This window comes from Ruegeria sp. N8 (assembly GCF_056531325.1).
Genome location: NZ_JBQFLQ010000001.1, coordinates 55,626 through 111,497 on the forward strand (window position 1 = coordinate 55,626; position 55,872 = coordinate 111,497).

Annotated in this window: 57 protein-coding genes and 1 other RNA gene (2 of these 58 running past the window's edge); 41 read left to right on the forward strand and 17 right to left on the reverse strand. The window is 57.5% G+C overall.

Going from position 1 to position 55,872, the window contains the following annotated elements:
• From purL to ACR0C5_RS00315, 3 genes are all read right to left on the reverse strand, one after another.
• A protein-coding gene (purL, locus tag ACR0C5_RS00305) for a phosphoribosylformylglycinamidine synthase subunit PurL (protein ID WP_480873702.1) crosses the window boundary here: on the reverse strand, window positions 1-196 show its beginning. The gene continues 1,964 nt to the left of window position 1, outside the view; only the first 196 of its 2,160 coding nucleotides appear in the window; the start codon lies at window positions 194-196; the stop codon falls past the left edge of the window.
• 154 nt (window positions 197-350) lie between these two features.
• Window positions 351-2,594 (reverse strand): mechanosensitive ion channel family protein, encoded by a 2,244-nt coding sequence (locus tag ACR0C5_RS00310; RefSeq protein ID WP_480873705.1) that lies wholly within the window; start codon window positions 2,592-2,594, stop codon window positions 351-353.
• A 268-nt stretch (window positions 2,595-2,862) separates the two neighbouring features.
• The gene (locus ACR0C5_RS00315; protein ID WP_170786651.1) at window positions 2,863-3,768 is read right to left on the reverse strand and encodes a LysR family transcriptional regulator; all 906 of its coding nucleotides are present in this window, start codon (window positions 3,766-3,768) and stop codon (window positions 2,863-2,865) included.
• A 170-nt stretch (window positions 3,769-3,938) separates the two neighbouring features.
• Here ACR0C5_RS00315 and ACR0C5_RS00320 point away from each other — a divergent pair, with 170 nt between their 5' ends.
• The 10 genes from ACR0C5_RS00320 to ACR0C5_RS00365 all read left to right on the forward strand — a co-directional run bounded on the left by ACR0C5_RS00320 (window position 3,939) and on the right by ACR0C5_RS00365 (window position 15,351).
• Entirely contained in the window at window positions 3,939-7,358 is a 3,420-nt protein-coding gene (locus ACR0C5_RS00320) for an indolepyruvate ferredoxin oxidoreductase family protein (protein WP_170769660.1), read from the forward strand.
• An 81-nt stretch (window positions 7,359-7,439) separates the two neighbouring features.
• Window positions 7,440-8,318 carry a lysophospholipid acyltransferase family protein gene (locus tag ACR0C5_RS00325; protein ID WP_170769661.1) on the forward strand — a complete coding sequence of 293 codons (879 nt, stop codon included), beginning with the start codon at window positions 7,440-7,442 and terminating at the stop codon, window positions 8,316-8,318.
• Window positions 8,319-8,326: 8 nt separating this feature from the next.
• Complete coding sequence (gene murI / locus ACR0C5_RS00330; RefSeq protein WP_170769662.1) at window positions 8,327-9,136, forward strand: glutamate racemase; 810 nt, start codon at window positions 8,327-8,329, stop codon at window positions 9,134-9,136.
• 93 nt (window positions 9,137-9,229) lie between these two features.
• The gene (gene argC / locus ACR0C5_RS00335; RefSeq protein ID WP_170769663.1) at window positions 9,230-10,258 is read left to right on the forward strand and encodes an N-acetyl-gamma-glutamyl-phosphate reductase; all 1,029 of its coding nucleotides are present in this window, start codon (window positions 9,230-9,232) and stop codon (window positions 10,256-10,258) included.
• A 7-nt stretch (window positions 10,259-10,265) separates the two neighbouring features.
• Complete coding sequence (gene ccmE / locus ACR0C5_RS00340; protein ID WP_170769664.1) at window positions 10,266-10,712, forward strand: cytochrome c maturation protein CcmE; 447 nt, start codon at window positions 10,266-10,268, stop codon at window positions 10,710-10,712.
• A 119-nt stretch (window positions 10,713-10,831) separates the two neighbouring features.
• Window positions 10,832-11,443 (forward strand): holin-associated N-acetylmuramidase, encoded by a 612-nt coding sequence (locus tag ACR0C5_RS00345; protein ID WP_480873709.1) that lies wholly within the window; start codon window positions 10,832-10,834, stop codon window positions 11,441-11,443.
• Entirely contained in the window at window positions 11,434-12,012 is a 579-nt protein-coding gene (locus ACR0C5_RS00350; RefSeq protein WP_480860296.1) for a holin family protein, read from the forward strand. The genes ACR0C5_RS00345 and ACR0C5_RS00350 overlap by 10 nt, the downstream gene beginning before the upstream one ends.
• A 75-nt stretch (window positions 12,013-12,087) precedes the next feature.
• Window positions 12,088-14,052: a heme lyase CcmF/NrfE family subunit gene (locus ACR0C5_RS00355; RefSeq protein WP_480873712.1), complete on the forward strand. Its 1,965-nt coding sequence runs from the start codon at window positions 12,088-12,090 to the stop codon at window positions 14,050-14,052.
• Window positions 14,049-14,501 carry a cytochrome c-type biogenesis protein gene (locus ACR0C5_RS00360; protein WP_170769668.1) on the forward strand — a complete coding sequence of 151 codons (453 nt, stop codon included), beginning with the start codon at window positions 14,049-14,051 and terminating at the stop codon, window positions 14,499-14,501. Before ACR0C5_RS00355 ends, ACR0C5_RS00360 begins: the two co-directional genes overlap by 4 nt.
• Before the next feature lie 73 nt (window positions 14,502-14,574).
• On the forward strand, window positions 14,575-15,351 hold the full coding sequence (locus ACR0C5_RS00365; protein WP_480873715.1) for an enoyl-CoA hydratase-related protein: 777 nt from the start codon (window positions 14,575-14,577) through the stop codon (window positions 15,349-15,351).
• A 3-nt stretch (window positions 15,352-15,354) separates the two neighbouring features.
• Here ACR0C5_RS00365 and bmt read toward each other — a convergent pair whose 3' ends face one another.
• Together bmt and ACR0C5_RS00375 are read right to left on the reverse strand one after the other, a co-directional pair.
• Window positions 15,355-16,368 carry a betaine--homocysteine S-methyltransferase gene (gene bmt / locus ACR0C5_RS00370; RefSeq protein WP_480873718.1) on the reverse strand — a complete coding sequence of 338 codons (1,014 nt, stop codon included), beginning with the start codon at window positions 16,366-16,368 and terminating at the stop codon, window positions 15,355-15,357.
• Window positions 16,369-16,485: 117 nt separating this feature from the next.
• Complete coding sequence (locus ACR0C5_RS00375) at window positions 16,486-16,803, reverse strand: DUF1476 domain-containing protein (RefSeq protein ID WP_170769671.1); 318 nt, start codon at window positions 16,801-16,803, stop codon at window positions 16,486-16,488.
• A 185-nt stretch (window positions 16,804-16,988) separates the two neighbouring features.
• Between ACR0C5_RS00375 and purC the strand changes: the two genes are divergently transcribed.
• The 7 genes from purC (at window position 16,989) to ACR0C5_RS00410 (ending at window position 26,368) form a co-directional block, all read left to right on the forward strand.
• Complete coding sequence (gene purC / locus ACR0C5_RS00380; protein WP_170769672.1) at window positions 16,989-17,744, forward strand: phosphoribosylaminoimidazolesuccinocarboxamide synthase; 756 nt, start codon at window positions 16,989-16,991, stop codon at window positions 17,742-17,744.
• 178 nt (window positions 17,745-17,922) lie between these two features.
• Window positions 17,923-18,153, forward strand: a complete 231-nt coding sequence (gene purS / locus ACR0C5_RS00385) for a phosphoribosylformylglycinamidine synthase subunit PurS (protein ID WP_170769673.1) — start codon at window positions 17,923-17,925, stop codon at window positions 18,151-18,153.
• Window positions 18,154-18,157: 4 nt separating this feature from the next.
• Window positions 18,158-19,201: a zinc-dependent alcohol dehydrogenase family protein gene (locus ACR0C5_RS00390; RefSeq protein ID WP_480873721.1), complete on the forward strand. Its 1,044-nt coding sequence runs from the start codon at window positions 18,158-18,160 to the stop codon at window positions 19,199-19,201.
• Between the two features lie 11 nt (window positions 19,202-19,212).
• Complete coding sequence (gene purQ / locus ACR0C5_RS00395) at window positions 19,213-19,881, forward strand: phosphoribosylformylglycinamidine synthase subunit PurQ (protein ID WP_170791025.1); 669 nt, start codon at window positions 19,213-19,215, stop codon at window positions 19,879-19,881.
• Window positions 19,882-19,918: 37 nt separating this feature from the next.
• Window positions 19,919-21,697 (forward strand): sensor histidine kinase, encoded by a 1,779-nt coding sequence (locus ACR0C5_RS00400; RefSeq protein ID WP_170791023.1) that lies wholly within the window; start codon window positions 19,919-19,921, stop codon window positions 21,695-21,697.
• A gap of 12 nt (window positions 21,698-21,709) precedes the next feature.
• A complete protein-coding gene (locus tag ACR0C5_RS00405; protein ID WP_170769677.1) occupies window positions 21,710-23,044 on the forward strand; it encodes a sigma-54-dependent transcriptional regulator in 1,335 nt (444 codons plus the stop codon).
• Window positions 23,045-23,560: 516 nt separating this feature from the next.
• Window positions 23,561-26,368 (forward strand): Rne/Rng family ribonuclease, encoded by a 2,808-nt coding sequence (locus ACR0C5_RS00410; protein WP_480873726.1) that lies wholly within the window; start codon window positions 23,561-23,563, stop codon window positions 26,366-26,368.
• A 50-nt stretch (window positions 26,369-26,418) separates the two neighbouring features.
• Here ACR0C5_RS00410 and ACR0C5_RS00415 read toward each other — a convergent pair whose 3' ends face one another.
• Window positions 26,419-26,652 (reverse strand): sulfurtransferase TusA family protein, encoded by a 234-nt coding sequence (locus ACR0C5_RS00415; protein ID WP_170769679.1) that lies wholly within the window; start codon window positions 26,650-26,652, stop codon window positions 26,419-26,421.
• 105 nt (window positions 26,653-26,757) lie between these two features.
• Here ACR0C5_RS00415 and ACR0C5_RS00420 point away from each other — a divergent pair, with 105 nt between their 5' ends.
• The 4 genes from ACR0C5_RS00420 to ACR0C5_RS00435 all read left to right on the forward strand — a co-directional run bounded on the left by ACR0C5_RS00420 (window position 26,758) and on the right by ACR0C5_RS00435 (window position 31,088).
• On the forward strand, window positions 26,758-27,510 hold the full coding sequence (locus ACR0C5_RS00420) for a cytochrome c biogenesis CcdA family protein (protein WP_170769680.1): 753 nt from the start codon (window positions 26,758-26,760) through the stop codon (window positions 27,508-27,510).
• Window positions 27,511-27,573: 63 nt separating this feature from the next.
• Complete coding sequence (locus tag ACR0C5_RS00425) at window positions 27,574-28,788, forward strand: hypothetical protein (protein WP_480873730.1); 1,215 nt, start codon at window positions 27,574-27,576, stop codon at window positions 28,786-28,788.
• Window positions 28,785-30,134 (forward strand): cytochrome P450, encoded by a 1,350-nt coding sequence (locus tag ACR0C5_RS00430; protein ID WP_480873733.1) that lies wholly within the window; start codon window positions 28,785-28,787, stop codon window positions 30,132-30,134. Before ACR0C5_RS00425 ends, ACR0C5_RS00430 begins: the two co-directional genes overlap by 4 nt.
• Before the next feature lie 72 nt (window positions 30,135-30,206).
• Complete coding sequence (locus ACR0C5_RS00435) at window positions 30,207-31,088, forward strand: fructose bisphosphate aldolase (RefSeq protein ID WP_480873736.1); 882 nt, start codon at window positions 30,207-30,209, stop codon at window positions 31,086-31,088.
• Between the two features lie 6 nt (window positions 31,089-31,094).
• Here ACR0C5_RS00435 and ACR0C5_RS00440 read toward each other — a convergent pair whose 3' ends face one another.
• The 4 genes from ACR0C5_RS00440 to fumC are packed head-to-tail and all read right to left on the reverse strand — an operon-like array spanning window position 31,095 to window position 33,543.
• Window positions 31,095-31,697, reverse strand: coding sequence for a DNA-3-methyladenine glycosylase I (locus ACR0C5_RS00440; RefSeq protein ID WP_170769684.1), 603 nt, complete (start codon window positions 31,695-31,697; stop codon window positions 31,095-31,097).
• A gap of 57 nt (window positions 31,698-31,754) precedes the next feature.
• Entirely contained in the window at window positions 31,755-31,976 is a 222-nt protein-coding gene (locus ACR0C5_RS00445; protein WP_170769685.1) for a ribbon-helix-helix domain-containing protein, read from the reverse strand.
• A complete protein-coding gene (locus ACR0C5_RS00450; RefSeq protein ID WP_170769686.1) occupies window positions 31,973-32,149 on the reverse strand; it encodes a DUF4169 family protein in 177 nt (58 codons plus the stop codon). The genes ACR0C5_RS00445 and ACR0C5_RS00450 overlap by 4 nt, the downstream gene beginning before the upstream one ends.
• Window positions 32,149-33,543 (reverse strand): class II fumarate hydratase, encoded by a 1,395-nt coding sequence (gene fumC / locus ACR0C5_RS00455; RefSeq protein ID WP_170791004.1) that lies wholly within the window; start codon window positions 33,541-33,543, stop codon window positions 32,149-32,151. The genes ACR0C5_RS00450 and fumC overlap by 1 nt, the downstream gene beginning before the upstream one ends.
• A gap of 205 nt (window positions 33,544-33,748) precedes the next feature.
• Between fumC and ACR0C5_RS00460 the strand changes: the two genes are divergently transcribed.
• On the forward strand, window positions 33,749-34,312 hold the full coding sequence (locus ACR0C5_RS00460; protein WP_237215913.1) for a hypothetical protein: 564 nt from the start codon (window positions 33,749-33,751) through the stop codon (window positions 34,310-34,312).
• 11 nt (window positions 34,313-34,323) lie between these two features.
• On the opposite strand, the gene ACR0C5_RS00465 is transcribed toward ACR0C5_RS00460, so the two are convergent.
• The 6 genes from ACR0C5_RS00465 to ACR0C5_RS00490 form a co-directional block, all read right to left on the reverse strand.
• On the reverse strand, window positions 34,324-34,785 hold the full coding sequence (locus ACR0C5_RS00465; RefSeq protein WP_170769688.1) for an SspB family protein: 462 nt from the start codon (window positions 34,783-34,785) through the stop codon (window positions 34,324-34,326).
• 76 nt (window positions 34,786-34,861) lie between these two features.
• On the reverse strand, window positions 34,862-36,115 hold the full coding sequence (gene chrA / locus ACR0C5_RS00470; RefSeq protein ID WP_480873741.1) for a chromate efflux transporter: 1,254 nt from the start codon (window positions 36,113-36,115) through the stop codon (window positions 34,862-34,864).
• 293 nt (window positions 36,116-36,408) lie between these two features.
• On the reverse strand, window positions 36,409-36,840 hold the full coding sequence (locus ACR0C5_RS00475) for an ester cyclase (protein WP_170769690.1): 432 nt from the start codon (window positions 36,838-36,840) through the stop codon (window positions 36,409-36,411).
• Between the two features lie 83 nt (window positions 36,841-36,923).
• Window positions 36,924-37,271, reverse strand: a transfer-messenger RNA (tmRNA) gene (gene ssrA / locus ACR0C5_RS00480).
• Between the two features lie 36 nt (window positions 37,272-37,307).
• Window positions 37,308-37,670 (reverse strand): DUF4345 family protein, encoded by a 363-nt coding sequence (locus ACR0C5_RS00485; RefSeq protein ID WP_170791000.1) that lies wholly within the window; start codon window positions 37,668-37,670, stop codon window positions 37,308-37,310.
• A gap of 10 nt (window positions 37,671-37,680) precedes the next feature.
• On the reverse strand, window positions 37,681-38,412 hold the full coding sequence (locus ACR0C5_RS00490; protein WP_170790999.1) for a FadR/GntR family transcriptional regulator: 732 nt from the start codon (window positions 38,410-38,412) through the stop codon (window positions 37,681-37,683).
• Between the two features lie 86 nt (window positions 38,413-38,498).
• Here ACR0C5_RS00490 and ACR0C5_RS00495 point away from each other — a divergent pair, with 86 nt between their 5' ends.
• The 19 genes from ACR0C5_RS00495 to ACR0C5_RS00585 all read left to right on the forward strand — a co-directional run bounded on the left by ACR0C5_RS00495 (window position 38,499) and on the right by ACR0C5_RS00585 (window position 55,285).
• Window positions 38,499-39,290 (forward strand): DUF2182 domain-containing protein, encoded by a 792-nt coding sequence (locus tag ACR0C5_RS00495; protein ID WP_480873746.1) that lies wholly within the window; start codon window positions 38,499-38,501, stop codon window positions 39,288-39,290.
• A 4-nt stretch (window positions 39,291-39,294) separates the two neighbouring features.
• Complete coding sequence (locus tag ACR0C5_RS00500; RefSeq protein WP_170769693.1) at window positions 39,295-39,999, forward strand: DUF1326 domain-containing protein; 705 nt, start codon at window positions 39,295-39,297, stop codon at window positions 39,997-39,999.
• Window positions 39,999-40,505 (forward strand): DinB family protein, encoded by a 507-nt coding sequence (locus ACR0C5_RS00505; protein WP_480873749.1) that lies wholly within the window; start codon window positions 39,999-40,001, stop codon window positions 40,503-40,505. Before ACR0C5_RS00500 ends, ACR0C5_RS00505 begins: the two co-directional genes overlap by 1 nt.
• Window positions 40,506-41,609 carry a dimethylsulfoniopropionate demethylase gene (locus ACR0C5_RS00510; protein ID WP_170769695.1) on the forward strand — a complete coding sequence of 368 codons (1,104 nt, stop codon included), beginning with the start codon at window positions 40,506-40,508 and terminating at the stop codon, window positions 41,607-41,609.
• 102 nt (window positions 41,610-41,711) lie between these two features.
• Window positions 41,712-42,707 carry an acryloyl-CoA reductase gene (gene acuI / locus ACR0C5_RS00515; RefSeq protein WP_480873751.1) on the forward strand — a complete coding sequence of 332 codons (996 nt, stop codon included), beginning with the start codon at window positions 41,712-41,714 and terminating at the stop codon, window positions 42,705-42,707.
• Window positions 42,708-42,892: 185 nt separating this feature from the next.
• Window positions 42,893-43,456, forward strand: a complete 564-nt coding sequence (gene frr, locus ACR0C5_RS00520) for a ribosome recycling factor (protein ID WP_170769697.1) — start codon at window positions 42,893-42,895, stop codon at window positions 43,454-43,456.
• A gap of 8 nt (window positions 43,457-43,464) precedes the next feature.
• Complete coding sequence (locus ACR0C5_RS00525) at window positions 43,465-44,196, forward strand: isoprenyl transferase (protein ID WP_170790992.1); 732 nt, start codon at window positions 43,465-43,467, stop codon at window positions 44,194-44,196.
• The gene (locus tag ACR0C5_RS00530; protein WP_480873755.1) at window positions 44,193-44,975 is read left to right on the forward strand and encodes a phosphatidate cytidylyltransferase; all 783 of its coding nucleotides are present in this window, start codon (window positions 44,193-44,195) and stop codon (window positions 44,973-44,975) included. The genes ACR0C5_RS00525 and ACR0C5_RS00530 overlap by 4 nt, the downstream gene beginning before the upstream one ends.
• Window positions 44,975-46,147 (forward strand): 1-deoxy-D-xylulose-5-phosphate reductoisomerase, encoded by a 1,173-nt coding sequence (gene dxr, locus ACR0C5_RS00535; RefSeq protein WP_480873758.1) that lies wholly within the window; start codon window positions 44,975-44,977, stop codon window positions 46,145-46,147. Before ACR0C5_RS00530 ends, dxr begins: the two co-directional genes overlap by 1 nt.
• 4 nt (window positions 46,148-46,151) lie before the next feature.
• Complete coding sequence (gene rseP / locus ACR0C5_RS00540) at window positions 46,152-47,504, forward strand: RIP metalloprotease RseP (RefSeq protein WP_480873760.1); 1,353 nt, start codon at window positions 46,152-46,154, stop codon at window positions 47,502-47,504.
• An 89-nt stretch (window positions 47,505-47,593) separates the two neighbouring features.
• Window positions 47,594-47,722, forward strand: a complete 129-nt coding sequence (locus ACR0C5_RS00545; protein WP_269149762.1) for a hypothetical protein — start codon at window positions 47,594-47,596, stop codon at window positions 47,720-47,722.
• Between the two features lie 127 nt (window positions 47,723-47,849).
• On the forward strand, window positions 47,850-50,210 hold the full coding sequence (bamA, locus tag ACR0C5_RS00550) for an outer membrane protein assembly factor BamA (protein ID WP_170769702.1): 2,361 nt from the start codon (window positions 47,850-47,852) through the stop codon (window positions 50,208-50,210).
• Window positions 50,211-50,220: 10 nt separating this feature from the next.
• On the forward strand, window positions 50,221-50,802 hold the full coding sequence (locus tag ACR0C5_RS00555; protein ID WP_237218056.1) for an OmpH family outer membrane protein: 582 nt from the start codon (window positions 50,221-50,223) through the stop codon (window positions 50,800-50,802).
• 72 nt (window positions 50,803-50,874) lie between these two features.
• Window positions 50,875-51,348, forward strand: a complete 474-nt coding sequence (gene fabZ, locus ACR0C5_RS00560) for a 3-hydroxyacyl-ACP dehydratase FabZ (RefSeq protein ID WP_170769704.1) — start codon at window positions 50,875-50,877, stop codon at window positions 51,346-51,348.
• The gene (gene lpxA, locus ACR0C5_RS00565) at window positions 51,345-52,130 is read left to right on the forward strand and encodes an acyl-ACP--UDP-N-acetylglucosamine O-acyltransferase (RefSeq protein ID WP_170786696.1); all 786 of its coding nucleotides are present in this window, start codon (window positions 51,345-51,347) and stop codon (window positions 52,128-52,130) included. The genes fabZ and lpxA overlap by 4 nt, the downstream gene beginning before the upstream one ends.
• A 4-nt stretch (window positions 52,131-52,134) precedes the next feature.
• Window positions 52,135-52,929, forward strand: a complete 795-nt coding sequence (locus ACR0C5_RS00570) for an LpxI family protein (protein WP_170786697.1) — start codon at window positions 52,135-52,137, stop codon at window positions 52,927-52,929.
• Entirely contained in the window at window positions 52,929-54,086 is a 1,158-nt protein-coding gene (gene lpxB, locus ACR0C5_RS00575) for a lipid-A-disaccharide synthase (protein WP_480504348.1), read from the forward strand. Before ACR0C5_RS00570 ends, lpxB begins: the two co-directional genes overlap by 1 nt.
• Window positions 54,086-54,661, forward strand: coding sequence for a hypothetical protein (locus ACR0C5_RS00580; RefSeq protein ID WP_480873765.1), 576 nt, complete (start codon window positions 54,086-54,088; stop codon window positions 54,659-54,661). Before lpxB ends, ACR0C5_RS00580 begins: the two co-directional genes overlap by 1 nt.
• A 78-nt stretch (window positions 54,662-54,739) precedes the next feature.
• On the forward strand, window positions 54,740-55,285 hold the full coding sequence (locus ACR0C5_RS00585; RefSeq protein WP_480873767.1) for a carboxymuconolactone decarboxylase family protein: 546 nt from the start codon (window positions 54,740-54,742) through the stop codon (window positions 55,283-55,285).
• Here ACR0C5_RS00585 and mnmA read toward each other — a convergent pair.
• Window positions 55,282-55,872: the 3' portion of a tRNA 2-thiouridine(34) synthase MnmA gene (gene mnmA / locus ACR0C5_RS00590; RefSeq protein WP_170769709.1), read on the reverse strand. 555 nt of this gene lie beyond the right edge of the window; the window shows 591 of its 1,146 coding nt (coding positions 556-1,146); its start codon lies beyond the right edge, outside the window; it ends in the stop codon at window positions 55,282-55,284. The two genes, ACR0C5_RS00585 and mnmA, sit on opposite strands and share 4 nt — an antisense overlap.

The window sequence follows — 55,872 nt, forward strand, 5'->3', positions numbered from 1 at the left end:
GTGGGCCAGAGGTGGGCAGGGTGCGCAGCCATTTCTTGGAGGACTTGTAGGAACAATGCTCGTTCCACATGGCCGAGAAAATACCCAGCTCGGTAAAGGTCGGCTCGCGCCCGATGATTTCGAGGATCATGTCATATTCGTCGGGCTTAAGCCCGTGTGCGGCAATCAGATCCGGGGTGATGGCGGGCTCTTGCATCTTATGTCCTGTGTCCAAAGGGGCCGAGATTGCGCGCCTTTTAGGGCAAGGGCGCGCCCGTGGGAAGGGTCAAGTCACCGCAGGGTGGTCTGGATGAAGAAAAACGGGCCCCGCAAAGGTGCAGGGCCCGCGTATTGGTTCAAAAAGCGTGGGCTCAGGCCGGGGCTTCGCCCTTGTTGACTGCATCGGCGGCAGCAGCACCGACGGCTGCTTTTTGCTCTTCGGAGAGGTTCTCGTTCTCTTCCAATCCCGGAATGGCAACCCGAACTTCCCGGCGCGCAAAATCGATGCCGTTGGCATTGAATTCCGCCTTCACGCGATTGAAAATCTCTTTGCGGAGCGTGAACTGTTTGCCCGGTTTGGCCATGAACTTGCCCCGGATAATCATGCCGACATCGTCGAAGTCGAATACACCTTGCGATTTGAACGGTTGCAGGAAGCCGTCCTTGTGGGTCTCGTCCTGCATCATCTCGGCCCCGATCTTCTTGAAGATTTTCTTGACCTTGTTGGGATCGGTATCAAACGGCACGGTAAATTTCAGCTTCATGATGACCCAGTCGCGGCTGAAATTGGTCAGTTTTTGTATCTCACCATAAGGGATCGTGTGAACGGGTCCGCGGTGGTGGCGCAACTGCATGGAGCGGATCGAGATTTTTTCGACAGTACCCATGGTGCCGCCCACATCGACATATTCACCAACGCGGAAGGCATCGTCGATCAGGAAGAAGATACCGCCGACGATATCAGCCACCAGTTTCTGTGCGCCAAAGCCGATGGCCAGACCCAGAACACCGGCACCAGCCAGCAAGGGCGTGATGTTGATGCCCAGCGCCCCAAGGGCAAGCAGGCCGAAGATTACCGCGATGGTGATCTGCGCTGTGATGCGCAGCAGCGGCAGGACAGTCGCAAGACGCGAACCACCCGCGCCGCCGCCTTCGCCACCGGCTTCTTCGTCCAGCGCCTCGGCTGCGGTCTGTTCCTTAGCCAAGCGACGGTTGATCCAAAGAGAAACGACCTCGTTCAAGATATAGCCAATGGCGATGATCAGCAGGAACTCGATCACGGCGCCGCCCACTTCGGCACTGACGCCGGCCGAGGCCACATCGCGCAGGTCCAGATGCCAGGCGTTCGCGATCATGAAGACAACGAAAAGGCCCGCAATAACGCGACCGATGCGAATATAGCTGCGCTTGGCCGAGCGATGCGCCCGTTCGGCTAGCGGCCCTTCACCCGACATCGGCGGTTGAAGATGCCGCACCAAGCCCCGAATCAATGTATCAAGTGCGGGCGCGATCAGCAGCCAGAACATGGTGGCGAAATGCGCCCCGTTGACCAGAACACGCATGACAGCGGGGTCACGCTGCGCCACAAGGAATTCGACCAGCAACCAGATCGCTACCGAGACCCCAATTGCGAAATAGGGGTAATAGTGCGAAACTTCTTCGTCGAATTTGGTGTGATCGGGGTCTGTACCCAACATCATCTGGGATAGGCCCTCGCGCGCAGTCCAGGCGATCAGGCCGATATAGATGTGGATCGCGGCGTTCAGCCAGAATCCGATGCGCGTATCGTCTGATGTTATGTCATTCAAGCCATTAAAGCGCAGGATGAACAGGGTAAAGCCGATCAAGATGAGCAGGCCAATCAGATTGCGATGCAGGTATTTTGCCCAGTGATCATCAATGTTGACGAGCCGGAACTGCGGTTTTTGCGGTGCCAGAACAAAGCGCGAGACAGCGGCCCCAAGACGCGGCACCCAGATCAGGTAGAACACAAAGGGTCCGGCATAGATGATCTGCTCGGGTGTCAACACGCCGCGACCGAATGCACGGACGACCACATAAAATACGATTAGCCCCGCGATTTCCCTGCAGAACCGTCGAAAAAGGTATCGGGCAGCGCCCCATAGATCGGCCTCGTCCGCGACCTCTGTGGCCTCGTGCCAATGACGGGTCAGGAAGATAAACAGTTTTTCAGCGACATAGCCAACCAGAAGGACGGACAAGACGAGCCCTAAAAGAGTGAAAACCCCGGTCGTGCCGAACGTATCAGCGAAATTGCCGAACGCTGTGATCTGCGCCGTTACAATCCTGGGAAGTGTTGTAAGAACATGAGTCCAGGACGAAACCATCTCGGCCCAGATTTCGTTGATTTCGGTCAGTGGGTCTTCGACATTGGCTTTTTCAGCGGCTTTTTGTTCGGCCACGGCATCCAGCCGCTCCAGAAGAATCGCGCGCACCTGATCGTCAGACATACGCGCAACAAGATCGTCGACCTGTTCAGGTGTCAGATCCTCGGGAATTGTGACCGATGACGCGCTGGTATCCTGCGCAAAAACGGGAACCGCCAGAGAAAGCGCGGCGACCATCGCCAGCGCCAGGCGAAGTGGGTGAAGCATGAATGAGCCCTCGAACACGAATTATTTAGCTTTTTCGGGATCATATGCGGTTGGAGGAATTTTTCCCAGTAGTTTTGCGGGGGCGACAAGGGTGGAAGCCAAAAAAAAGGCCGAGCACTAAGCTCGGCCATAGTCCAACAGGGAGGTATGAAGATGATGAGCGTTGCAGCATCATCGCCTTCATGTGCTCATTTAGGGATCACTTTATGAACGATCAAGATGTTTCAGACTGATCAAAGGTCATGTCCGCTATGACCTTGGTGCATAGCTAGAGTTTTCCCATCTGCTTCAACTGTTTGCGCTGCGCGATGATTTCGTCCTGCACGAAGTCGCGGAAAGCGGCGACACGCTTGGAATGGCGCAGTTCTTCGGGGTAGGCCAGATAAACGGGGACATCTGCAGTTTCGATATCGGTGAGCAGGGGTACCAGATGCGGAAAATCCTGGGTTACGTAGTCCGGCAAGACGCCGATGCCAAGGTTGTGAAGCACGCCTTGCAGCACGCCGAAATAGTTGTTCACTGACAACAGGGACCTGGGGTTATAGGTCATCAGGTGCCGTACCATGGCAGCACTTGCCCCAACTTGTGGCGCAGATGGCGTCTGGCTGATCAGCCGGTGGTTCGCGATTTCCTCCAACTCCTCAGGGGCGCCGTTTTCCTCTAGATATTCTTGCGTGGCGTAAAGTTGCATCTGAACGGTCATCAGGCGTTTGCGTACTAGATCAGCCTGGCTGGGCTCTTTCATGCGGATGGCGACGTCTGCTTCACGCATGGGCAAGTCCAGAACCCGCTCCTCTAGCATCAAGTCAATGTTAAGGTCCGGGTATTGTTCGTAAAGCTTCGGTAGGCGCGGTGCGAGCCAGAGCGTGCCAAAGCCGAACGTTGTGGTGACGCGCAGAACGCCGAACACTTCTTCTTCACTGTCACGGATACGCGCGGCGGCGGCATCCAGACGTTTAGACATGGCCGAGGTGGCGTCGAACAGCAACTCGCCCTGTTCGGTCAGGATCAGTCCGCGTGCGTGGCGGTGGAAAAGAGTCGAATCAAGCGATTCCTCCAGCGCCCGAATTTGGCGGCTGACGGCGGATTGCGACAAATTCAGCTTGTCGCCCGCATGAGTCAGGCTGCCTGCATCGGCCACCGCGTGAAATATCCTAAGCTTGTCCCAATCCATCGCCGCAACTTTCGTTATCTTTTGGAAGCCCTATATGAAATAGGTAACAAGTTCTACATTCAAACTGTGATTTTGGCAGGATTACAGAGGGTAAACCCTATACAGGTCAGAAATTGTGACCTAAAATGCGAGGGAAATACGCACACTGATCTGACGAGGGGAGACGTCTGATGAGCCAGCCACAGATATCGCTGAACGACCGGTTTGATATTGAGAAGAACCCCGTCCTTTTGAACGGCACACAGGCGCTTGTGCGGTTGATGCTGTTGCAGAAGGAACGTGACCGCCAGGCAGGTTTGAATACTGCAGGTCTGGTCACAGGGTATCGGGGCTCTCCGTTGGGTGCGGTCGATCAGCAGATGATGCGGGCGCAAAAGCATCTGGCTGAAAGCGATGTCACCTTCCAATTCGGCCTGAACGAAGATCTTGCTGCCACCGCGCTCTGGGGCAGTCAGCAGGCAGGTCTGCGGGGTGATGGCAAGTTCGATGGCGTGTTCGGCCTGTGGTACGGCAAAGGCCCCGGCGTTGATCGTTCGGGCGACGTGATGCGCCATGCCAACATGGCGGGAACGGCGGAACATGGCGGTGTCCTTGTTGCGATGGGCGACGATCACACCGGCGAAAGCTCGACCGTGCTGCACCAGTCCGAGTGGGCGTTGGTGGATATGTATATGCCTATTGTCAGCCCGGCGGGTGTTCAGGAAATCCTCGATTACGGCATCTACGGATATGCGCTCAGCCGGTTTGCGGGCGTGTGGGTCGGGTTGAAGACGATGAAGGACACGATCGAAGTGACCTCGGTCGTCGATGGCAGCCCGGATCGGATCAAAGTGGTCACGCCGCAATTCGACATGCCCCAAGGCGGCTTGAACATCCGTCTTGGCGACACGCCGCACCTGCAAGAGGCGCGGATCATCGACGCCAAAAGGTTCGCGGCTGAGACGTTCTCGCACGCCAACAAGATGGACAAGCGCGTCTGGGGCAAACCCGGTGCCAAGATCGGTTTCGTCGCGGCGGGCAAGAACTGGCTGGATCTGGTCCATGCTCTGTCGCTGCTCAATATCGACGAGGCTGAGGCCGAACGGCTGGGGATCACAACCTACAAAGTGGGCCAGACCTTCCCGCTGGATATGGCGGGTTTTCATGACTGGGCCGAAGGGCTGGACCTGATCGTCATCGTCGAAGAAAAACGCAAGCTGATAGAGGTTCAGGTCAAGGAAGCCATCTTCGACGACCGTCGCGGGCGGCGCGTGTATGGGTGGTACAAAGGTGGTGCAGGGACCCTACACCGGGAAGAGCTGTTCCCGACCCGCGGTGCCCTTGATCCGATTATGATCGCGGAAAAGCTGGGCGATATCCTGATCGAAGAGGGGCGCGAAACCGACGGTGTGCGTGCAGGGCTTGCCAAACTGGCCGAGTCGCGCCGGGCCGACAATGCCGAAGAGATCGCGACGCGTTTGCCCTATTTCTGCTCGGGATGTCCGCATAACAGCTCGACCAAGGTGCCCGACGGCAGCCGTGCTTATGCAGGCATAGGGTGTCACTACATGGTTCAATGGATGGACCGAAATACCTCGGGCTTTACCCAGATGGGGGGTGAAGGCGCGAACTGGATTGGCGAGGCTCCATTCTCGACCACACCGCACGTCTTTCAGAACCTCGGCGACGGGACCTATAACCACTCAGGCGTGCAGGCAATCCGGGCGGCGCTGTCGGCAGGGACGAACATTACCTTCAAGATCCTGTTCAATGATGCCGTTGCCATGACAGGTGGACAGGGCAACGAGGGCGATTTGACCGCAGAACGCATCGTGGCCGAGGTCAAGGCGATGGGCGTGCAGCATGTGGCGCTGGTCTATGACGAAAAGGAAGATGTGAACTTCAAGGCGCTGCCATCAGGGGTAGATACGTTCGAACGCGCCGAACTGATGCAAGTTCAGGAAAAATTCCGCGAGATCGAAGGGGTTTCGGTCATTGTTTACGTGCAGACCTGCGCTGCGGAAAAACGCCGCCGTCGCAAGCGCGGCACGTTCCCGGACCCGGATAAACGTGTCTTCATCAACACTGACATCTGTGAAGGCTGCGGCGATTGTGGGGTTCAATCCAACTGCGTCTCGATCGTTCCGAAAGAGACCGAGCTGGGTCGGAAGCGCGCGATTGATCAGTCCAGTTGCAACAAGGATTTTTCCTGTGTGAACGGGTTCTGCCCGTCTTTCATCACGTTGGAAGGTGCGAAGATCCGTAAGGAGGCCACCACCGAAATCGACTTGCCGGATTTGCCAATGCCCGATCTGCCAGAGATCAATGGCACGCACAACGTGGTGATTACCGGAATTGGCGGGACCGGCGTGGTGACGCTGGGCGCGGTATTGGCGCAGGCGGCGCAGATCGACGGCAAAGGTGCGGGCATGATGGAAATGGCTGGCCTGGCGCAAAAAGGCGGCGCGGTGCATATCCACTGTCGTCTGGCCAATCGCCCCGAAGATATCAGCGCCATCCGCGTGGCCACCGGCGAGGCACATGCGCTGATTGGTGGCGATCTTGTCGTGTCCGCAGGGGCAAAGACCCTGGGCCTGACCCGTGCAGGCCAGACCGGTGCCGTGGTCAACAACCATGAAACGGTGACAGGTGATTTTACGCGTGACACCGCCTTCCGTATCCCTGGCGAACGTTTGGAACTGGCACTGGAAGCGCGGCTGAAAGAGGATGTCTCCCTGTTCGACGCGACCGCATTGGCGCGCGCCGTGATGGGGGATTCGATCTATTCCAACATGATGGTCTTTGGGGCCGCGTGGCAGCGTGGATTACTCCCGGTCAGCCATTCGGCCATAGAACAGGCTATCGAATTGAATGGCACTGCAGTGGAACGCAATAAGCGCGCCTTTGATATCGGCCGCTGGGCGGTTCTGCACCCGCAGCAGGTCGCCGATATCCTGAAACCGAACGTCGCTGAACTGCCCAAAACGCTGGATCAGATCATTGATTTCCGTGCTAACCACCTGACCGATTACCAAAGCGCGCGTCTGGCCAAAAAGTATCGCAAAATGGTCGATGCCTTCGAGGATACCGATATCCGCGAGGCCGTGGCGCGGGGCTATCACAAACTTATGTCCTACAAGGATGAATACGAGGTCGCGCGTCTGCTGCTGACCAGTCGCGAAAAAGCCACAGCCGAGTTTGATGGCGATTTTCAAATGACCCTGCATCTGGCCCCGCCCATTCTTGGCAGCAAGGGGCCGAATGGTCGCCCGAAAAAACGAACCTATGGCGAATGGATGCTGGGTCCGCTCAAGCTCTTGTCCAAGTTGAAAGTCTTGCGAGCGACGCCTCTGGACATTTTTAGCTACAGCTCCGAACGTCGGATGGAGCGCGCCCTGATCAAACAATATGAGCGTGATCTCAAAGAGATCACTCCGCTGATCAACGCTCAGACACGGGACGCGGTGATCGCACTGGCGCGTCTGCCGCTGGACATTCGTGGCTTTGGTCCGGTCTTGAAGGAAAGCGAAGCCAAGGCCGCCAAGCGGCGCGAAGAACTGTTGTCTGTCATTCGCAGCGGTGGGCCCGATTTGCGCGCGGCGGCGGAATAGATCGTCACATCCCTGTCACGATCTCTAGGCAAACCTGTGGGCTGCACCTAAGTTGCAGGCCACAGAACCTCGGAGACCGCAATGCCTTCGCCCCGCCATGTCGCTCGTGACATTTCCTATGCTTATTCCGCCGAAACCAAAGGCGGTCGCATGGTCATCAAGTTGATGGAAAACACGACGGGTCGGATGCGCCTGATCAAACGCGCGGACGGCTATGAACAAGAGGTCGCGCAGGGCCGCGATTTTTGGACGGTCATGGTGGACCGTTATGGCCTTTCTCTGGATGTGGTGGGCGGATCGCTCGCGAATATCCCCAATACCGGCCCACTGATCCTGATTGCCAACCACCCCTATGGCATACTTGATGGGATGATGATGGGACATATTCTGTCGCAAACGCGCGGCGATTTTCGCATTCTGGCCAACAGCGTGTTCCGCAAGGCCGAAGACTTGAACCGGGTCGTGTTGCCTGTGTCATTTGACGAGACCAAAGAAGCGATGAAGCTGAACTTGCAAACTCGCAAAACGGCCCTGAACTATCTGGGTGACGGTGGCGCGATTGGGATTTTCCCCGGCGGTACGGTCAGCACCGGGGTTAAGCCGTTCTCATACCCGATGGATCCGGGCTGGCGCGGCTTTACTGCACGAATGGTCGCTAAATCGAACGCAACAGTGGTGCCGGTCTTCTTTGACGGTCACACCTCGCGTCTGTTTCAGATCGCCAGCCATCTGCACAGCACTTTGCGCATGGGTTTGCTGATCAAAGAGTTCAAAAAACGTGTCGACACTCCGGTCAAAGTGGCGATCGGGGAGCCGATCAGCCGCGACGTTCTGGACCCTCTGGCCGGGGACACACGCAAGATGATGGATTTCCTGCGCAAAGCCACGTATGAGCTGTCCCCGAAGCCGTTGAAGTCTTATGACTACGGCTATGAGTTTGAGGAACGGCATCGCGCCTGAAGGGGCAAATGGCAGTAGGTATTTTTGATTCTGGTTTGGGCGGGTTGACCGTTCTGGACGCCGCGCAGAAACGTCTGCCGGAAGTGGATTTCCTGTATTACGCAGACAGTGCGCACGCGCCTTATGGCGTGCGAGATGCGGAAAACATTTATGACCTGACCCGCGGGGCGGTGAACGCGTTGTGGGACCGCGGCTGTGATCTGGTGATCCTGGCCTGCAACACCGCCAGCGCCGCTGCGCTGCGCCGAATGCAAGAAGAAGGCGTGCCCGAGGGCAAGCGCGTGCTGGGTGTCTTTGTACCGCTGATCGAGGCTTTGACCGAGCGGCAATGGGGCGACAACAGCCCTCCGCGTGAGGTTGCCGTAAAACATGTGGCGCTGTTTGCGACGCCCGCGACTGTCTCTAGCCGTGCATTTCAGCGCGAACTGGCCTTTCGCGCCATTGGCGTGGATGTTGAGGCCCAGGCCTGTGGCGGCGTGGTCGATGCCATCGAGGACGGCGACATGATTCTGGCCGAAGCCCTGGTACGCAGCCATGTCGATGCTCTCAAACGCAAGATGCCTGATCCGCAGGCCGCGATTTTGGGCTGCACCCACTACCCGCTTATGGCCGAGACCTTCCAGGCGGCTCTTGGTCCGAATGTGCAGGTGTTTAGCCAAGGTGATCTGGTGGCCGAAAGCCTAGCGGATTACCTAGCCCGGCATCCAAACATGCTGGGCAAGGGCGAGGCTGGGTTTCTGACCACCGGCAAGCCCGCCTTCGTCAGTGACCGGGCAACGCAGTTCCTGCGACGACAAATCTCCTTCGAGGCTGTCTGACTTAGGTCAAGGACGCCAAGCGGACGAATCCGTAAACCAAGGCCGGCGCATCGGCGGTCGTGATATGTGACATATGAATAGAAGAGGTCTGACATGACCCATAAAATCGCAATTCTGGGCGCTTCCGGCTACACCGGTGCCGAACTCGTGCGCCTGATCGCCGAGCATCCGAATATGGAGATCACTGCGCTGGCCGCCGAGCGTAAGGCGGGCCAGTCCATGGCGCAGGTCTTTCCGCATCTGCGCCATATGGATCTGCCGGACCTGTGCAAGATAGCCGAGATTGACTTTTCGCAGATCGACCTGTGTTTCTGCGCCTTGCCGCACAAAACCAGCCAAGAGGTCATCCGCGATCTGCCCAAAGATCTCAAAATCATTGACCTTTCCGCCGATTTCCGCCTGCGCGACCCGGAAGAGTATGAGAAATGGTACGGCAACCCGCATGCCGCTTTGGCGCAGCAGGACGAAGCCGTCTATGGCCTGACCGAGTTTTATCGCGATGATATCCGCGATGCGCGTCTGGTGGCGGGTACCGGCTGCAACGCGGCTACAGGGCAATATGTGCTGCGCCCGCTGATCTCGGCCGGGGTGATTGATCTGGATGACATCATTCTGGACCTCAAATGCGCGGTGTCCGGCGCGGGGCGGTCGCTCAAGGAAAATCTGCTGCATGCCGAACTCAGCGAAGGGTACAACGCCTATGCCGTGGGTGGCACGCACCGGCATCTGGGTGAGTTCGATCAGGAATTCTCGGCCCTGGCAGGACGTCTGGTCCATGTGCAGTTCACACCGCATCTGGTCCCGGCCAACCGGGGCATTCTGGCGACCACTTACGTGAAAGGTGATCCGGCCAGCGTGTATGAAACGCTGGCCAAAACCTACGAACAGGAACCTTTCATCCAGATGCTGCCCTTTGGCGAGACCCCGTCGACCCATCATGTGCGGGGCTCGAACTTTTGCCATATCGGCGTGGTGGGCGACCGGATCGAACGTCGCGCCATTGTGATCGGCGCGCTGGATAACCTGACAAAAGGTAGCAGTGGCCAAGCCTTGCAGAATGCGAACCTGATGTTAGGTGAAACTGAAACCCTTGGCCTGATGATGGCCCCTCTATTCCCGTGAGGATATCATGAAGTCTCTCAAGAAACGTCGTCGCGTACAAATCATTCTGCTGGCTGTGGTGGCCTTGGTGTCATCGACGGCGTTGATTGGGTGGGCTTTGCAGGATGGAATCAACTTTTTCCGGTCCCCCAGCGAAGTAATCGCCGAGCCACCCAAACCGACGGAGGTTTTTCGCATCGGCGGGTTGGTCGAAGAAGGCTCAATCGTGCGGGGGCAGGGTGAGACTGTGACCTTTGTCGTCACAGATGGCGGTGAAAGTGTACCGGTGGCCTTTACCGGTGTCCTGCCTGATTTGTTTACCGAAAATCAGGGTATGGTTGGCACAGGCAGCTACGTGAATGGCGTGTTTGAAGCCACTGAAATCCTTGCGAAACACGATGAGACATACATGCCAAAAGAGGTGGTGGATGCGCTCAAGGAACAAGGCGTCTACAAAGAAGGCAGCGATAGCTGAACTCCGCTCAGATTTGAGTAAACGGGCGTTGCGAGGATGAACCTTGCAGCGCCCTTTGTCATTGTTCTGAATTAACCGTTCTCTGCCAGCGTCCTCGGCAATCAGATGCGGAGGATGCCATGCAAACGGTTCGGGATATCGCAAAGCAGATCGTGGCGCGCGAAGGTGGGTTCGTGGACGACCCGGACGACCCCGGCGGCGCGACCAAATACGGCGTCACAATCCATACGATGCGGCGTTTGGGGCTGGATTTGAACGCGGACGGTCAGATGACGACAGAGGATGTCAGGCTGCTCAGCCTATCGCGAGCCGTCGAGATTTTCGTCACGCATTATTTCGACCGTCCCCGTCTGGCCTTGCTGCCCGAGGGTCTTCAGGCGTCAGTTTTCGACATGTATGTGAATACCGGCGCGCAGGCCGTGAAACTCCTGCAACACTTGCTGCGCGATATGGGGTTTGCGGTGACGGTTGATGGGGTCATCGGGCCGCAAACCGCGCGGGCCAGCCTCAAGGCGGCCGAAAGGAGCCCAACGGCCTTGGCCGATGCATACGGGATTGCGCGCCGGAACTATTACTTTCGACTGGCCGACCGTCGCCCTGCGTCCCGAAAATATGCGCGAACGCGGGCCGGGGGGAAGGGCGGGTGGATACGCCGGGCGGAAGAGTTCATTTCGGCCCGCTATCACCTGAACGAACGCGAATTTCAGCAAAGGGTTGCGCAATGGGATTGATCTCGGATGTCTTGACGTTTCTGTTCGGAGGAGGGCGCAACGTGGTGCGTGAAACCGCTGAGGTATTCCGCGAGAATGCCGAAAACCGCGCTGTCCGGGATGCGACGGTTCAAAGCCAAACGCTTGCGCAGTTTGGGGCCGAGTTTCAGATGCCGCAGAAAGGTGCCTATGACCGGTTCATCGACGGGTTAAACCGCCTGCCGCGCCCCGCGCTGGCGCTGGGAACGATGGGGTTGTTTGTGGCTGCCATGATCGACCCGCTGTGGTTTGCCGCCCGAATGCAGGGAATCGCCTTGGTGCCCGAGCCGCTTTGGTGGCTTTTGGGGGTCATCGTGTCGTTTTATTTCGGTGCGCGACATCAGGCCAAGGCACAGGATTTGCAGCGGGAAATCTCAGCCACAGTCCTGCGCGCACCCCAGGTTGCCGGAAACATCGAGACCCTGAATGCGCTACGTCACACCAGCGTGGGTCGGTCGGATCCTGGCCCTGACGCAGAACTGTCCGAGATGATCTTGACCCCGGACCAGAACCCGGCACTTGAAGAGTGGCGTCGCGCGAAAACAGCCTGACCCGCGACACTATGTGCGTGCTGTTTAAGCGAAAGTTATTGGTGCTTGCGACGCAACAGGACTATATCCGGGGCCATGATTACAGAACTCGGTCACTACGCGCTCATCCTCGCCTTCCTCGTTGCGATTGTGCAAACAGTCGTTCCCTTGATCGGCGCGGCCAAAAGGTGGACCGGGTGGATGACATTCGGCGAGACGGCGGCCATCGCTCAGTTCGTTTTGGTCGGGTTCTCTTTCTGTGCATTAGTCTGGGCCTTCACGACTTCGGACTTCTCGCTGCGCATCGTGGTTGAGAACAGCCATTCCGCAAAGCCGATGCTTTATAAGATCAGCGGCACATGGGGAAATCACGAAGGGTCTATGTTGCTGTGGGTCTTCATCGTGGCGATTTTCGGCGGTATGGCAGCGATATTCGGCGCGGGGTTGCCGCCAACGCTGAAAGCACGCGTCTTGGCGGTGCAGGCGGCAATTGGTGTCGCGTTCTATGCCTTTATCCTGTTTACATCGAACCCGTTTGATCGCCTGATCGTCGCTCCGTTTGATGGGCGGGACTTGAATCCTCTGCTGCAAGACCCCGGATTGGCCTTCCATCCGCCCTTCCTGTATCTGGGCTATGTGGGTCTGAGCATGGCCTTCAGCTTTGCCGTCGCCGCCCTGATCGAGGGCCGCGTAGACGCGGCCTGGGGACGGTGGGTACGCCCCTGGACATTGGCCGCATGGGTGTTTCTGACCATCGGTATCGCGCTGGGATCGTGGTGGGCTTACTACGAGCTCGGCTGGGGTGGATTCTGGTTCTGGGATCCGGTTGAGAATGCCTCGTTCATGCCATGGCTTTTGGCGGCGGCGCTGCTGCACTCGGCCATTGTGGTCGAGAAACGCGAGGCGCTGAAAAGCTGGACCATCCTGCTAGCGATCATCGCATTTGGGTTCTCGCTGATCGGCACGTTCATCGTGCGCTCGGGGTTGCTGACCTCGGTCCATGCCTTCGCAAACGACCCGGAACGCGGCGTGTTCATCCTGTTCATTCTTGTGATCTTCATTGGCGGCGCGCTGACGTTGTTTGCCGCACGCGCGCAGGCGATGGAGGCCAAGGGTGTCTTTGGAATGGTCAGCCGAGAAAGCGCGCTGGTGCTAAACAATATCTTGCTGGCCGTTAGCTGTTTCGTGGTCTTTTTCGGAACCATGTGGCCCATGGTGGCCGAGATGGCGTTTGATCGGAAACTGTCCGTTGGGCCTCCGTTCTTCAATGCCGCCTTCACACCCTTCATGATTGCTTTAGGCCTTGTGCTGCCCATTGGGGCGATCCTGCCGTGGAAGCGGGGTAAGATCGGCAAAGCGGCATATTCGCTACGCTATGCGTTTGTGCTGGCTGTTGCATTGGCCATTCTGGTTTGGGCGATGCAGACCGGCCGCAGCGCCATGGGCCCGGTTGGGTTGTTTCTTGGCGCATGGATCACCTTCGGGGCCGCGGTGGACCTGTGGAGTCGCACGGGCCGTAAAGGCAGTATCCAACGTCTGTTCCGACTGCCTGGTGCGGATTGGGGCAAAGCAGTCGCTCATACTGGGCTTGGCGTCACTATCTTTGCCATTGCGGGTTTGACCGCTTGGGAAGTCGAGGATATCCGCGTCGCACAACCTGGCCAACCTTTCGAGGTTGGGCAATTTACGCTTACACTGGAAGAGGTCAGACGGGTTGAAGGGCCCAACTATTTCTCGACAACTGCTGATGTTCGGGTCGAAAAGAATGGTCGTCCGATGGGCAGCCTGCATCCCGAAAAGCGCGACTATCCAGTTGCGCGCATGCCCACAACAGAGGCCGCGATCGACTATCGCTTTTTAGGCGATCTTTATGTTGTGATCGGCGATCAGCAGGCCGATGGCGGCTGGGTCATGCGGACCTATATCAAACCGCTGGCCAACTGGATTTGGGGCGGGTGTATCCTGATGGCGCTGGGTGGTTTCCTCAGCCTGTCGGACCGGCGGTTCCGGGTCGCAGCGGGCGCGCGCAAGGCCCCAAGTGGCGGAGTACCTGCGGAATGAAGCGCCTTTTCCTGATCTTCGCCCTAATCGCCTCACCCCTGTTTGCGGTGCAGCCTGATGAAGTGTTGGACGATCCGGTTCTTGAACAACGCGCCCGCGATCTGAGCACCGGGCTGCGGTGCCTTGTTTGCCGCAACGAAAGTATCGACGAAAGCAACGCTGATCTGGCCCGTGACCTGCGCCTATTGTTGCGCGAGCGTCTGGTTGCCGGGGACACGGATGACGAGGCGATCCGGTTCATTGTAGATCGTTACGGCGAGTATGTCTTGCTGAAGCCAACAGTTACGGGGTCGAACCTGATGTTGTGGCTGGCCGGTCCGATCATGCTATTGATCGCCGCTGCGATGGGGTGGAATTTCCTGAGAAAACGTTCGGACGTTCAGGCCGCGGGCTCGGATACGCTCAGCGAGGCGGAAAAGAAGCGATTGGAACAAATTCTCAAGGACTAACCCTTGGTCGGTCTTTCCCTTGTGATGTAATTGCGTCAGGGTTTGCCCAAGACTGTTGTTTGGGGGGATCCTGATGAATTACGAAACCGTGTTGCTCGACATCTCGGACAATCTGGCGGTGCTGACATTGAACCGGCCCGACAAGATGAACGCGATGACAGCGCAGATGCGGGCCGAGGTCGCCTATGCGATGAAACAGGCGGCCGCGAATGCGCGTGCGGTGGTTCTGACCGGCGCTGGTGCAGCGTTTTGTTCCGGGCAGGATCTGGGGGATGCGTCCAGCACCGGCAAGATCGACCTTGAGCGGACCTTGCGCGATGAATACGAACCGATGCTGGAAACGATTTACAACTGCCCCGTGCCGACCATCGCCGCGGTGAACGGTCCAGCGGCGGGGGCAGGGTGCAATATGGCGCTATGTGCCGATGTAGTGATTGCCACGGAAAGCGCCTATTTCCTGCAAGCCTTCGCGCGGATTGGGCTGTTGCCGGATGCGGGCGGCACTTGGTTCACGCCGCGCCAGATGGGGTTTGCCAAGGCGATGGGCGCCGCACTTTTCGCTGACAAGATCAGCGCCCGGCAAGCAGATGAGTGGGGCATGATTTGGGAGGCCGTCCCAGACGCGGAATTCGACGCACATTGGCGCAAACGGGCGACTTATCTGGCAAATGGTCCGACCGCAGGGTTCAGCGCGATCAAGAAAGCGATCCGGGGTACTTACGAAAAAACGCTGGACGAACAACTGACAATCGAGGCCCATTTGCAGGGCGAATGCGGACGTTCGCGCGATTTTGCCGAAGGTGTCGTGGCCTTCATGGAAAAACGCCCCCCGAAATTCGAGGGGCGCTGATCGTCAGGCGCGGCGGCGGCGGCGTGTCCGTCGCTCGGGCACGGCGTCCTCACCCGTGCCGTCCGAGGCCGATGAGAACGGCCCCAGCGCATCCGTGATCTGATCCAGAGTAGGGCGCACACCACGCGGCGCACTGTCCAGCGCTTCACGCATCTTGCGCAGGTGATCGGGCATCGTGCCGCAGCAGCCACCGATGATTGTTGCGCCTGCATCGCGGGCCATGGCGGCATACTGGCCCATCAACTCGGGCGTGCCGTCATAGTGGATATGGCCGTTCACATATTTGGGGATACCCGCATTGCCTTTCGAGATCACAGGACGTTCAGTGCCCTGTGCCGCAAAGCCCAGAACTGTACGCAAAATGTCCGATGCTCCGGTGCCGCAATTAGCGCCAAAGGCCACGGGCGGGTTCGGTAGCGTTTCAACCAGTTGCGCCAGGTCGGCCGAAGTCACACCCATCATGGTGCGCCCTGCGGTGTCGAAGCTCATAGTCCCGCACCAGGGCATGTCGGCCAGCGCAAAGGCTTCGGCGGCAGCGCGGAATTCCTCAGGTGCGCTGATGGTTTCAAGCCACAGCACATCGGCACCGCCTGCTTTCAACGCTTCGGCCTGCTCGTGGAACATCTCGACGGCACCTTCATGAGAAAGGCTGCCCACGGGCTCCATAATCTCTCCGGTCGGCCCGACCGAGCCCGCGACGATCACGGTGCGGCCGGCCTTGTCGGCCACCTCACGGCCCAGCTCGGCCCCGATGCGGTTCAACTCAGCCACGCGGTTCTGCGCGTCGTGGAGTTTCAAACGGGCGGATGTACCGCCAAAGGTGTTGGTCAGGAACAGATCGCTGCCCGCATCGACCGAGCCTTGATACAAAGCCTTGATCTTGTCAGGCGCGTCTACATTCCACAGCTCAGGCGCGTCACCGGATTGCAAGCCCATGTTGAACAGGTTTGTTCCGGTGGCCCCATCGGCCAGAATCGCATCTTTGGTTTCCAGAAGTTTCGTCAGTGCGTTTGTCATTGGGCTTTCCCAAAAAGTCGGCGAAGCCGATAAAACTAAGAAGTCCCGTGTCTCATGACCGGGACTTCAAAGCAAATTCATAAATCTCATGAAGATCATGAGGCGGGGCGAATTCCCTCAGTCGGTTTCGCTGAGAACCTGCGCCTTGGCTTGGGGCAGCAGCTCGGCCATCTTGGCACGAATTTCGTCATCCGACGACAGCGAGCCCAGATCGCCAGAGACCTTGCGCACGACATCTTCGTGTCCGGCCTCCTCGAAATCGGCGATCACAACAGTTTTGGCGTATTCCTCAGCGTCGGCACCGGACTTGCCCAGCTTTTCCGCGGCCCACAGGCCCAGCAGCTTGTTGCAACGCGCCTGCGCCTTGAACTGCATTTCCTCATCATGGGCGAATTTGGCTTCAAATGCGTTTTCGCGTTCGTCAAACGTGGTCATGGGTTGGGGACCTCTTCGGTTATATCTTCTTGATTGATGATATGACGATAGCCGCGCCCGGACGCAAGGGATTTGCGCTGCGTCAAAGCCTCTCGGTTTACTGCGCTTGCGGGAAAAGGGGGGTTCGACTATGAGAGCGCCAAGAAGCGGGAATATTCCCGCTCGTCAGTCTGGAAGGGTCGCTTATGGCGCGTCGCAAGAAAATCTACGAAGGCAAGGCAAAAATTCTGTATGAAGGCCCCGAGCCGGGTACGATCGTTCAGTACTTCAAGGATGATGCCACTGCCTTCAACGCGGAAAAAAAAGACGTGATCGACGGCAAGGGCGTTCTGAACAACCGCCTGAGCGAGTTTTTCATGACCGGTCTGAATCAGATTGGCGTTCCGACGCACTTCATCCGCCGCCTGAACATGCGTGAACAACTGGTGCGTAGCTGCGAGATTGTGCCGTTGGAAGTGATCGTGCGCAACTATGCTGCCGGGTCGATGTCCAAACGTCTGGGCATTGCCGAAGGCACGCAATTGCCGCGTCCGATCGTCGAGTATTGCTACAAGGATGATGCTCTGGGTGATCCGCTGGTGACCGAGGAACATATCGCCGCCTTTGGCTGGGCCAGCCAGCAGGACATGGATGATATTCTCAGCCTTGCGCTGCGGGTGAATGATTTCCTCAGCGGCATGATGCTGGCGGTGGGCATTCGTCTGGTCGATTTCAAGATCGAGATCGGGCGCGTGTACGAAGGCGATTTCCAGCGCTTGATTATCGCCGATGAGATCAGCCCCGACAGTTGCCGTCTGTGGGACATCGAAAGCGGCCAGAAGCTGGACAAGGACGTGTTCCGTCGCGATCTGGGCAGTTTGACGGATGCCTATTCCGAGGTCGCAAGACGTCTGGGCGTTCTTCCCAAAAGCAATGTGACCAAGCCTACGCTGATCAACTAATCTGCCTCGCTTGCGTGGAATACCGGAAACGCCGTGCCCTTGCGCGGCGTTTTTGCATTTGCGCCTGTTGCCTGCGGCAAACTGCGTGCGGACAAGGGTTGTCGAATGACAAAAGGCGCGCTATCCCCCGCGCAACGGAACGGGCCGCGACTTTTGGCCCTTAGCTGGAGTTGCAGGAATGAAAGCACGTGTGCATGTGATGCTCAAGAATGGGGTTCTCGACCCGCAGGGCGAGGCCGTGCGCCACGCATTGGGTGCCATGGGCTTTGATCAGGTCGAAGGCGTGCGTCAGGGCAAGGTGATCGACCTTGAGCTGGCCGACGGCGCGACCGAAGCCGACGTGACCCAGATGTGCGAAAAACTGTTGGCAAACACGGTCATCGAACGCTACGAGATCGAACTGGTCTGAGCGGATGCGGGCGGCGCGTCTAATCACCTACCGCCAGCCGCTCGAGCTGGCCTCGGTTTCCGATCCGGAACCGGGAGAGGACGGTGTGGTTCTACGCGTGCTGGCCTGCGGCGTGTGCCGTTCCGACTGGCATGCATGGTCCGGTGCGGACCCCGATGTTGTCCTTCCCATGATTCCCGGACACGAATTCTGTGGCGAGGTGGTTGCGGTTGGCGCGCGTGTCAGCCGTTGGAAGGCAGGGGATCGGGTGATCGCGCCCTTCATTCTGGCTTGCGGCCATTGTCCGGATTGCGCGCAAGGCCATCAGACAATCTGCGCCGATCAGGTGGTGCCTGGCTTTACCTGCGATGGCGCATTTGCTGAATATGTCTCGGTGGCGCATGCAGATGCCAATCTTTCGGTGTTGCCTGACACAATGGCTCCTGAAATTGCTGCTGCCTTGGGCTGTCGTGTCACGACGGCCTGGCAGGCCCTGGTGGGGCGTGCGCAGTTGCAAGGCGGTGAGTGGCTAGCGGTTTTCGGCGGCGGTGGAGTAGGGATATCGACCCTGTTGCTGGGCAAGGCGCTGGGTGCGCGCGTGATCGTTGTGGATATCGCCGACGACAAGTTGAACTACGCCAAAACTCTGGGTGCAGATGCGGTGGTCAACGCGGCGACCAGCAATGCGCCAGAGGCTATTAAGGATATCACCTGCGGTGGTGCCCATGTCGCGATCGAGGCTCTTGGGATCGAAACTACTACAATCGCCGCCATGAAATCCCTGCGTAAGCTGGGTCGCATGGTGCAAATAGGAATGCCCGCCGGACCGCATAGCAACATGACCTTGCCGATGGATGCGCTTTATTCCGGTCAGCTTGCCGTATTCGGAACCCGCGGTATGCCCAGCTGGCGCTACCCCTCGCTTTTGTCGTTGATCGCAGGGGGCAGTGTTGACCTGAGCCCACTGGTGACGCGGCATATTTCTTTGTCCCAGGTAAGTGAAGAACTTGCCGCCTTTGACCACCCGACGCCGCCCGGCGTTGCCGTTGTCACCGATTTCACGCATTAGGAGGCCCCGCCATGCGCGCAGCAGTCATCGTATTTCCCGGCTCCAACTGTGACCGGGACCTGGCCGTGGCCTTTGAACAGGCCGGTTTTCAGGTCGACATGGTCTGGCACAAGGATGCCGCTCTGCCCGAGGGCGTGGATATCGTGGGCGTGCCCGGCGGGTTCTCGTACGGTGACTACCTGCGATGCGGTGCGATTGCCGCGCAGTCTCCTATCTGCAAAGCGGTTGTCGACCATACCGACCGTGGTGGCTATGCCGTAGGGATTTGCAACGGTTTTCAGATATTGACCGAGACCGGGATCTTGCCGGGGGCGCTGCTGCGCAATGCGGGCTTGAAGTACATCTGCAAGACCGTCGGCCTGAAAGTTCAAACCAGCGACAGCGCCTTTACGCAGGGCTACAACGCGGGTGACGAGATCGGCGTGCCGATTGCCCATCATGATGGAAACTATTTTGCTGACGACGCAACATTGTCCACGCTTCGTGATCAAGATCGCATCGCATTCACCTATACCGAGAATCCGAATGGCTCGGTCGGGGACATCGCAGGCATCCTCTCGGAAAACCGCAGGGTTCTCGGGATGATGCCGCACCCTGAACGGGCGGCGGATCAGGGCCATGGCGGCACGGACGGAACGGCATTGTTCCGCGCATTATCAGGCGTTCTTGCTCCGGCGTGACTTGAGGAACCGATTCAGCCCGCGTAGTTTCCGGGGCATGAGTTCCGACAATCGTTCAGGCTGGTCTTCTTTCAAGACCCCGTTTCAAGGCGCCCCTTTGGGGTGGCGATTGCGCGTTGCGGTCACGGTTCTTCTTCTGGCAACCGTGGCGACGATTTGGGTCACGAACCGGTTGCTGATCGACCGCTTTACCGAATCCACGCGCAACCGCGCTGAACTGCGGCTGGCTTTGTACTCCGGAAATTTGCTGAGCGAACTACGCCGCAATGCTATTGTTCCGCAGCTTTTGGCGCGCGATCCCAGCCTGATCTCGGCCTTGCAGTCCAGTGACTATACGCTTTCCAGCCAACGCTTGATTTCATTTGTCGAGGAAATAGGCGCGGCCTCTCTGATGCTGTTGGACGGCGATGGTCTGACACGGGCGGCGACGGACAGGAACCGTCTTGGCGAAGGGCACAGAAACTCGCCTTATTTCATTGATGCGGTTCGCTCCAACGCGACGATCTTTACCGTGATCCAGACGGAGTCTGGTGGATACAGCTTTGTTTATTCGCGTCGGATTGAGGCAAATGCCGAAGTCCTCGGTGTCATCGTGGTCGAGGTCGATCTGCAAAAGTTCGAACGCGCTTGGGCCGGAATCTCGGATGCCGTTATGGTGGCGGACAGCACCGGGACCGTGATCCTTTCCACAGAACCCAAATGGCGAGGGCTGGACGAAAACACTGCCATTCAACGCCAATCGCCGGATTCTGCCATCGAACGCGCCATACGCGCGACGGCCGATTGGACAGCCCTGCCTGCCGACGCCTATGTGCAGGGCGAGGCCGTGATGCGCATGGAAACCCGCATTCCGTTTCGTGGATGGAAGATGACATCATTCACGACCTATTCCTCTATCCGCGAAAAAGTGAACAGCGTCATCGCGTTGGAGATCATGGGCTTTGCGATTCTTCTGGCGCTGGCCTTCTATGCGCTCAGCCGCCGAGCCACGTTCCGCATGACGCTGTTTCAGCGCGAGTCGGCAGAGCTTCGCGCATTGAACGCCCGCTTGCAGCGGGAAATTGCTGAACGTGAACGGGTGGAAAAGACGCTGGAAGTGGCTGAGCAGACGCTGGCTCAAAGCTCGAAACTTGCGGCGTTAGGTGAGATGTCGGCAGCCGTCAGTCATGAGCTTAATCAACCTCTGGCTGCAATGAAAACCTATCTGGCCGGGGCACGCCTTTTGCTGCGCCGCAACCGTCCCGAAGAGGCATTGGCCAGCTTTGGTCGCATAGACGGGCTGATTGAGCGGATGGGGGCGATCACCCGCCAGCTCAAGTCTTACGCAAGAAAGGGGGCGGACGCGTTTTCCCCTGTAAATCTTGGCGAAGCGCTGGCCTCGGCCTTGTCAATGATGGAACCGCAGTTGCGGCAACGCCATGTTAAGATCACTCAGATTCTGCCCGAAGAACCGGTATTGGCCATGGGCGACCGGATGCGGATCGAGCAGGTTATGGTAAACCTCTTGCGCAACGCGCTGGACGCCACCAAGTCAGTATCTGAGCCCGACGTTGAAATCATTTTGGCAGCAGGCGATATGGCGGTGTTGACGGTGCGCGACAATGGGCATGGTATCGAAGATATCGAGAACCTGTTCGAGCCGTTCTATACCACCAAGCAGCCGGGCGACGGGGTTGGGCTGGGGCTTGCCATCTCCTCTGGGATCGTGAACGACCATGGGGGACGGCTGACCGCCCGCAACAGTCCCAACGGGGGCGCGGTGTTCGAGATGCAGTTGCCAATACTTGGAAGCGATGGCCTAGAGGCCGCGGAATAACGGGGTAAGAAAATGGCACAAGCCATGAAGATCGCCATTGTGGACGACGAACAGGATATGCGCCAGTCGATCAGTCAATGGCTGGCACTGTCGGGATATGACACCGAAACCTTTGCCAGCGCCGAGGATGCGCTCAAGGTATTAGGACCGGACTACCCCGGCATCGTGATCTCGGACATCAAGATGCCCGGTATGGACGGCATTCAGTTGCTGAAGAAACTCATGGGCGCGGACAGTACACTGCCGGTCATCATGATCACCGGGCATGGGGACGTGCCTATGGCGGTTGAGGCGATGCGCGTGGGCGCGTTCGACTTTCTGGAAAAGCCCTTCAACCCCGACCGGATGTCCGAACTGGCCAAACGCGCCAGCAACGCCCGTCGTCTGACGCTCGACAACCGGGCTTTGCGGCGTGAGTTGTCCGATGGCACCCAGATCATGAGCAAACTGATCGGGGCCAGTCCGGTCATGGAGCGCCTGCGTGAAGATATTCTGGATCTGGGACAGGCCGATGGGCATGTTCTGATCGACGGTGAAACCGGAACTGGCAAGACATTGGTGGCGCACGCTCTGCACGCCGTAGGCAGTCGGGCAGGTAAGAAATTCGTCCTGATCTCATGCGCAGCCTTGGAGGAAGAGGCGCTGTCCAAACGGTTGTTCGGGCCTATGATGCCCGAGGATGCGCAATTGCCTGCCATTGAAGAGGCGCGTGGCGGCACGCTGGTGCTGGAAGATGTCGAAGCGTTGAGCGACACGTTGCAGGCGCGATTGCTGAGCGTGATGAATGATCAGGGCACACCTGCCGAGACCCGCATTATCGCAATTTCGAATTTGCAGGAAGCGGGAAAGACCTCGGAAGATGTTCTGCGACCGGACTTGTTCTATCGGTTGGCTGCGCTGCGCATCACCATGCCGCCGCTGCGCCAGCGCGGCGAAGATATCCTGACGCTATTCACGCGCCTTAGCGAGCAATTTGCCGAGGAATATGGCTGTGATGCACCGCAGGTCAGTGCGCAGGAGGCCGCGCAGCTGTTGCAGGCACCGTGGCCGGGTAATGTGCGGCAGCTTATTAACATTGCGGAACGTGCGGTTCTGCAATCACGGCGCGGGTCAGGAACGATCGCATCGTTGTTGATGTCGGATCATGAAGAGATGCAACCGGTTATGACCACAGAGGGCAAGCCCCTGAAAGAATATGTTGAGGCGTTCGAGCGGATGCTAATCGACAATACCATGCGCCGGCACAAAGGCTCGATCGCTTCGGTGATGGATGAGCTGTGTCTGCCGCGTCGGACGTTGAACGAAAAGATGGCGAAATACGGGTTGCAACGCTCGGACTATTTGTGACGGTTGGGAGGGGGCCAGCCCCCTCTTGAGCCTGTGGCTCAATTCACCCCCGAGGTATTTTTTAAACAGAAGAAGGTTTGGGAGCGTGCTGGATTGAGGCGGCATGCAGTTTGCCCATTGTCTTTTCCACAGGACTGCTTTTATTGTACCCGAACGGGCCGGGCCATTTTTGTGCCCTGAAGTCCCGAATCTTTGAGTTTCGCTGCGAGGTCGCAGGTGGTGACATCTTCCCACACTGGCTGAGCAGGCCGATTGTGCCCCGATCAAGGGGCAGTTGAACGCCTGAACCCGTGGATGCGGGTGAAAGGAATATAATGGGCAGACAGCGTCAAGGCGCGTCTGTCGGAGAAGAACCGCGATGACGCGCGCGCAACGATTGAATATACGGGCAGGGGGCCACAGCGCCAGACCCTGCCGCGCGCCGTTCGAAATCGCCCGTACAAGACACCTCCCCAAAAGTGCCTGTCCGCCTGGACGGGTCAGGACAACGCGTTTGGCGCGGTGCACCAAGGACAAATGGCTAAGAAAATGCTTATCGATGCCACCCACGCCGAGGAAACTCGGGTTGTGGTGGTCGATGGAAACAAGGTCGAGGAATTCGATTTTGAATCTGAAAACAAACGCCAGCTCGCTGGTAACATCTATCTTGCAAAAGTAACACGGGTCGAGCCGTCGCTGCAGGCGGCTTTTGTGGACTATGGCGGGAACCGGCATGGGTTCCTTGCGTTTTCCGAGATTCATCCGGACTATTACCAGATCCCCGTCGCCGACCGCGAGGCGCTGATGGAGGAAGAGCGCGCCTATGCCGAGGCGATGAAAGCGCGCGACGAGGCTGAGGAAGCGAAGCCCAAGAAGCGCCGGTCGCGGTCGCGGAGCAAGGCAGCGGATGTGAAAACCGATGATGCAGTGGAAACGCTGGAGGTGTCGTCGGAACCGTCGGGCATGGAAACCATTGACCTGGATGACGGGGATGAGAACGCCGATATGGCCGTTCCCGAAGGTTCGTCTCCGGTCGATCGCGTTGCGGAAACGCCGGTTGAGGAACCCGAAGAGGATGCGGCTTCCGAGGATACTCCGGCTGAGACTGAAGAAGCGGATACTGAGGTTGCATCGGAAGATGACCAGCCGGATGTATCGGTGGAGCCAGAGCTCGCAGAGGAATCTGAGCCTGATGCTGCCATTACGGATGACGCGGTGGCAGAAGAAGCTGCGGAGACCGAAGAGGCAGAAGGAAAACCTGAGGACGAGGGCGAGGGCGAGGCGCGTGCAGATGCGACGGCCAAGGATGACACGATTGAATCAGTGGCGGATGAGGATGACAGCGAAGACATTCGTCCTCCGCGCAAACCGCGCCCGCGTCGGTACAAGATTCAAGAGGTCATCAAGGTCCGCCAGGTTCTGCTGGTGCAGGTCGTCAAGGAAGAGCGGGGCAATAAAGGTGCCGCACTGACCACCTATCTCTCGCTTGCAGGGCGTTATTGCGTGTTGATGCCGAATACCGCGCGTGGCGGTGGGATCAGTCGCAAGATCACCAACGCTCCGGATCGTAAGAAGCTGAAGGAAATCGCTGCCGAGATTGACGTTCCCACGGGCGCAGGTCTGATCATTCGGACCGCTGGCGCCAAGCGTACCAAGTCCGAGATCAAGCGCGACTACGAATACCTGCAGCGCATGTGGGAACAGATCCGCGAACTGACGCTGAAATCCATCGCGCCAGCTAAGATCTATGAGGAAGGCGACCTCATCAAACGGTCGATCCGCGACCTTTACAATCGCGAGATCGACGAGGTTCTGGTCGAAGGCGAGGGCGGCTATCGCATCGCCAAGGACTTCATGAAAATGATCATGCCGTCACACGCCAAGAACGTGAAGCGGTATGAGGATTCGTTGCCTCTATTTGCGCGTTATCAGGTGGAAAGCTATCTGGCTGGGATGTTCAACCCTACCGTACAGCTGAAATCCGGCGGCTATATCGTGATCGGCGTGACTGAGGCGCTTGTGGCGATCGACGTGAACTCGGGGCGGGCGACCAAGGAAGGCTCGATCGAGGAAACCGCGCTCAAGACCAACCTTGAGGCGGCCGAGGAAGTCGCGCGCCAGCTGCGCCTGCGCGATCTGGCCGGTCTGATCGTCATCGACTTTATCGATATGGACGAGCGTAAGAACAACTCGGCTGTCGAAAAGCGCCTGAAGGACAAGTTGAAAACCGACCGTGCCCGCATTCAGGTGGGTCGGATTTCCGGCTTTGGACTGCTTGAGATGAGCCGTCAGCGCCTGCGCCCCGGTATGCTTGAGGCGACGACACAGCCTTGTCCGTCGTGCCATGGCACAGGGCTGATCCGCTCGGATGATAATATGGCGCTGACCATTCTGCGCCAGATCGAAGAAGAGGGCACGCGTCGTCGTTCGCGCGAGGTATTGGTACGCTGCCCTGTCAGCATTGCGAACTTCCTGATGAACCAGAAGCGCGAGCATATCGCGCAGATCGAGGCACGCTATGGCCTGTCGGTTCGGATCGAAGGCGATATTCATCTGGTCAGCCCCGATTTCTCGATGGAGAAGTTCAAGACTGCCAGCCGAATTGTGCCCGAAGCCACCGCGCCTGTTGTGTCGGTGGACGCATCCTTGATGGATCTCGTGGATGCAGATGAAGAGGAAAAGGTCGAGGAAGAAACGCCTGTAACCGATGAAGAGGCGAAACCCAAACGCAAACGTCGTCGTCGGCGGCGCAAGAAAAGCAACGGGAATGGCGATCAGGCCGAGGGCACTGCGGACGAGGCTGAAAGCCTGGACGAACCCTCTACGGAAGATGCACCTGCCGAAGCGGATGCGGCCGAGAAAAGCGACGAGGAAGCAGAGGTCAAACCAAAGCGCCGTCGCGCACCGCGCCGCAAAAAGAAAGAAGAAGCACCGGTTGAAGATGAAGTCAGCGCCGAGGCGTCTGATGAGGCCGAGACACCTTCGGAACCCCTTGAAGCGGCAGCGGTTGAAGAACCGCGTGTCGAAGCTGCCGAAGAACCTGCGGCCGAGGCGTCAGAGGATTCCCAAGAAGCGGAGCCTGCAGTCGCAGCGGATGAACCTGTGGCAGAACCCGAAACCGAAGAAGTTTCCGAAGAAGGAGCTGCAGCAGAACCTGTTGAAGAGCTTAGCGCCGAGCCAACCGCCGAACCCGTTGCCGAAGCCACGGAAGAACCTGCAGCGGAACCCGTCGCTGAAGCTCCGCAAGAGCCTGTGGTCGAAGAACCGGTTCTTGAGGTTGTGTCGGACGAACCTGAAAAGCCCGCTAAGCCGAAAAGGCGTGGGTGGTGGTCATTGGGACAGTGACCAAAGGGCGGGCCAATGGCCCGCCTTTTTTGTTCAGTATTGAAACAATTCTAGCCGATTTTCTGGATGATGTAGATCTGATGCCCGTCTGCTTCGTCCTGTGAAACGAGGCGATGACCGCTTTCCGCGCAAAAATGCGGAACGTCGACAACGGCTGCCGGATCGTCGGCCAAGACACGCAATAATGCGCCTTCCGGCATAGATTTCAGGCGCTTACGTGCCTTGAGGACGGGTAGGGGGCATAGCAGCCCCAACGCATCAAGTGTATCAGATGGGTTTGACATAGGCCTGAGATATTTCCAACTTGGCTGGGTGTCCAGCGTGCAACCACGAGGATGTGACCGAATGGCCCCGTGACGTTCACGGCTTCATACCATATGTGCTGAAACATGTTCGGAATTGATATCATAGACGCGGGCCTGCTGCCTGCCATGTTCATCGCAATGCTGGGCGGGCTGATCAGCTTTCTGTCGCCTTGCGTTTTGCCCATCGTTCCGCCCTATCTGGCGTATATGAGCGGCGTGTCGATCAACGAAATGCAGGATCAGGCGGCCGCTAGACGCAAGGCAACTCTGACGGCGCTGTTCTTTGTGCTTGGCCTGTCGACGGTCTTCCTGTTGCTGGGCTTTACCGCATCGGCCTTCGGCGCCTTTGTGCTGCAAAATCAAGTGCTGTTCGCAAAGCTGTCGGGCGCGGTTGTTATCGTGTTCGGCCTGCACTTTCTGAACGTGTTCCGCATTCCTTTCCTGGACCGGGAAGCGCGGATTGAAACGGGCGACTCGGGTGGTTCCGTGTTTGGGGCCTATATTCTGGGTCTTGCCTTCGCCTTCGGCTGGACTCCCTGCATCGGGCCGCAACTGGGGGCGATTCTGTCTCTGGCCGCGTCCGAAGCCTCGGTCGCTCGGGGAACCTTGTTGCTGGGCGTTTATGCGGCCGGGCTTGGTATTCCGTTCCTGCTGGCAGCGATGTTCCTGAACCGCTCGATGACTGTGATGAACAAGATAAAACCGCACATGGCGACTATCGAGAAAGTCATGGGTGGCCTGCTGCTGTTCGTAGGTATCATGCTGATCACCGGCCTGTTCACTCAGTTCAGCTGGTGGTTGCTGGAAACCTTCCCTGCGTTGGCAAATTTCGGGTAAAAACCGGACTCCTCTTACCTTGCCGGTAACGCTGCGCTAACCTGCGCCGCAGAAGGTAAGGGCATGCGCAGTCACGACAATCACAGGCAGGTTAAACGACGTCGGGTGTTCTATATTCCCGGCTATGACCCCATTCATCCCCGCCGGTACCGAGAGCTTTACCGGACCGAAAGCGCGGCTCAGGCGGCCATATCAGGGTATGAAATCACACTATCGCCCAGAACTGGCGATGGGCCATATGGTTGGCACGTGCGATCCGTGCAGGACGGGACGGCGGTAGAGGCCGAGTTTCAGGTGCTCGTGTGGTCGGATATCGTGCGCGACAGCATGTCGAACTCGATACCGGCAACCTATGGGCAACTGATCAGAACTGCGTGGGTCTATATCTCGACTGGGGCTTTGTGGCGATTGATGAAGCTCCGCAAAGGTCCTGTAATCGCCGCAATTTATCCGGTTGCGATGTTGCTGATCCAATTGGGTGTCGCTGTCGGCGCCGCGTTGGGAATATGGGCGCTTCTGTCGTCGATACTGGGCTGGGTGGCCTGCATTCTTGCCGCCGCATTGGGCTATGCCGTGCTGCGATGGTTCCGCAAAATCGACAACTACCTGTTCGCCTATTACCTGATGCATGACTATGCCCATTCCGCCGCATGTCGGGGGCGAACGCCTCTTGCTTTGCAGCAACGCCTTGCTGAATTCGCGTCGTTGGTCAACGCCGCTCTAAAGGACGACGTGGATGAAGTTCTGGTCGTAGGTCACAGTTCGGGCGCGCATCTTGGTGTCGCCGTCCTGGCCGAGCTTATCCGGTCTGCACTCCCAGACAGAGACGGTCCAACACTGTCTTTTCTGTCGCTTGGTCAAGTGGTTCCGATGGTCTCTTTTCTGCCGGACGCGACCGACTTACGCGCTGATCTGCAATTCCTCTCGCAGCAAGAGGGGGTGACGTGGGTCGATGTCTCGGCCCCAGGCGACGGATGCGCCTTTGCGCTTTGTGATCCAGTTTCTGTGACAGGCGTTAGAACCGACGCGAAGAAATGGCCTTTGGTACTATCGGCCGCCTTTACGCAGACACTTTCACCAGAGCGGTGGAGGCAGTTGCGCTGGCGGTTCTTTCGGCTGCATTTTCAGTATCTTTGCGCTTTTGATCGGGTGGGCGCCTATGATTATTTCCGTGTGACCGCTGGACCTTTGACCTTGGGTGCACGTTTCGGGGGTCGCGCACCTTCCAAATCGCGAATTGATACGCCTGTGTCGAAATACCGCTCGGTGGTTGGATGAAACCGCCCAAGCCGCCCCCGCGGCCAGACAAGGTCTCGCTTTGGCGATATCTCAAACTGTTTCGGCAGGATCTTTTGTCGGCCCAGCCACAACGACTCTACCGGGCATGGATGGCTGAATTTCGGACTGTTTTCTTTCGATCCTACATGATCAACCAGCCGGAACTGGTTGAAACTGTATTGAAAAAGAGGCCCGACGACTTCCCCAAGTCCAACCGCATCGCCGAAGGCCTGCGCCCTTTGCTGGGCAATTCAGTGTTTCTGACCAATGGTGACACGTGGAAACGCCAGCGGCGGATCATTGACCCTGCCTTTGAAGGCGGCCGTCTGAAAGATACCTTTCCGGCGATGCAGGATGCCGCGCAAGCCGCCAACGATCGGTTGCAGCAAAGCCTGAACCAGATCCTCGAATGTGAGAAATTCACCAGCCACGCGGCGGCGGATGTGATCTTTCGGACCCTGTTTTCAGTGCCCATCGAGCATGAAGTTGCCGCGCAGGTGTTCACTAAATTCCGCGCCTATCAACGCAGACAGCCCTTGTTGAACCTAGCCGCGTTCCTACCGCTGCCTAGCTGGATGCCTCGGTTCCATTCACGCCAAACAAAACAAAATGCCCGAGAAATCAGAGAGCTGATTGAACATCTTGTTTCAGCGCGCGCGGCGCTGATCGCCCAAGGTATGGCGCCAAACGATCTGGCGACCAAGATCATGACGACCCCGGACCCCCAGACTGGCAAGTGTTTCGACACAGACGAGATGGTGGATCAGGTGGCCATCTTCTTTCTGGCTGGCCACGAGACCAGCGCATCCGCATTAGCGTGGGCCCTGTACCTACTGGCACTGTATCCGGACTGGCAGGACAAGGTGGCTGAAGAGGCCGCAGCGTTGGACACCCCCGGCATGACCGCCGTTGCTGGCTTGAAGATCAGCCGCGATGTGTTCCGCGAAACCCTGCGCCTATACCCGCCGGTCCCGATGATGGTGCGGCAGGCCACATGCCCCGAAGTTTTTCGGAACCGGCAGATACAACCCGGTGCTCAAATGGTTATCAGCCCCTGGCACCTGCATCGTCATGAACGCCTGTGGGACAATCCCGACGGGTTCGACCCCGGCAGATGGCACACTGAGAATGGCAAAACCTGCCAGCGCACCGCGTTTATTCCGTTTTCGGCAGGCGCACGGGTCTGTAGCGGGGCAGGGTTCGCGATGGTCGAAGGGCCTTTGATCCTGTCTACGCTGCTGCGCCGCTATCGCTTCGAACTGGTCGAAGGCCAAACACCGGTTCCCGTGGCTCATCTGACCGTTCGCTCAAAAGATGGCATTCGGTTGCGTGTGGTTGAGCGCTAACAAACTACCATCACCAATCACGTTGCTGTATGCGGTTGAAAACAGCGGAATCATTTCGAACGGGAAAACCTTATGTCCAAATCAGAACAGCGCGCGCAAATGGCCAATGGGGCGGGGTTTATCGCCGCTCTGGATCAAAGCGGTGGTTCGACCCCCAAGGCGCTGGCGCTTTATGGTGTTGAGGCATCGGATTACAGCTCGGATGCTGAGATGTTCGGCGAAATCCAGAAGATGCGCGCGCGCATCATTCTGGCCGATGACTTCACTAAGGATAAAGTGATCGGCGCCATCCTGTTCGAACGTACCCTGGGCGAAGAGATCGACGGCAGGAAAGTTGCCGATTACCTGTGGTCGCAAAAAGGGATCGTGCCGTTCCTCAAGATCGACAAGGGGCTAGAGGATGAAGCGAACGGCGTACAGATGATGAAGCCGATCCCTGGCTTGGCGGATACGTTGGCCAAGGCCGACGGTGTTTTCGGCACCAAGGAACGTTCTGTCATCCATGAGGCGAATGCAGAGGGCATCGCCGCTGTGGTCGCCCAACAGTTCGACGTCGCACGCGAGGTTGTTGCAGCTGGTATGGTGCCGATTGTCGAGCCTGAGGTAAACATCAACTCTTCCACCAAGGCCAAGGCTGAGGACATCCTGAAAGCGGAAATCCTGAAGAATCTCAACCAGTTGGAGGACGGGCAGGATGTAATGCTGAAGCTGACCATCCCCAGCACCGCCAATCTTTACGATGCTGTGGCCGATCACCCGCGTGTTCTGCGCGTTGTGGCGCTTTCGGGTGGGTATTCGACTGATCAGGCCTGTGCGCTGCTGTCCGAGAACGGCAAGATGATCGCATCTTTCTCGCGGGCGCTGACCGAGGGTTTGTCGAAACAGCAATCAGATGCCGAGTTCAACGCGGCGCTGGGTGGCAATATCGACAAGATCTTCCAGGCTTCGGTCTGATCTGACCTAAACCGGTTTTGTGAATTCGCGGCGCAAACGCGCCGCTTTTTCACGCATCACGCACCCTTCCGCGTGATCATTCACAAGCCCCATCGCCTGCATGAAAGCAAAAACCGTGGTGGGGCCCACGAATTTCCAGCCCCGTTTCTTCAAATCCTTCGACATCGCAATGGACTCGGCCGAGGTTGAGGCCGTTTGCGGAACCGGGGGCATTGTCGTCTCATACCGCCACACATAGGCTGCCAGCGACCCCTCGGCCGCGATCAATTCCTGCGCCCGTTGGGCGTTGTTGATCACGGCCTCGATCTTGCCGCGATGCCGGATGATACCTGCATCCTGCAACAACCGTTCCACATCCGCGTCATCAAATTGCGCCACCTCTTTGATATTGAAATGTTTAAACGCTTTACGGAAATTTTCGCGTTTGGACAGGATTGTGCGCCAGCTTAAGCCGGATTGAAAACTTTCGAGGCAGAGCTTTTCGAATAACCGTTGATCATCCGCGACTGGATATCCCCATTCAGCATCATGATACGCAAAGAACTCAGGTGCGGCCTGACACCAGGCGCATCTGGGTTGGCCGTCCGGGCCTTGTACGGTCTTCAACATGTTTGTGCCCTTTTTGTTCCATTGACGCTACTGCGCCTCAGGCCAAAAAGCAATCGCTCACGGACGGTTGCGGTACCAGTTCAGCACATAGACCCGAATTGCCGACGCTAACCCGATATCAGGGTCACGCTCCACATCAATCTGCGCAGCCAACGCATTGATAGGCATCTGTTTTTGCTTTGCAATATCCCGAAATGCGGACCAAAATTCATCCTCAAGTGAGACCGAAGTTCGGTGCCCTTTGAGGGTCACAGAGCGTTTGACAGGGCGCCCGCTCATTCATCTAACTCGTGATTGTCCAGATCGCGTGTCTGTTTTTCTCGATCCAGCCGGTCCGCCTCTTTCTGAGCTTTACTGCGCCCGAAAGCGACGGCGTTCTGGTCAGCGCGGGCCTTTTTGTTGGCCCGCGCTTTTTCCTTGCGGTACCGGTTCAGATTGACCGGTTTGCCCATCAGTCCTTTGGGCCAATCATCTGTTCGGGGCGGACAACCGCGTCAAAGGTCGCCTCATCCACGAAACCCAGCGCGATGGCTTCTTCTTTCAAAGTCGTGCCATTCTTGTGCGCCGTTTTGGCAACCTTAGTGGCGTTGTCATAACCAATGGTGGGGGCCAGTGCTGTCACCAGCATCAGCGATTCCTTCATCAGCTTGTCGATGCGCGGTTCGTTGGCCTGAATGCCCAGCAGCATCCGTTCCGTAAAGCTGTCCGCAGCATCGCCCAGCAACTGGATGGATTGCAGCAGGTTGTAGGACATCATCGGGTTGTAGACGTTCAGTTCAAAATGACCCTGACTACCTGCGAATTTGATCGCGGCGTCATTGCCCATCACATGCGCTGCCACCTGGGTCAGCGCTTCGGCCTGTGTTGGGTTAACTTTGCCGGGCATGATGGACGAACCGGGCTCATTCTCGGGTAGGATCAGTTCGCCAAGGCCGGAGCGAGGGCCGGACCCCAAAAGCCTGATATCATTGGCGATCTTGTAGCAGCTACCGGCAATTGTCGCCAAGGCGCCAGACAGGAATACCATGGCATCATGCGCGGCCAGCGCCTCGAACTTGTTGGGGGCGGTGACAAAGGGCAGGTCGGTGATTTCTGCCATATTGGCTGCCACAGCCTCGCCCCATCCGTGCTGCGTGTTCAAACCGGTACCTACAGCTGTGCCGCCTTGGGCCAACTCATAAATGCCGGGCATTGCAGCATTTACACGTGCGATTCCCTGCCGGATTTGATGGGCATAGCCGCCAAATTCCTGGCCAAGCGTCAGCGGGGTCGCGTCTTGCGTATGGGTACGGCCGATCTTGATGATATCTTTGAACTCATCCGCTTTCTGTTCCAGTCCACTGGCCAGCTTTTCCAGGCCGGGCAAGAGGACATCCCGAACGCTCATCGCGGTTGCGATATGCATGGCGGTTGGGAAGGTGTCGTTCGACGATTGCCCCATATTGCAGTGATCATTGGGATGCACCGGGTCCTTCGATCCGATCACGCCGCCGAGAATCTCTATGGCGCGGTTTGCAATCACCTCGTTCGAGTTCATGTTCGATTGGGTGCCGGAGCCGGTTTGCCACACTACTAGCGGGAAGTTGTCGTCGAACTTCCCTTCAAACACCTCACCAGCCGCCTGAATTACCGCATCCGCAATCGTTGCGTCCAGTTTGCCGGTTGCCTTGTTCTGCATGGCGCAGGCTTTCTTGATCACCCCTAGCGCACGCACGATGGCGACGGGCTGTTTTTCCCAGCCGATGGGAAAATTCATGATCGAGCGTTGCGTCTGCGCGCCCCAATACTTGTCTGAGGGAACCTCCAACGGGCCAAAGCTGTCGGATTCGGTGCGGGTCTGGGACATCGGTCACTCCGTCGTGTATGCCGTTGCATGCCGTTTACGCACAACTTTAGCATCATGCAATCGGCCAGTTGCGCGCACCATAAACTTAAGGTGGGCAAAGGTATAGATCGTGCCGAGTGTCATTTTCTTCTGTTAAACTTGAAACGGACCATTGTACGCGCCGGTAGGTGAGCTAGAATAAAACATCATCATTTTGGAGGCGCACGTGCTCCTACAAGTTCCGGTTCATTCCTTTAGACTTATTGGCCTTATTGCAGGTTGGGTGGCGTTTTTTTCGGTCGTCGCATTGCCATCGCATGCTGCTGAGATCACGCCCTTTGTCGGTGACTATGTAGGTTCGGCCAATATGGTTGATCAGGATGGCACCGAAACCCCAAGGGACATGAGCGTTTCGATCCAAGAGAACAAAAACGGATTCAATGTCAGTTGGAAAACGACGACCTACAAGCATGACGGGCGCGTGAAAGAGCAGGCCTTCTCGATCGACTTCAACCCCTCTGAGCGATCTGATGTTTTCTCGGCCGCGATGCGCCGAAACGTTTTCGGGCACGAAGTGCCGTTGGACCCGATGCAAGGCGAGCCATTCGTCTGGGGCCGCATCATGGGCGACACCCTGACCGTGTTTTCGTTGTTTATTGATGAAAACGGTGGATACGAGCTGCAGCAGTTCGACCGCACCCTGGCGGAGGGTGGGCTTGATCTATCCTTTTCCCGGTTTCGCAACGGGATCAAGTCCCGCTCGGTCGAGACCTTCCTGAAAAAACAATAATCCCGACAGGGTTACTTCCGGAAACTGTCTAGCGACACGACATCAGCGTCATGATGCTCGTCCTGCTCGGCCTCGATTTCAATCGGCGCCTCTGCTATCGGTACCTCATCGTCCTCATCTTCGGCGCTTTCAAAACGCAATCCGAATTCGACAGAGGGATCGACGAAAGTTTTGATCGCAACATACGGAATATACAGCGGTTCCGGCGCATCACCGAAGTTCAGCGTAATTGCAAAACCCGAGTCTCCGACTTCGAGGTTTTCGAACCAGTGCTGCATGACGATCGTCATCTCTTCTGGATATCGCTCGCGCAGCCAATCGGCCATTTCAACGCCGTTCTGACGCGTGTCGAAAGTAATAAAGAAATGATGCGCTCCGGGAAGACCGTTTTCAGAAACGCCGGTCAGAACCGTTTTGATCAGCCCGCGCATGGCGGTGTGCATCAGGTTCCCGTAATCAATGTCCTGCGACATGTGTCATCCTCAAATATGGTGCCCTTCAGCATAAGGGATTCCATTGGAAACGAAAGACCGAGAGTCGCGGGATTGTTCAAAGAAAATACGTTCCGACACCGGCTATGGCCATCAGGGCCAATGTCTTTCCCATGCCGAATTTGAATCGAAATATCAACACTCCAGCGATCAAAGTTAATATCAGGGCGGAGATATTGAGCGTATTTGAAGCGGGCCAGGGCAAACGAACAAGCCCCCACGCTATCTCTGTCACGTCCGTGAAAAAAACATGCAAGGCAAACCAAAGAGAAAGGTTGAGAATCACACCCACAACTGCCGCCGTTATGCCATGCAATGCGGCTGAAAGGCGGGGTCTGGCGGCCAGCTGGTCCAAGTATGGTGCGGTTAGGAATATCCACAGGAAACACGGCACGAATGTAGCCCAAAGCGCAACGATTCCCGCAGCCAACGCCAACGGCAATCCTGCCGTTGTTTGTCCGGTCAGCATGGCGACGAATTGGGTAACAAGGATAAGCGGGCCCGGGGTCGTTTCAGCCAAACCCAATGCGTCGATCATCTGGTTGGTTGTGATCCACTCGTATCTTTGGACGACGGTTTGCGTCATATACGCAAGAACGGCATATGCGCCACCAAATGTTACTACTGCCAAACGGGCGAAAAACCAACCCAGATCGCTTAACAGTTTAGCGCCCGCAATGCTGAGGAGAAACAAAGGTGTCAGCCACAGAGTGATCCAAATCAGACAGGTGCGCACAGGGTTAGTTTGGGGCGAGGAAATGCCCGATACGGAAGACTGGCCCCCATCAAGCCGTAGATACCCCCAAACCGCGGCACTCAGAATAATGACAGGAAAGGGCAGTTGCAGTGCGAAGATGGTCAGAAAACCGAACAGGGCGATAAGTTTGCTTTCGCCACTGGTCAACGCGCGGCGTGACAGATTGCGCAATGCTTGAATGACAATGACGATGACTGTTGCCTTCACTCCTAGAAAGCCCGCTTGGACGAAAGGAAGGTCACCAAACCGAGCGTAAAGCAAAACCAGAGCGCCAATAACTATTGCACCAGGCAGTACAAATAGAGTGCCGGCAATCAAACCGCCGGGCACGCCGCGCAAACGCCAGCCGGCATAGGTGGCCAACTGCATTGCCTCGGGGCCGGGAAGCAGCATGCAAAGTGACAGCGCCCGCAGATAGGTGTGTTCATCCAACCAAGGGCGTTTTTCGACAAGTTCTTCGTGCATCAATGAGATTTGCGCCGCGGGTCCGCCAAAAGATAGCAGGCCAATACGTCCAAAAACACGGATCAACTCGGGGACCGAAGGGGGCGTCATCTGGTTCTGTCCATGAAAACGGCTAGGTATTGCGCTGACGTCAAACGACAGCTGCTGCGAGCAATTCCACTTTCAGTGCGCGAAGTTAGGTCTAAGCAACAAAGAGTTACGGCGGGAATATTGCGTTTTTGTCTTTGGAGTACATTCAGAATAGGTTGAATAGGGCACGGCATGTCACTTGCCTCAGGCACGACCACGCGAAGCTTGGGGTTACCCCATCACGGGTGTTCGCGACCTGACCCTCTGCCCGTTGCTAACGCGCATCAGACAAACGGGTCAAGCGCCCTGCAAAACTATACCCAATCCAACCGCTGCCCGGTCATGCAAACAGGCAATGTATCCTTTGGGAACTGTCCTAATTGCTCGAAAAGCGAGATGAAGTCGAATTGGTTATATGCCTCAACCATTTTGTCGCCGCGAAAGCGCGCCACGACCTGACCCGTCACCTCAACCGGGGCACCATTGTCAGCCCGAGAGGTTTGAACGTGCAAAATACTGGACACCCAATCGCCGTTCTCGATGGTCTTACGTACATCAATTGAGATTTCTCCCAAGATATGGCGAAAAGCCATGACTAAATCACGAAAGTCGTCGGCACCGACCTGCATCTCGGGGATCAACCCCTCAGCCGCTGTATCAGGCGTGAAATACCGATCAATCGCATCGGTGTTGCCGTTTTCCCAAACCTCGGAATACCACTCACGTAGGATCTCTGCATGTGACATCTCAGCTCTCCTGTCTTGCTGGAACAAAGATGAACAAAAGGAGTGAACAAACTCTGAACACTGAAGATAATATGAGGTGGAGAAATGCAGGTTTCTGTTGCCAGGTACCTGCGAACCCCGCCTTACGCGGCTAGGCGCAAGGGCTTAAGTTTCGGTCTTGTTACTGCTTACGCAGCAACTGCAACCGGAGCACGATTGTCGTTTGCAATTGTACTAGTTTCGCCGATAACGGTGGCAGACAGCCGAGACAAAGCTAACCCCTTTAGACGTTCGTCGATCCTATTTCGGCCCCGAAATCCTCAAACGAAGGATGATTGGTGGAGCCGCCGGGTACCGCCCCCGGGTCCGATCCGCTTATTACGAGCGCGTTTATGTCCATAGTCCCGAGGGACACATCTTATATAGGTGAGGGTCGTCGGGGATGCAATTGCTCAGTTTTAGAGCGTGCATTACATGATTACAGTTGCTTACGGTGCTTTATTCAAGTTCGCCACTATCAACCACAGGGCAAGTACCGCTTCGATTCCGCCAAAAGTCAGAGCCTTGACCAAAGGCGGATTGTCCAGAATGACCGACAAGAACCGCCCCAATGCTGCGCCTGCATAGACCACGCCCAACATTGCGTAGGCCATTGGCGCATTCAGCCATAGGACCGCAATACCCGTCACAACAAACAATCCGCCAACCGAGGCACGCATTTCGCTCAGCCCCATGGTGCTGTTGGTCGGGGCCAGATCCAGCGCGTTGGCGGTATAAGCCGGAGCCAGAAAGCCGAACAATCCAAAGCCGATTGTCAGCACGGCCGCAGTGATATTCAGGACGGATACCATCAGATCCTCTCTAGGCTGGTTTGCGTCGTTGTTCCGCGACATCATGGGCCAGTTTTCGTGTGTATTTTTCAAGCTTTACGAGGCTCTCATCAACCACGTCTGCATCGCCGTTTTCCAGGCCGTCGGCAATCTGAGTGTGCAGCGAAATGATTTCCTCGCGGGACCGGGCGGTGAAGGTGATCATGTTCATCAGTGGCTGCATCGCTTCGACCGCACCCGCCAACTGGTAGGACAACACAGGGTTTCCTGCGCCGTCGACCAGCGCACGGTGGAAGGCCACATCTGACGCGCAGAAAGCTTCATCCGTCAGGCCAGGCTGCGCTTGGCGAAAGATCTCGGCCCGCATGGTGGCCAGTTGATCGGCCGTCCGACGCTGTGCCGACAATCGGGCGCAGGCGCGTTCCAAGGCATAGCGCGCCTCGCAGGCCGTGTCGAAACTGACCGTGTTCATGGACAACAACAGTGTCGACGTAGTGATTTGTTGGGAATAGGCGTCCTCAAAGCTCAACCGATTGACAAAAGCACCGCCGGTCGCACCCCGTTGCGTGCGGATTAGAGACTGCGCAGCCAGCCGCTTCAAGGCCTCGCGCACCGTCGGGCGCGACACCTGAAATTGGTCGGCCAACTCTGCCTCGGACGGCAAACGCTCATCAACGATCAACTGGCCCGAGACGATGGCATCGCGGATCGCCTGCGCAATCTGCGCGGACAGGTCGGCGGGCTTCTGAGGATCGATTTTCATATTCCGGCACCTGTTGGTACGTTTTTATTTGTCTGACATTTAAAAGTCTGACATTTGAATTGCAAGGACTGAGTCGGGAGGGACAAGTGAGTCGCGCAGTTCTCCGCAATGGATTTTGGCTGGGGTTTTACGCTCTGATCCTGTGGGCGTGGTGGATGATGTTCACCATGAGCCGCGCAATGGACCTGGACTGGATCGGCCGTCCGGGTCCGATGGGACAGGCCATGGCCGCGATGGATCCGCGGATGGACATGTATATGCCGATGGCCGAGTTCGGGCCCTTGTTCTGGATGTGGGCAATCATGATGGCTGCGATGATGCTGCCGACATTGGTTCCGACCCTGCGCAGCTATGACGATCTGATCCGCAGCGCCAATGGCACGCGGGCAGGGTGGCTGGGCGTGCTGTCCGGTTACTTCGCTGTTTGGGTCGGGTTTGCAGCACTTATCACGGCTGTTCAACTGGCGCTGTTGTTCGGTGGCGTGGTTGACATGCTGGGCATCCCCAAATCGACGTTCTTATCCGGCGCTTTGATGATCGCAGTGGGCGCATTTCAATTCACCCGAGCTAAAGAGGTCTGCCATGGCGTCTGCCATGCGCCAATGAGTTATTTTCTGGGCCATTGGAAAACCGGATTTACTGGCGGACTGCGGATGGGGCTTGGACTTGGCGCATTCTGCGTCGGCTGTTGCTGGGGGTTCATGGCGCTTGGTTTTGTTGGTGGCGTCATGAGCTTGTTGTGGATGGGTCTTGCGACTTTCTTCATGGTTCTCGAAAAACTGCCTCAGGTCGGGCACGCGATCACGCGTCCGCTGGGGTTTGCTTTGATTGCGGGCGGCGCTCTGCTGCTCATCTATCCCTTTGCTTACGGAGGATAAGCTGATGGCTAAAAACAGAAAAACAGATTCGGACCGCTTGCCGATCAGTCAACGAATCGACAGCCGTATGCCCAACCCCAAACGGCGCGAGATGAGCCCGACCAACTGGGCCATCAAAGGTGAACTGATCCTGAATTGTTCCTGTGACGTGTTCTGCCCCTGTGTGGTCTCGCTGGGCGCGCATCCTCCGACTGAGGGGCACTGCCATGCCTGGATGGGCGTGATCATCGACGAAGGTCATTTCGAGGGCGAGGACCTGTCGGGACTGAATGTGGGTCTTCTGGTCGACATTCCAGGCCGAATGGGCGAAGGACAGTGGAAAGTCGCGGCTTATGTCGATGAACGCGCCAGCGGCAAGGCCTATAACGGTTTGCTGCAAATCTTCAGCGGGCAGGCGGGCGGCACCACCGGGCTGTTCACCATGCTGGTCAGTGAGATCATCGGGGCAGAGCGCGCTCCGGTCGTCATCGAACGCGACGGCACCAAGCGGCGTATCGTGATCGGCCGAAAAATTCAGGGCGAAATTGAAATGATGGCGGGCAAGGATCCGGATCACCCAGTGATGGTCTCGAACTCGAAATACTGGATGGGTCCGGATATCATCGTGGCGCGTGGCACCAAATCCAAGGTGCGGGACTATGGCCGGGTGTGGGATTTTGGTGGTAAATCGGCCGAGATTTGCCCAATCGACTGGCATGGACCCAAGTGATGATCACCACGGCTTATGCGCAGGAGATGGCGCGCTATAATCGCTGGCAGAACAGTCAGTTGAAAGAGTTCTTTAGCGCACTCACCACCGAGGAATTGAACCGTGAGCGCGGAGCGTTTTTTGGGTCGATTCTTGGGACTGCCAATCATCTGCTTTGGGGTGACTGGATATGGATGTCACGTTTCGACGGAGGCGAAGGACCCGACGGTGGCATTCCGGAAAGCACAGCGATCTGTGCTGATGTCGATGAGTGGGTGGTGTTGCGTGACGTTGTTGATACCCGGATAGAAGGTTGGGTCGCCAGCCTGAAGGATGAGGCGTTGTCAGGGCCCTTCACATGGTTTTCAGCGGCAAAACAAGCCGATGTCACGAAGCCCTACGCGCAATGTGTAATGCATTTCTTCAACCATCAGACACACCACCGGGGTCAAATTCATAAAATGTTGACCGAGACCGGATCGGCAGCGCCGGTCAGCGATCTGGTCTTCTTACCACAGGAGGGATGAATGGCTCAGGTTTCGTTTTCACGTCGGTTGCGCCGGACCCCTTTCTCTGAGGGTGTCGAGGCGGCGGGGGTCAAGGCCTACACAGTCTATAACCGGATGTTGCTACCCACCGTTTTCGAGTCGGTAGAGGCCGACTACCGACACCTCAAGGAACATGTGCAGGTGTGGGATGTATCGTGCGAACGTCAGGTCGAGTTGCGCGGCCCGGATGCAGCGCGTTTGATGCAGATGCTGACCCCACGTGATCTGCGCGGCATGTTGCCAGGTCAGTGTTTCTATGTGCCCATCGTGGACGAAACCGGCGGGATGCTGAACGACCCGGTGGCCGTGAAGCTTTCCGAGGACCGTTGGTGGATTTCGATTGCCGATAGCGACCTATTGTTGTGGGTAAAGGGTATCGCCAATGGCTATCGGTTGGATGTTCTGGTGGATGAACCGGACGTGTCCCCTCTAGCCGTGCAGGGTCCCAAAGCCGATGAGCTGATGTCGCGTGTATTCGGCGACCGCGTGCGCGATATCCGGTTTTTCAAGTTCGACATGTTCGCGTTCGAAGGCCGCGACTTGGCCGTTGCACGCTCGGGCTATTCCAAGCAGGGCGGGTTTGAGATCTATGTCGAGGGCTCAGATATCGGTATGCCGCTGTGGAACGCGCTGTTTGCGGCGGGGGAGGATTTGAATGTGCGGGCGGGATGCCCGAACCTGATCGAGAGGATCGAAGGTGGTTTGCTGTCTTATGGCAACGATATGACCGACGACAACACGCCGCATGAATGTGGGCTGGGCAAGTTCTGTAATACGCACACAGCAATTGGATGTATCGGTCGGGATGCGCTGTTGCGCGTGGCCAAGGAAGGGCCGGTTCAGCAAATCCGGCCGATTGCGATTGACGGCGCGGCGGTACCGCCCTGCGATCGGCCTTGGCCAGTCTATGTTGATGGGAGACGGGTGGGGCAGGTGACGTCTGCTGCTTGGTCTCCGGATTTTGGCACCAATGTTTCCATCGGGATGTTGCGGTTGAGCCATTGGGATGCCGGCACTCAGGTAGAGGTTGAAACACCTGATGGGATGCGTAGCGCAATCGTACAGGCGCATTTTTGGACTTAGGCGTGGTTGGGGCTCTGCCCCCGTCGCTGCGCGACTCCCCCGGGATATTTTTTGCCAGGTGAAGGACGGGGCCTGGCACCATGAGATGAAAGGAACGTTCAGATGTTTAATGCGTTGGTGATGGAGAGAGACGACGAGAGCGGTCTGGCCAGCCCCGTGGTCAAACAGCTGTCAACCGATGACCTGCCTACGGGTGAGGTTACAGTTGCGGTCGAGTATTCGACGGTCAATTACAAAGATGGTCTTTGCATGTCGCCCAAAGGTGGCGGTCTGGTGCGCAGCTACCCGCATGTGCCGGGCATTGATTATGCTGGTACGGTCGAGGCGTCCGCGGATGATCGTTACAAGCCCGGCGACAAGGTTGTGCTAACTGGCTGGCGTGTGGGCGAGGCCCATTGGGGTGGTTATAGTCAGAAGGCCAACGCAAGAGCCGACTGGCTGGTACCGCTGCCCGATGGGTTGGACACGCGTCAGGCGATGGCTGTAGGAACCGCTGGGTTTACCGCCATGCTGGCCGTCATGGCGCTTGAGGATCACGGCCTCAAGCCTGGCAACGGGCCGGTGCTTGTAACCGGTGCTGCGGGCGGTGTTGGTTCGGTTGCGACAGCGATTCTGGCAAACTTGGGCTACGAGGTCGCAGCAGTGACGGGCCGGGCCGAAGCAGGCGATTACCTCAAATCTTTGGGGGCTGCGACCATTGTTCCTCGTGATGAGTTGAACGAGACGACCAAGCGTCCGCTGGAAAGCGAGACATGGGCAGGCTGTGTCGATGCCGTTGGTGGTGACATGCTGGCGCGTGTTCTGGGGCAGATGAAATACGGTGCGTCGATCTCGGCCGTTGGTTTGGCAGGTGGCGCCGGACTTCCGGCAACCGTCATTCCGTTCCTGCTGCGTGGTGTAAACCTGTTGGGGATCGATAGCGTGATGCAGCCCTACGAAAACCGCGTTCGGGCGTGGAAACGCGTTGGGACCGATCTGCCCATGGACAAGTTGGAGGCCATGGTTCACCCGGCCACACTGAGTGATCTGCCACAATTGGGCGCTGATATCCTTAAGGGGCACGTCAAAGGCCGGGTGGTTGTGGACGTAAACGCCTGAACCCATGTCAGAACACCGCACCGGTCCGGCGCCGCCCGGGCCGGTTCCTGCGCCCTTGAACGACCGTGAAAATGCCGCAAACAGCTCTGGTCATTGGCGCAATTCCGGATCATCATCGCTATACATCCCAATTGTGATGGCTTATGAGCCATCCCAACAGCACCTGAAGACGGGGAGTGAGCAGAATGGCTGACGATTTCGAACTGGATACCGATGATCTGAAGCGCCGCATGGAAGGCGCGATGTCCAACCTCAGAACCGAATTCGCATCGTTGCGGACCGGGCGGGCTTCGGCCTCGATGCTGGAGCCGGTGATGGTTGATGCCTATGGTTCGATGACGCCCATCAATCAGGTTGGCACGGTCAATGTACCCGAGCCGCGTATGGTGACGGTCAATGTCTGGGACAAAGGTCTGGTCGGCAAGGTCGAAAAAGCCATTCGCGAAAGTGGGTTGGGGATCAATCCGCAACTAAACGGGACGATCATCATGCTGCCGATTCCGGAGCTGAACGAAGAACGTCGCCGCGAGCTGGGCAAAGTCGCCGGTCAGTATGCTGAACATGCGCGCGTCTCGATTCGTAACGTGCGTCGGGATGGGATGGACCAGATCAAAAAGGCCAAGGCAGACGGGATGTCCGAGGACGATCAGAAGTTCTGGGAAAGCGAAGTTCAGGACCTGACCGATCAGATGATCAAAACCGTGGATGCCGCGCTTGAGACCAAGCAGGCCGAGATCATGCAGGTCTGAGACCGGATATGCCTGACACCCCACAGACGGCGCCTCAGGATGGGCCTCGGCATGTTGCGATCATCATGGATGGCAACGGTCGCTGGGCTCAGGCGCGTGGACGGCCGCGCCTGTTTGGCCATCAGGCCGGTGCGCGGCGCGTGCGGGATGTGGTCGAGGCCTGCCCGGGGCTTGGCATCAAGTATCTGACTGTCTTTGCCTTCTCGACCGAGAACTGGAAGCGGACACAGGCCGAAGTGGCCGGGCTGATGAGCTTGTTCCGGCGCTACATCATTAAGGAAACAGCGAACCTGACAAAAAACGGGGTTCGGGTTCGGTTCATTGGCGATCGGGTGCGTCTGGACGCTAAGCTGATCGACCTGATGGACACGCTGGAAAATGCCACCAAGGATAACGATCTGGTGCATCTGACCATTGCCATAAACTATGGCGGTCGGGACGAGGTTGCGCGTGCCACCAAGCGGCTGGCGCGTGACGTGGCCGAAGGACGGTTGCGACCCGAGGATGTGGATGAGGAAACCCTACCCAAGTATCTGGACACGCACGTTCTTCCCGATCCTGATCTGGTGATCCGAACCAGCGGTGAGGCGCGAATTTCGAATTTTCTTTTGTGGCAATCGGCATATTCGGAATATGAATTCATTGACACGCTCTGGCCGGATTTCACTGCTGATGAACTGGCGCGGTTGTGCCAGAATTTCGGGTCTCGCGAACGTCGGTTTGGGGCTGTCCCAGCATGAGCGACGGCCGATGGTCTGATCTGACAGCGCGGGTTCTGTCGGCTGTGGTGCTTGTGGCCGTCGGCTCGGTTGAGGTTTGGCTGGGCGGGCTGTGGTTCGAAGCCTTCATCGCTATCGCCTGCGGCCTGATGACCTGGGAGTTGGTTCGGATGATCGACCCGGACCGGAGTGGGGTCGCTATCCAGCTTGCAGTGTTGACCGGGGTTGCTGTTGTCCTTAGCTATCATCTTCCGCCGCTTTATAAATTGCCGTTCCTGCTGGCTCCGGCACTGGTTGGGGCGGGGCAGGTAAGTCGGGCCAAGGGTACGTATCTGCTGTTTGCAGCGTGGATTGCGGCGGCGGGGCTCGGGTTTATCTCTATACGTGAAAACATGGGGTTTGGCTGGATGGTCTGGCTGATCTCGGTAGTTGTGGCGACGGATGTCGCGGGATATTTCGTGGGCAAGGCGCTGGGTGGGCCGAAATTCTGGCCGCGCGTGAGCCCCAAGAAAACATGGTCGGGCACTGCCGGCGGGTGGTTCGCGGCGGCGATCGTCGGCGCGGTTTTTGCGGCTTTCGCAGGGTTCGGATTTTTGTTCGTGTTGGTGTCCGTCGCAGCCTCGATGGCCAGTCAAGCCGGCGACATAGTGGAAAGCGCGACAAAACGGAAGTTTGGCGTCAAGGACAGCTCGAACCTGATCCCGGGCCATGGCGGCTTTCTGGACCGGTTTGACGGGATGATGGGTGCGGCTTTGTTCGTTCTGATTGCTGGGCTGCTATACGCACCGGGACCGATGTGATGCGCAGGGTTTCGATTTTTGGCGCCACCGGGTCGATTGGGCAGAACACGATCGACCTGATCGACCGGAACCCTGATGCGTATGACGTGGTGGCACTGACGGGTGGGGCGAATATCCACAAACTGGCGGAGGATGCCAAACGCCTGCGCGCCAATGTGGCTGTAACTGCCCATCAGGACCGGCTGGAGGATCTGCGGGCTGCTTTGGCGGGTTCTGACGTGCAGGCAGCGGCTGGCTCTATGGCCCTGACCGAAGCGGCCGCGCGGCCAACGGATTGGGTGATGTCGGCCATAGTTGGGGCTGCCGGACTTCCACCGGGGCTAGAAGCTTTGAAGCAGGGCGCGACGCTTGCCCTGGCAAATAAAGAGACTTTGGTCTGCGCTGGTCCCCTGGTCCTTGATACGGCGCGGCAACACAATGCAACCCTTTTGCCGGTTGACAGCGAGCACTCCGCTGTGTTTCAGGCCCTGGCTGGAGAGGATATGAGCGCCGTCGAGCGGATCATCATCACAGCCAGTGGTGGGGCATTCCGCGATTGGCCGTTAGGTGATCTGGCCAACGCAACGGTCGAGCAGGCGTCCAACCATCCGAACTGGAACATGGGTCAACGAATTACTATCGACAGCGCCTCGATGTTCAACAAGGCGTTGGAGGTAATTGAAACCAAGGAATATTTCGGGGTTTCACCTGAGCAGGTTGAGGTTCTGGTTCACCCCGAGTCCATCGTCCACGCGCTAGTCGGGTTCAACGACGGGGCGTTGATGGCACATATGGGTGCGCCCGACATGCGCCACGCCATCGGATACGCGCTACACTGGCCCGCGCGGCAGGACTTGCCGGTCGAACGGCTCAATCTGGCCAAGCTTGGTCAGTTGCGGTTCAGCGAGCCCGACGATGCACGCTATCCTGCGCTGAAACTGGCCCGGCACGTGATGCAACGTGGCGGCTTGTCTGGTGCCGTGTTCAACGCCGCCAAGGAACGCGCGCTGGATCACTTCATCGCGCGTAGGATCGGATTTTTGTCGATGGCCGATTGCGTTGCCGCTGTTTTGGACCGATTTGATGCCCAAAGCAGCCTTATTGATGCCCCTTTGACCCTTGATAACGTGCTGCAAACGGACCATCTGGCACGTAAGTGGGTCGATGAAGCCATAGGCCAAAGAGCAGGATAGAATTTTGGACATACTCTCGCTGATCCCTCAGTTTGGAAACTTGCTGTATACGATTGTGGCTTTTGTCATCGCCTTGTCGGTGATCGTCGCGGTGCATGAGTATGGACACTACATCGTCGGCCGCTGGTCAGGCATCCATGCCGAGGTTTTCTCGATTGGGTTCGGACCCGTGCTGCTGAGCCGCGTGGACAAGCGCGGAACGCGGTGGCAAATCGCTGCGCTGCCTTTTGGCGGCTACGTGCGGTTTCTGGGCGATTCCAATGCGGCATCCGGCAAGGATGAGGCGGCGATGGACGAAATCACCCAGAAAAGCCCCGAAGAACTACGCCGCACCATGCATGGCGCGCCTCTGTGGGCACGCTCGGCAACAGTTGCGGCTGGACCGGTGTTCAATTTCGTCATGTCGATCATCGTTTTTGGCACAATTTTCCTATCGCAAGGCGTGACCAAGGAACCTTTAACAGTCGGCAGCCTGCACCCGCTACCGGGCACCGAACAGCAATTGCGGGAAGGCGATGAGATCTTGTCGATCGCCGGTATTCAGGTGCCCGAATTCGACGAACAGGACGCCTGGACGCAGTTCACCGATGCGCTACCCGTGCAGCCCGTTTTGGACTATACTGTCCTGCGGGACGGCCAGACGCAGGACGTAACCGGCCCTTGGTTGTTCCCGCCTCTGATCCAACAACTTGCCCCACGCAGCGCGGCCTATGACATTGATCTAAAGCCGGGTGACGTAATCACTGCAGTCGATGGCGATCCGATCTTTGCGTTTGAACAACTTAAAGAACATGTCGAAGGTTCGAATGGAAAAGTCCTGTTGCTGAACGTGTGGCGTGATGGGGCTGAGCTGGACTTTGCACTAGCCCCGCGTCGGACGGATGAGCCGCAGCCGGATGGCGGGTACGTCACTCATTGGCGGATCGGCATTGTGGGCGGCATGATGCTGGAACCGGCGACCGAACCGGCCGGCCTGTGGGCCTCTGTGACAGGGGGCACGCGTCAGACCCTGCGTATAATCGACGCGTCCCTGTCGGGCATGTGGCACATGGTGACGGGTGCAATTAGCACGTGCAACATCTCGGGCCCCATCGGAATTGCGGAAACGTCAGGCGCTATGGCCAGTCAGGGCGCGCAAAGTTTCATCTTCTTTATTGCCGTCTTGTCCACAGCAGTCGGGTTGCTGAACCTGTTCCCGATCCCTGCACTGGATGGTGGGCATTTGGTGTTTTACGCTTATGAAGCCGTGACAGGCAGGCCGCCCAGCGACGGCGCGTTGCGGATATTGATGGGGATCGGGGTCTCGTTGATCCTTGGTCTTATGGTATTTTCTGTAACAAACGATCTCTTCTGTTGAATGTGGCCTTAGCCGCGCAGAAAAGCCGTAATTCCGCCGCATTCAATATGTAGGTTTGTGACCAAATCCAAACTGAGTCAGAGGCTACAATGGCAAAGGCGCTGAAAAAATCCTATCGAAGCTTCAGCTTCCTGTTCATGCTGAACTGGGACTCGATCCTGTTCTTTGCGGCGACGGCAATTGCGATGGCAGGCTGGGCCTATTTGATCAGCATGTGATTCTGTGGCACCGAAATTGAAAAGTGTTTGGCGGCCCATTGGGCCGCTTTCTGTTTTGGGCTTTTGACAAGAATAATTAATCCCGTTACTCAGCTTCTAAGTCCTATAATTTTGGGTAGAGAAAAATATGACTGATCGGCGAGGCGCAGGCACATCCTGCGGAGGGCAGACGCTGGCAAACAAGATTTTGTGGCGGGCGCTATCCGTTTTTTCCTTTATTGTTCTGGTGGGTTTAGTTGCCCTGCCACAATCGGCAAAGGCGCAAAGTTTCATCATCAACTCCTTCGAGGTTGAGGGTAACCGGCGGATCGAAACGTCCACGATTATCACTCGAACAGGGATCGAACCGGGGCAGACTGTCACCGCGGGTGAACTGAATGACGCGTTTCAGCGTTTGCTTGACAGTGGTGTTTTTGAAACAGTCGAACTGACGCCGCGCGGCAATACATTGGTGATCGAGGTTCAGGAATATCCAACGATCAACCAGATCAGCGTCGAAGGGAATCGCCGGGTCAAGGATGATGTCTTGCTCGAGGCGATTTCGTCCGAACCCCGTCGTGTCTTTACGCCTCAGGTTGCCGAAGCCGATGCGGATTTGATCGCGCAGATCTATTCGGCGCAGGGCCGGGTGTCAGCGACGGTTATTCCGCGCATTATCCGACGCAGTGACAACCGCGTCGACCTTGTGTTTGAAGTGTCCGAAGGCACCACGATCGAGGTGGAGCGTGTCAGCTTTGTGGGTAACCGCGCCTTCACCGACCGTCGCTTGCGTCGCGTGCTGGAGTCTAAGCAGGCAAACATACTTCGGACTTTCATTCGCAGCGATACGTTCATCGGCGACCGGATTGAGTTCGACAAACAGGTCATTCGGGATTTCTACCTATCCCGTGGCTATGTCGATTTCCGCGTCAACAGCACCAATGTTGAATTCACTCAGGAGCGGGACGCCTTTTTCCTGGTTATGAACATTACCGAGGGGCAGAAATTCTCGTTCGGGAACATCACAACAGTCAGTGAAATCCCAGGGGTGAACGCGGCGGAGTACCAAGCGGCGCTCAAAATCAAACCTGGGGTGACCTACACCCCGTCTTTGGTGGAAAATTCGATCGCCCGGCAAGAGCGGTTGGGCCTTAAACAAGGCGTCGATTTCCTGCGGGTTGAGCCACGAGTGACGCGCAATGCGCGCGAATTGACCCTGGACGTCGAGTTTGTCCTGACCCGTGGTCCGCGCATCTTTGTTGAACGGATCGATATCGAGGGCAACACCACCACGCTTGACCGTGTCATTCGCCGCCAATTCGATACGGTCGAGGGTGATCCGTTCAATCCACGCGAGATCCGTCAGGCCGCTGAGCGAATTCGGGCTCTGGGTTTCTTTGCCAACGCTGAAGTCGAACCGCGCGAAGGCTCAACCCCCAGTCAAGTCATCGTCGATGTGGATGTCGAGGAACAGCCTACTGGCTCGTTGAGCCTCGGCGGTAGCTTCTCGGCCTCGGATGGTTTTGGTATCGCGGTTGGCCTGACCGAGACGAACTTTCTGGGTCGCGGACAAACCCTAGGGCTGAACCTGTCGACGGCGCAGGATTCGGAACAGTATTCGTTGAATTTCACTGAACCTTTCCTGCTGGGACGCCGACTGCAATTCGATGTGGGTCTGGGCCTGGCGACTACAAACTCGAGCTTTGCCAGCTTTGACACCGACAGCCTGTTCTTCCGTCCCCAGCTGAGCTACGCCATCGGTGAACTGTCTTCTCTGCGTCTGCGCTATGAGTGGGATCGCAGTGAGATGACGCAGCAGGACAACGAAGTGAACGGTGTTGTCGTCGCGTCCGAGATTGCGCAGGGCGAACGGACAACGAGCGCTCTTGGTGTCTCGTATGTGTATGACAGCCGTCGTGGTGGCCTGAACCCCAATGCCGGAGTGCTGTTTGAGGTTGGCGTTGATGCCGCAGGTCTGGGTGGTGACAATGAGTTCTTCCAGACGACGGCCCGCGCGATCGCCCAAACTCGCGTCCTGAGCGAAGAGGTGGTTCTGCGTGCCTCTTTCGAACTGGGCGCATTGCACTGGACGGGGGATGATTTCAGCCGCACAGTCGACCGTTTTGTTCTTGGCCCCAGCACATTCCGCGGTTTTGAACCCGCCGGTCTGGGTCCGCGTGACCTGTCGAATGGTCAGGATGACGCCATTGGTGGCAACTATTACTGGGTCGCTCGGTTTGAATCGGACTTTCCTTTGGGCCTGCCCGAAGAACTGGGCCTGCGGGGCGGGGTGTTCTATGATGTCGGCAACCTCTACAATCTGGATGATGTGAACACAGCAGGAGCGGATATCGTGGGCGAGGACGGGTCGGTCCGACACGTTGTTGGTGTTTCCGTGCTTTGGACGACACCCTTTGGTCCGCTGCGCTTCAACTTCTCGAAAGCGATCGTGAAAGAAGATTTTGACCAGGAACAGAACTTTGACCTGACCATTCAGGCACGGTTCTGATCCGTTCATGATGAGCTTCTGGAAGTCGTATCTACAGGGCCCTATCTGGGCCCTGTATTTTATTTTCATCCATGCCTTAGCGCTACCGCTTGAGGCACAGCAACTGGGTGTGCCGGAAACGACCGTGCTGACGATTTCCAGCGACCGTTTGTATTCGGATTCTGCCTTCGGTCAACGCATATTGCGCGAGATTGAGGCTGAAGGAACTTTGCTGGCAGATGAAAACGAGCGCATCGTGGCTGAGTTAAGCCGCGAAGAAAAAGAATTGACCGAAAAGCGGGCTGAAATGCCAGCAGATGAGTTCCGTCCCTTGGCCGAGGCATTCGACAGCAAAGTTCAGTCCCACAGAGATGGCCAACGGGCCAAGTTGGATGCCTTGGCGCGTCGCAGCGATGAGGCGCAACAGTTGTTTTTTGAAATGATCCAGCCGGTTCTCATTGAACTGTTGCGCGACTCTGGCGCGACCGTGATTATTGAACGCTCCAGCGTCTTTCTAAGCTCGGACAGGACGGATGTGACCGAGATCGCGATTGGACGGATCAACGCGGCCATTGGCGATGGTAGCGCCCTTGAAAAGAATGGCGACCAATAGGTTCGCTTGCCCTTGCGGCGCTGTGTTGCTAACCACGCGTCCAAGAGAAATCCATAACGGGACGACCAAAAGATGACCTCGGAAACAAAAAGCGCAGATATTCAGCTGATCCAGCGGATCTTGCCACATCGCTATCCGTTTTTGCTGGTTGATAAAGTTGTCGATATCTCAGGCTATCAATCCGCCGTTGGCATCAAGAATGTCACCATGAACGAGCCCCATTTTCAGGGCCACTTTCCTGGCACCCCAATCATGCCCGGTGTCACCATCGTCGAAGCGATGGCGCAAACCGCAGGTGTGATGCTTGGTGTCGGCATGGACGTGATCGACAGCGAGCTGTTGATCTACTTCATGAATATCGACAAGTGCAAATTCCGCCGCAAGGTCGTACCCGGTGATGTGCTGGAAATGCATGTGGAAACCGTGCGCGGTAAGAAGGGCGGCAAGATCTTCAAATTCGCCGGCCGCGCGACCGTTGATGGCGAAGTTGCGGCCGAGGCCGAATTCTCTGCCTATGTGGACTGGGACATGGAAAAAACGACATGAGCGGCATTCACCCAAGCGCGATCATCGAAGACGGTGCGCAAGTCGGTGAAGGCTGTGTCATCGGGCCGTTTTGCTATGTCGGTTCTCAGGTCAAGCTGGGCGACCGGGTCGAGTTGAAGTCGCATGTTGTGGTCACCGGCGATACGGTGATCGGCGATGAAACCGTCGTTTTCAATTTCTCGGTCATCGGTGAAATCCCACAGGACTTGAAATTCGGTGGCGAAAACACGCGGCTGGAGATAGGCAAACGCAACCGCATTCGCGAGCATGTAACGGTAAACACCGGCACCGAGGGTGGTGGTGGCGTGACCCGGATCGGCGATGACTGTCTTCTGATGGCAGGCGTCCATGTGGCTCATGACGTTCAGATCGGTAATCGTGTGATCATGGTAAACCATGCGGGTGCCGCTGGGCATTGCATCATCGAGGATGACGTGATCGTTGGCGGTATCTCGGGTCTGCACCAATGGGTGCGTGTCGGTCGTGGCGCAATCATCGGTGCTTTGACCATGGTCCCCAATGATGTGATCCCTTATGGCCTTGTTCAGGCTCCGCGCGGGGAACTGGACGGGCTGAATCTGGTCGGCTTGAAACGCAAAGGTGTGTCGCGCGAAGACATCTCGGCCCTGCGGGCGGCGTTCAAGGAACTTTCGACCGGCGACGGTACATTCATGGAGCGCGCCCATCGCGTCGGAGCCAAGAATGAAAGCGAATATGTCCAGCGGATCGTGGACTTCGTAACCGGGCAGACCGACCGCTCTTTCCTGACACCGAGGAAGTAAGCCCATGCTGGCCGTGATTGCGGGAACCGGCGCTTTGCCAACCGAGGTGGTCGACCAACTGGCTAACCGCCCGGTGATCTGCGCGATGGAAGGGTTCGCGCCCGACACTCTGGACGTGGATATGACCTTCCCGCTTGAGCAGTTGGGGACATTCATCGCGGATTTGAAAGCACGCGGCGTAACGCAGATTTGCATGGCAGGCGCGGTGCGGCGCCCTGCAATTGATCCAAGCCGGATTGATGCCGCGACCATGCCTTTGGTGCCCATCTTGCAACAGGCCATCATGTCCGGCGACGATGGGGCCTTGCGAGCGGTGATCGGGATTTTTGAAGATGCGGGCCTACAGGTCCGTGCCGCCCATGAAATCGTGCCAGCCCTTTTGCCAGCTCTTGGACCGCTGACCGAGGCTCAGCCATCGGACGCGGACCTGTCTGACGCCAATCGAGCAGCTGGGATCGTTCGCGCCATGGGTGCTGCGGATATCGGGCAAGCTTGCGTCGTCTCGAAGGGGCAAGCGCTGGCGGTCGAGGGGATTTTCGGGACCGCCTGGATGCTGAAATCGCTGACACAACGGCCCGATGCGGGCGGAGGCGTCCTGTTCAAGGCCCCCAAACCCGATCAGGATCGACGTGCCGATTTGCCTGCGATTGGCCCGGATACCGTCGCGGATGCAGTGGCCGCCGGGCTGTCTGGTATCGTCATTGAAAAGGGTGGGGTGATGGTGCTGCAACGGCCGCAAGTCATCGCCGAATGTGACCGGCTGGGACTGTTTCTTTACGTGCGCGAGCGGACGAACTGATGCGCGTTTTCGTGGTCGCCGGTGAACCGTCAGGCGACCGCTTGGGTGGCGCACTGATGGAAGGGCTGCGCAGTCTTCAACCCGATGTGCAGTTCGACGGGGTCGGCGGCCCTCTGATGCAGGCGCAAGGATTAAACAGCCGCTTTCCCATGTCCGAGCTTTCGGTGATGGGGCTGGTCGAGGTCCTGCCTAAGTTCTTTCATCTCAAACGTCGCATAGCCGAGACTGCTCAGGCAGTTCTGGACATGCAACCTGATGTTTTGATCACCATCGACAGCCCCGATTTCTCGCTTCGCGTCGCCAAGCTGGTAAAAGCGCAAAGCAACATTCGTACGGTGCATTACGTGGCCCCCAGCGTCTGGGCATGGCGACCGGGGCGGGCGGACAAGATGGCCAAGGTCATCGACCACGTTCTGGCGCTATTGCCGTTCGAGCCGCCCTATATGGAACGCGCGGGGATGGAATGTGATTTCGTCGGCCATCCCGTCGCAAGTGAACCCATAGCAACCGAGGACGATATCGCCGCGTTCCGCAACGCTTATGATCTGGGGAATGCGCCGATCCTCTTGACCTTGCCCGGTTCGCGCCGGGGCGAGGTTGATCGCTTGGCCCCAGTCTTTGGACAGGCACTTGACCTTTATCTGCGCGATCACCTCGATACGCGCATAGTGGTACCTGCCGTAGCTCATATGGTCGAGACGGTTCAGGCGCATCTGGAAAACTGGCCCGGTAATCCAGTTGTTGTAGATCCCCGCAACTTGCCCGCGGATGAGGCAACCGCACAAAAACGCGCGGCCTTTGCAGCCGCCGATCTGGCTCTGGCTGCCTCTGGAACCGTGTCACTGGAACTGGCAGCGCAGGCGACGCCGATGGTCATCGCCTATCGTTTGAGCTGGCTGACGCAAAAGATGGCCGAGCGGATGGTCAAACTCGATACCGTCACACTGGTCAATCTGGTGTCCGAGACCCGCACCGTGCCCGAATGCCTGCTTGATGACTGCCAGCCAAACAAGATCGCCGAGGCGTTGGGGCAGGTGGCGGCAACGCCCGATCTTCAACAGCAGGCGATGGCTGAGACAATGCAGCGGCTGGGCCGGGGTGGCGAAGCGCCGGGTCTACGCGCTGCCCGCGCCGTGCTGGAGCGGATGGCTGGCTGATGCTCGACCACGTTCTTTTTGCGGTCTCGGCCGGATTAGCCATGATCTCGACCAATCTGGACAATCTGGCGGTACTGCTGGGCCTGATCCTGATTATCGAGCAACGCCGCGCCATCGCAGGATTTGCGGTCGCACAGGCTATGGTCTTGTCCCTTGCCATGATCGTGGCAATCGGGCTTGATCAAAGCGGCATCCCTGAGTGGATTGGATATCTAGGTGTCATCCCCTTGGTTTTCGGCTTGCGCGGCATCTGGCAGCAATATCGCGGGGACGCGGGCGAGGACATAAGCGCGAAAGGTGCTGTCAGTTCGGTTGTAACCCTGTTTCTCAGCCTGTCGGTCGACAGCTTTGCCGTCATGACCCCGCTACTGGCCGATTCCACACCTTCTTTCCGACTGGCCGCCCTGCTGGGTGCTGCAATGGCCGCGTTCCTATTGGTCGCGGTGGCGGCTTGGGGGGCGCCTCGGGCTAAAAGCCTCGGGCCGCAAGTGGCGCGCCTGGACCGGATCGCGCCCTATGTCATGGTGTGCGTCGGGCTCTATATCCTGTTCAACTCGCCCACCGATCTGTTGTGATGCGTTGACCTAATCGGCCCTATCAGGTCTTTATGGCCCACCGCAAAGACCAGCCATGTCCGGTGAAGGAGAAATTTGATGTCCCGAATTCCGCCCCTCGTCGACGACGACTTGACCGAGGCCGCGCGCGCGTCTCGGGCCCTGCTTGGGGCGTATGGGCCATTCGACAATTGGGCGCGCATTGCTGCCCATAGCCCTACGGTGTTGGAACACGTGGCTGAGATGCTGACGGCATTCAAGGCGCAAGAAAACCTGCCGCGCCGTGCATTGGAACTGGCGATGGTTACGGTGTCCAAATTGAACGCCTGCGACTATTGCGTATCGCATCATACACCACAACTGACCGTGACCGGGCTAAGCCCTGAAGGCGCGGCGCGTCTGCCGGATGTCGAAAATCACCCCGAACTGGACGATTGCGACAAAGCGGTGGTGCGCTATGCCGAGGCGGTCACGACGCGGTCAGGCCGGATGCGCGATGCCGAAGTCTCTGACCTGCGCGCATGGTTCAACGATTCTCAGATCGTGGAGCTGACATGGCGCATTGCCCTGACCGGCGCGTTCAACCGCTTCAACGATGCGCTGCAAGTCGAGATCGAGACCGAGATCGCGCCCGTTTCGGCCTAGTAGCCGCGCCAGATCCAACCGCCGCCAAAGATACGGCTGCCCTCAGATGCATAGAACACGCAGGCCTGACCGGGTGAGACGCCTTCCTCGGGTGTCAGCAGTTCAACCTCGGCGGTGGTGTCGGACAGGGGACGAATGATTGCCTCGCGCGGGGGGCGGGTCGAGCGGACTTTGACCTTCAGATGCCATTCATCACGAGACGTAAATGGTTCATCACCCAACCAGTTAATTTCGCGCACCGGGATCGTGCGGGTGGCCAACATGTCTTTGGGGCCGACGACGACCTGTTTCTTGTCCACATCCAACTTGACCACATAAAGCGGCTCGGTCAGCCCGCCGATGCCCAGGCCGCGGCGTTGACCGATTGTGTAGTGGATCACTCCGTCATGCTGCGCCAATACACGGCCATCGGCATGCACGATCTCACCCGGTTCAGCTGCGCCGGGGCGCAGTTTCTCGATAACGCTGGCATAGTTGCCGTTAGGCACAAAGCAGATGTCCTGACTGTCCGGCTTGTCGGCCACAGCCAGGCCATACTGTGCTGCCATCTCGCGCGTCGCATCCTTCGAGGGCAGGTGGCCCAGAGG

Coding starts and splice junctions, on each gene's coding strand:
- ACR0C5_RS00310 (WP_480873705.1), bottom strand. CDS start 2,594: ATGCTTCACCCACTTCGCCTGGCGCTGGCGATGGTCGCCGCGCTTTCT.
- ACR0C5_RS00315 (WP_170786651.1), bottom strand. CDS start 3,768: ATGGATTGGGACAAGCTTAGGATATTTCACGCGGTGGCCGATGCAGGC.
- ACR0C5_RS00320 (WP_170769660.1), top strand. CDS start 3,939: ATGAGCCAGCCACAGATATCGCTGAACGACCGGTTTGATATTGAGAAG.
- ACR0C5_RS00325 (WP_170769661.1), top strand. CDS start 7,440: ATGCCTTCGCCCCGCCATGTCGCTCGTGACATTTCCTATGCTTATTCC.
- murI (WP_170769662.1), top strand. CDS start 8,327: ATGGCAGTAGGTATTTTTGATTCTGGTTTGGGCGGGTTGACCGTTCTG.
- argC (WP_170769663.1), top strand. CDS start 9,230: ATGACCCATAAAATCGCAATTCTGGGCGCTTCCGGCTACACCGGTGCC.
- ccmE (WP_170769664.1), top strand. CDS start 10,266: ATGAAGTCTCTCAAGAAACGTCGTCGCGTACAAATCATTCTGCTGGCT.
- ACR0C5_RS00345 (WP_480873709.1), top strand. CDS start 10,832: ATGCAAACGGTTCGGGATATCGCAAAGCAGATCGTGGCGCGCGAAGGT.
- ACR0C5_RS00350 (WP_480860296.1), top strand. CDS start 11,434: ATGGGATTGATCTCGGATGTCTTGACGTTTCTGTTCGGAGGAGGGCGC.
- ACR0C5_RS00355 (WP_480873712.1), top strand. CDS start 12,088: ATGATTACAGAACTCGGTCACTACGCGCTCATCCTCGCCTTCCTCGTT.
- ACR0C5_RS00360 (WP_170769668.1), top strand. CDS start 14,049: ATGAAGCGCCTTTTCCTGATCTTCGCCCTAATCGCCTCACCCCTGTTT.
- ACR0C5_RS00365 (WP_480873715.1), top strand. CDS start 14,575: ATGAATTACGAAACCGTGTTGCTCGACATCTCGGACAATCTGGCGGTG.
- bmt (WP_480873718.1), bottom strand. CDS start 16,368: ATGACAAACGCACTGACGAAACTTCTGGAAACCAAAGATGCGATTCTG.
- ACR0C5_RS00375 (WP_170769671.1), bottom strand. CDS start 16,803: ATGACCACGTTTGACGAACGCGAAAACGCATTTGAAGCCAAATTCGCC.
- purC (WP_170769672.1), top strand. CDS start 16,989: ATGGCGCGTCGCAAGAAAATCTACGAAGGCAAGGCAAAAATTCTGTAT.
- purS (WP_170769673.1), top strand. CDS start 17,923: ATGAAAGCACGTGTGCATGTGATGCTCAAGAATGGGGTTCTCGACCCG.
- ACR0C5_RS00390 (WP_480873721.1), top strand. CDS start 18,158: ATGCGGGCGGCGCGTCTAATCACCTACCGCCAGCCGCTCGAGCTGGCC.
- purQ (WP_170791025.1), top strand. CDS start 19,213: ATGCGCGCAGCAGTCATCGTATTTCCCGGCTCCAACTGTGACCGGGAC.
- ACR0C5_RS00400 (WP_170791023.1), top strand. CDS start 19,919: ATGAGTTCCGACAATCGTTCAGGCTGGTCTTCTTTCAAGACCCCGTTT.
- ACR0C5_RS00405 (WP_170769677.1), top strand. CDS start 21,710: ATGGCACAAGCCATGAAGATCGCCATTGTGGACGACGAACAGGATATG.
- ACR0C5_RS00410 (WP_480873726.1), top strand. CDS start 23,561: ATGGCTAAGAAAATGCTTATCGATGCCACCCACGCCGAGGAAACTCGG.
- ACR0C5_RS00415 (WP_170769679.1), bottom strand. CDS start 26,652: ATGTCAAACCCATCTGATACACTTGATGCGTTGGGGCTGCTATGCCCC.
- ACR0C5_RS00420 (WP_170769680.1), top strand. CDS start 26,758: ATGTTCGGAATTGATATCATAGACGCGGGCCTGCTGCCTGCCATGTTC.
- ACR0C5_RS00425 (WP_480873730.1), top strand. CDS start 27,574: ATGCGCAGTCACGACAATCACAGGCAGGTTAAACGACGTCGGGTGTTC.
- ACR0C5_RS00430 (WP_480873733.1), top strand. CDS start 28,785: ATGAAACCGCCCAAGCCGCCCCCGCGGCCAGACAAGGTCTCGCTTTGG.
- ACR0C5_RS00435 (WP_480873736.1), top strand. CDS start 30,207: ATGTCCAAATCAGAACAGCGCGCGCAAATGGCCAATGGGGCGGGGTTT.
- ACR0C5_RS00440 (WP_170769684.1), bottom strand. CDS start 31,697: ATGTTGAAGACCGTACAAGGCCCGGACGGCCAACCCAGATGCGCCTGG.
- ACR0C5_RS00445 (WP_170769685.1), bottom strand. CDS start 31,976: ATGAGCGGGCGCCCTGTCAAACGCTCTGTGACCCTCAAAGGGCACCGA.
- ACR0C5_RS00450 (WP_170769686.1), bottom strand. CDS start 32,149: ATGGGCAAACCGGTCAATCTGAACCGGTACCGCAAGGAAAAAGCGCGG.
- fumC (WP_170791004.1), bottom strand. CDS start 33,543: ATGTCCCAGACCCGCACCGAATCCGACAGCTTTGGCCCGTTGGAGGTT.
- ACR0C5_RS00465 (WP_170769688.1), bottom strand. CDS start 34,785: ATGTCGCAGGACATTGATTACGGGAACCTGATGCACACCGCCATGCGC.
- chrA (WP_480873741.1), bottom strand. CDS start 36,115: ATGACGCCCCCTTCGGTCCCCGAGTTGATCCGTGTTTTTGGACGTATT.
- ACR0C5_RS00475 (WP_170769690.1), bottom strand. CDS start 36,840: ATGTCACATGCAGAGATCCTACGTGAGTGGTATTCCGAGGTTTGGGAA.
- ACR0C5_RS00485 (WP_170791000.1), bottom strand. CDS start 37,670: ATGGTATCCGTCCTGAATATCACTGCGGCCGTGCTGACAATCGGCTTT.
- ACR0C5_RS00490 (WP_170790999.1), bottom strand. CDS start 38,412: ATGAAAATCGATCCTCAGAAGCCCGCCGACCTGTCCGCGCAGATTGCG.
- ACR0C5_RS00500 (WP_170769693.1), top strand. CDS start 39,295: ATGGCTAAAAACAGAAAAACAGATTCGGACCGCTTGCCGATCAGTCAA.
- ACR0C5_RS00505 (WP_480873749.1), top strand. CDS start 39,999: ATGATCACCACGGCTTATGCGCAGGAGATGGCGCGCTATAATCGCTGG.
- ACR0C5_RS00510 (WP_170769695.1), top strand. CDS start 40,506: ATGGCTCAGGTTTCGTTTTCACGTCGGTTGCGCCGGACCCCTTTCTCT.
- acuI (WP_480873751.1), top strand. CDS start 41,712: ATGTTTAATGCGTTGGTGATGGAGAGAGACGACGAGAGCGGTCTGGCC.
- frr (WP_170769697.1), top strand. CDS start 42,893: ATGGCTGACGATTTCGAACTGGATACCGATGATCTGAAGCGCCGCATG.
- ACR0C5_RS00525 (WP_170790992.1), top strand. CDS start 43,465: ATGCCTGACACCCCACAGACGGCGCCTCAGGATGGGCCTCGGCATGTT.
- ACR0C5_RS00530 (WP_480873755.1), top strand. CDS start 44,193: ATGAGCGACGGCCGATGGTCTGATCTGACAGCGCGGGTTCTGTCGGCT.
- dxr (WP_480873758.1), top strand. CDS start 44,975: ATGCGCAGGGTTTCGATTTTTGGCGCCACCGGGTCGATTGGGCAGAAC.
- ACR0C5_RS00545 (WP_269149762.1), top strand. CDS start 47,594: ATGGCAAAGGCGCTGAAAAAATCCTATCGAAGCTTCAGCTTCCTGTTC.
- bamA (WP_170769702.1), top strand. CDS start 47,850: ATGACTGATCGGCGAGGCGCAGGCACATCCTGCGGAGGGCAGACGCTG.
- ACR0C5_RS00555 (WP_237218056.1), top strand. CDS start 50,221: ATGAGCTTCTGGAAGTCGTATCTACAGGGCCCTATCTGGGCCCTGTAT.
- fabZ (WP_170769704.1), top strand. CDS start 50,875: ATGACCTCGGAAACAAAAAGCGCAGATATTCAGCTGATCCAGCGGATC.
- lpxA (WP_170786696.1), top strand. CDS start 51,345: ATGAGCGGCATTCACCCAAGCGCGATCATCGAAGACGGTGCGCAAGTC.
- ACR0C5_RS00570 (WP_170786697.1), top strand. CDS start 52,135: ATGCTGGCCGTGATTGCGGGAACCGGCGCTTTGCCAACCGAGGTGGTC.
- lpxB (WP_480504348.1), top strand. CDS start 52,929: ATGCGCGTTTTCGTGGTCGCCGGTGAACCGTCAGGCGACCGCTTGGGT.
- ACR0C5_RS00580 (WP_480873765.1), top strand. CDS start 54,086: ATGCTCGACCACGTTCTTTTTGCGGTCTCGGCCGGATTAGCCATGATC.
- ACR0C5_RS00585 (WP_480873767.1), top strand. CDS start 54,740: ATGTCCCGAATTCCGCCCCTCGTCGACGACGACTTGACCGAGGCCGCG.